The sequence below is a fragment of the Streptacidiphilus neutrinimicus genome (genome assembly GCF_000787815.1).
Classification (GTDB): Bacteria; Actinomycetota; Actinomycetes; order Streptomycetales; family Streptomycetaceae; genus Streptacidiphilus; species Streptacidiphilus neutrinimicus.
Map to the genome: position 1 here is coordinate 227248 of NZ_BBPO01000001.1, position 56944 is coordinate 284191.

The window sequence follows — 56944 nt, forward strand, 5'->3', positions numbered from 1 at the left end:
CACGCGGGAAGACCTCGTGCACGACCTTGTTCAGCTCCTGGGCGGAGGCGAGGTCGTGGCCGAAGGGCTTCTCGATGACGGCACGGCGCCAGGAGCCCTTGGGCGGGTCCGCCAGGCCGTGGGCCTTGAGCTGCTGGACCACCTGCGGGAAGAACTTCGGCGGGACGGACAGGTAGAAGGCGAAGTTGCCGCCCGTGCCCTGCGCCTTGTCCAGCTCCTCGATGGTCTCGCGCAGCTTGTCGAAGGCCTGGTCGTCGACGAACTCGCCCTGGACGAAGCGCATGCCCTTGGCCAGCTGCTGCCAGACCTCCTCGCGGAAGGGCGTGCGCGAGTGCTCCTTGACGGAGTCGTGCACGACCTGGGCGAAGTCCTCGTCCTCCCAGTCGCGGCGGGCGAAGCCGACGAGCGAGAAGCCCGGCGGCAGCAGGCCGCGGTTGGCCAGGTCGTAGATGGCCGGCATCAGCTTCTTGCGGGACAGGTCGCCCGTGACTCCGAAGATGACCAGGCCCGACGGCCCCGCGATACGCGGGAGCCGTCGGTCCGCCGGGTCACGCAGCGGGTTGATCCACACATTGGTCTCGCCGAAGTTCTCCGGCGCCCCGTCGTCCAGGACGGGGTCGTCGGACACCGCTGCGGGGTCGGTCACTTCGTCGCGCCACCCTTCGCGTCGAGGGACTGCTGCACCGTCTCCAGCAGCTCCTTCCAGGAGATCTCGAACTTCTCCACGCCCTCGTCCTCCAGGACCTGGACGACGTCGTCGTAGGAGATGCCGAGGGCGGCGACCTTGTCCAGCACGGCCTTGGCGTCGCCGTAGTTCGGGGTCACCGTGTCGCCGCTGATCACGCCGTGGTCGGCGACGGCGTCGAGGGTGGCCTCCGGCATGGTGTTGACCGTGCCCGGGGCGACCAGGTCCACGACGTACATGGTGTCGTCGTAGTTCGGGTCCTTGACCCCGGTGGAGGCCCACAGCGGACGCTGCGGCTTGGCGCCGGCGGCGGCCAGCGCCTTCCAGCGGTCGCTGCTGAACACCTCCTCGTAGGCCTGGTAGGCCAGGCGGGCGTTGGCGATGGCCGCCTTCCCCTTGAGGGCCAGCGCCTCCTCGGTGCCGATCTTCGTCAGGCGCTTGTCGATCTCCGTGTCCACGCGGGAGACGAAGAAGGAGGCGACCGACTCGATCGTGGAGAGGTCGTGGCCGTTGGCCTTGGCCTGCTCCAGGCCGGTCAGGAAGGCGTCCATGACGGCCTTGTAGCGCTCCAGCGAGAAGATCAGCGTGACGTTGACGCTGATGCCCTCGCCCAGCACCGCGCTGATGGCCGGCAGGCCGGCCACGGTGGCCGGGATCTTGATGAAGGTGTTCGGACGGTCGACCAGCCACCACAGCTGCTTGGCCTCGGCGATGGTCGGCGCCGTCTCGTGCGCCAGACGCGGGTCCACCTCGATGGAGACCCGGCCGTCGCGGCCGTTGCTCGCGTCGTAGACCGGGCGCAGCACGTCGGCCGCGTCGCGGACGTCGGCGGAGGTCATCATCCGCACGGCCTCGTCGACGGTGACGCCGCGCACGGCCAGATCGGCCAGCTGGGCCTCGTAGCCGTCGCCGGCGCCGATCGCCTTCTGGAAGATCGACGGGTTGGTGGTCACGCCCACCACGTGCTTGTCGCGGACCAGCTCGGCGAGGTTGCCGGAGGTGAGCCGCTTGCGGGACAGGTCGTCCAGCCAGATCGCCACGCCTTCGTCGCTGAGGCGCGCCAGGGAGTCAGTCATGATGAAGCTCTTTCCTCTGCGATACGTACGGTTCAGCGACCGGCGGCCGCGAGAGATTCCTTCGCGGCGGCGACCACGTGCTCGGCGGTGAAGCCGAACTCGCGGAAGAGCACCTTGGCGTCGGCGCTGGCGCCGAAGTGCTCCAGGGAGACGATGCGACCGGCGTCGCCGACGAAGCGGTGCCAGGTCAGCGCGATACCGGCCTCGACCGCCACGCGCGCCTTGACCGACGAGGGGAGCACGCTGTCGCGGTACTCCTTCGTCTGCTCGTCGAACCACTCCACCGACGGCATCGAGACCACGCGGGTCGGGATGCCCTCGGCCTGCAGGGTCTCGCGGGCCGCGACGGCGAGCTGGAGCTCGGAGCCGGTGCCGATGAGGATCACCTGAGGCGCGCCGCCCTCGGCCTCGGTGTGGACGTAGCCGCCCTTGGCCGCGTCCTCGTTGCGGGCGTAGGTGGGGACGCCCTGGCGGGTCAGCGCCAGGCCGTGCGGGGCCGGGGCGGCGGTGTGGCGGCGGGTGATCTCCTCCCACGCCACCGCGGTCTCGTTGGCGTCGGCCGGACGGACCATGTTCAGGCCCGGGATCGCGCGCAGCGCGGCCATGTGCTCGACCGGCTGGTGGGTCGGGCCGTCCTCGCCGAGGCCGATGGAGTCGTGCGTCCAGACGTAGGTGACCGGCAGCTTCATCAGCGCGGCCAGGCGGACCGCACCGCGCATGTAGTCCGAGAACGTCAGGAACGTGCCGCCGTAGACGCGGGTGTTCCCGTGCAGCGCGATGCCGTTCATCGCCGAGCCCATGGCGTGCTCGCGGATGCCGAAGTGGATCGTGCGGCCGTACGGGCTCGCCTCCGGCAGCGGGTTGCCGACCGGGAGGAAGGACGAGGAGGCGTCGATGGTGGTGTTGTTCGAGCCGGCCAGGTCGGCCGAGCCGCCCCACAGCTCCGGCAGCACCTTGCCCAGACCCTGCAGCACCTTGCCGGAGGCGGCGCGGGTGGCGATGGAGGAGCCGACCTCGAAGGCGGGGACGGACTGCTCCCAGCCCTCCGGCAGCGCGCCGGCCTGGACACGGTCGAACAGGGCGGCACGCTCCGGGTTGGCGGTGCGCCAGTCGGCCAGCTGCTTCTCCCACTCGGCGTGGGCCTCGGCGCCGCGCTCGCCGACCTTGCGGGCATGCGCGAGCACCTCCGGCTCGACGACGAAGGACTTCTCCGGGTCGAAGCCGAGGACCCGCTTGGTGGCGGCGACCTCGTCCGCGCCGAGCGCGGAACCGTGGGCGGCCTCGGTGTTCTGCTTGGTCGGGGCCGGCCAGGCGATGATCGTGCGCATCGCGATGATGGACGGCTTGCCGGTCTCGTTCTTGGCGGCGGTCAGCGCGTCGTTCAGGGCCTTGACGTCGATGTCGCCGGACTCGGCCGGCTCGATGCGCTGGATGTGCCAGCCGTACGCCTCGTAGCGCTTGAGGACGTCCTCGGAGAACGCGGTCTCGGTGTCGCCCTCGATGGAGATGTGGTTGTCGTCGTAGAGGAAGACGAGGTTGCCCAGCTTCTGGTGGCCGGCCAGCGAGGAGGCCTCGGAGGAGATGCCCTCCTCCAGGTCGCCGTCCGAGACGATCGCCCAGATGGTCTGGTCGAACGGGGACGCGCCCTGGGGCGCCTCCGGATCGAACAGGCCGCGCTCGTAGCGGCTGGCCATGGCCATGCCGACCGCGTTGCCGACACCCTGGCCCAGCGGGCCGGTGGTGGTCTCGACGCCGACGGTGTGGCCGTGCTCGGGGTGACCCGGCGTCAGCGAGCCCCAGGTGCGGAAGGCCTCCAGGTCTTCCAGGGACAGGCCGTAGCCGGAGAGGTAGAGCTGGATGTAGAGCGTGAGCGAGGTGTGGCCGGGCGACAGCACGAAGCGGTCACGGCCGACCCACTGCGCGTCCGCCGGGTCGTGGCGCAGAAAGCGCTGGTAGATCAGGTACGCGGCGGGGGCCAGGCTCATCGCCGTGCCGGGGTGACCGTTTCCGACCTTCTGGACCGCGTCCGCCGCCAGAACGCGCACGGTGTCCACCGCGCGCTGGTCGAGTTCGGTCCATTCGAAGGTGTTACTCGGCGTCGTGCTCACCCTGAATCAGGGCTCCTTCCGTAACGTCTTCCGACTCGCGCCAAGTCCGACAACGGCGGCGGTTACTTGTCACAGTGCGTTGACCCTCTTTACAGACGCGAGCCTACCGCTGATGGATGCGTGCGTTCCCGCTGAACATGGCAGACCGGTTACGGGGCGCGAGCGCTGTTCGCTCCGTGTTCACCCTGCTGAACACGGCGTTTGGCCCGACACGGCCCCCCGCCGCAATAGCGGAGATATGGAGCGTCTAAGGTGGCGTGGTACTGCTGAGCTTCATCAACCAGGGGTGTTCGTGACCGCCGTCGAATCCCGTCCGGCCGGTCTGGTCGAGGGGACCCCCGGGCATAGGCCGCTGACGGCCCGCCTCGGGGCCTTCATCGCACTGACCAAGCCGCGGATCATCGAGCTGCTGCTGATCACCACCGTTCCGGTGATGTTCCTGGCGCAGCGCGGAGTTCCCGACCTGCTGCTGGTGCTGGAGGTCGTCGTCGGCGGCTATCTGTCCGCGGGGGGCGCCAACGCGCTCAACATGTACATCGACCGCGACATCGACGCGCTGATGACCCGCACCGAGCGGCGCCCGCTGGTCACCGGCATGGTCTCCCCGCGTGAGGCCCTGGTCTTCGGCGTCGCGCTCGCGGTCGGCTCGACCCTGTGGTTCTGGGCCCTGGTCAACCCGCTGAGCGCGGCGCTGTCGCTGGCGGCGCTCCTCTTCTACGTCGTCGTCTACACGATGGGCCTCAAGCGCCGCACGGCGCAGAACATCGTCTGGGGCGGGATCGCCGGCTGCATGCCGGTCTTCATCGGCTGGTCCGCCGTCACCGACTCGCTGGCTTGGCCGCCGGTCGTGCTCTTCCTCGTCATCTTCTTCTGGACCCCGCCGCACTACTGGCCGCTGTCGATGAAGGTCAAGGACGACTACGCGAACGCCGGCGTGCCGATGCTGCCCGTCCTCGCCACGAACGAGGCCGTGGCCAAGCAGATCGTCGCCTACAGCTGGGTCATGGTCGCGGTGTCGCTGACGCTGTGGCCGCTGGGCCACACCAGCGTGGTCTACCCGGTCACCGCGGTGCTGCTGGGCGCGCTGTGGCTCAAGGAGGCGCACGGCCTGCTGTCCCGGGCCAAGTCCGGGATCGTGGGCGCGAAGCTCAAGGAAATGCGGCTGTTCCACTGGTCGATCACCTATCTGACGCTGCTGTTCGTCGAGATCGCAATCGACCCGTTCCTGAAGTAGTCGGATCGGATTCGGACCGGACCCCGGTGTGCGTTACTGCACATCGGGGTCCGGTCGTTTCTGCGTCTACCCCTGAGTAATCTGCTGTCTATGACCACCGAAGAGACCACCGCCGTCCTCTCTCCCCGGGACGAGAAGCGCGCGCAGCGCATCGCCAAGAACGTCAAGGCCTTCGCCGCCGCGCACGGTGGCAGCGCGGACGGCGTCGTCGAGTACGTCGGCAAGATCGCGACCCGGATCGCCCTGGTGGGCGCCGACGGCCAGTGGGGCGACCAGGTCGCGCCGTCCATGGCCGTCGCGGAGCGCGCGGTGGAGCTCTCGGGCGTCACCAAGCACGACAGCTTCGAGGGCGAGCTGGGCCTGAAGGTCAAGACCGGCGCGTACGAGTGGAAGCGGATGGCGGGCATCCAGATCTGAGCGACTCTCCCGCTCTCCCGCTCTCCCGCCTATGACGGAGCCCCCGGCCACTGGCCGGGGGCTCCGTCATAGGGGTGCGTGCGCGGGTCAGGCGGTAGCCACCAGCGCCTCGATGTCGGCCGGTCGGTCCAGGGAGCCGACCTCGGGCCGCACGCGCAGCGAGAGGTGCAGGCGCAGGACCGCGACCCAGCACAGGGCCGCGCCCAGCATGTGGATGCCGACCAGCAGCTCCGGCACGTGGGTGAGGTACTGGACGAAGCCCAGCGCGCCCTGCGCCAGCAGGACGGCGAGGAAGCCCCTGGCGATGCGGCGCGGGGCCGCGGGCGCGTCCACGGCCATCAGGACGAAGATCATGGCGGCGGCCAGGCCCACCGAGACGAAGGCGAAGTCGGCGTGGAACTGGGTGATCTTGTCCCAGTTGAACGGCATCCGCTTCACGTCGCTGCTGTCGCCCGGGTGCGGACCGGAGCCGGTGACCAGGGTGCCGGCGGCGATCAGCAGGGCCGTCATCGCGACGGTGAGGCGCGAGAGATGGATGATCGGGCGGCCGACCGTGCGGACCGGCTCGCCGTCGCCCTCGCGGGTGCGCTGCCACATCGCCAGCGAGGCGAGGATCTGCAGCATCGACAGCAGGAAGTGGCAGGAGACCACGTAGGGGTTCAGGTGCGTCAGCACCGTGATCCCGCCGACGACCGCGTCGCCGACGATGATCCAGAACTGGTACCAGCCGAGGCGCGTGACCTCCTTGCGCCACGGCTTGGCGCAGCGCGAGGCCAGGATCGCCAGGCCGACGACGACGCAGATGACGTCGGTCAGCATGCGGTTGCTGAACTCGATGACGCCGTGGACGCCCATCGCGGACGTCGGGGCGAGCGTCGTCGAGGTGCAGGTCGGCCAGGTCGGGCAGCCGAGGCCCGAGCCCGTGAGGCGGACCGCGCCGCCCGTCACGATGATCAGCACGCTGCACACCAGCGTGGCCAGCGCCGCGCGGCGGACCCACTGGTCCGGCACGGTCACCCGCTCGGCGAGGTAGGAGAAGGGGGTACGCACGACGTCCATCGTAGGTGCCCGAATTCTCGTTCTTTGCCCGGGGTGACGCGTCCCACGAAAGCCGACGTCAGGCTCCGTGGGGCGCGTCACACCGAGGGCGCGTCAGGCCGAGTGGTTGCCGCGGCGCTTGCGGAGCAGGAAGACGGCCGCGCCGCCGACCACGACCAGGCCCGCGCCGATGCCGGCGATCACCGGGGTCGCGCTGCTGGCGCCGGTCTCGGCCAGCGGCGGCTGCGAGGACGAGGCCGACGGGGTCGGCGTCGGCGACGGCAGGTGGCTGCCGCCGGTGGGCTGACAGGTCAGCGCGCCGGTGAAGGTCCGGGTGAAGTTCGGGCCGGTCACGGTGATCGTGTACTTCTGCCCCTCCTTCTCCTTGACCAGCACGGTCTTGGTCGCGCCCGGCGCGACGGTCTCGGTGAGGGCGCCGACCCTGGCGGTCCACGGCTGGTCGCCGCCGTTGGTCAGGGTGATGTCGACGCCGCCCTGCTTGCAGTCCTGCGTGGCGTTGGCCGCCGGGACCGGACCCTGCGGGGCCCACCGCGCCTGCGCCGCGGCCTTGACCGAGACCGGGGCGGTGCCCGCGAGGATCATCGTCTGGCTCGAGCCGTCGACGGCCTTGAAGGCGCGGCCGACCGGGAGGGCGGTGGTGGTCGACGCGTCCACCTCGGCGGAGCCGGCCGCCGTGCCCTTGGGGACGTCGACGTAGAGCTTCTCGCCGTTCACGGCGCTGGTGACCGGCTTGCCGGCGGCGTCGACCAGCCGCACGCCGGACGGGCCGGTGAGCGAGACGTCCACGGAGGAGCCGCTGGTGGCGACGGTCACCGGGCCGAGCAGGCCGCCACGGCCGGCGACGGAGGCGGGGGAGAGGGCGAGCGAGGGGGCCGGCTCGGCGGTGTCCTGGGCGTGCTGCTCCAGCCAGGCGGTGAGCTGGGCGGCGGTCCCGTTCTCCGGCTGCGCGTCCACGTGGTCGGAGTAGTGCCAGATCGCGGCCTGGGTCGCGGCGGCGGCCTGATCGTCCGTCAGGCCGGACGCGCCGATGTCGCCGGCCAGCGTCGCGGCGGAGACCACCGGGAAGGAGTGCTGCAGGATCCACTGGATCTTGCCGCGGTCCGGGTTCTGCGAGAGCGTCGACTGGGCCCAGCCGGTCTCCTGGTACTGCACGCCGTCGTGCGTGTCGTGGTGGAGGTCGATGCAGTAGACGGCGAGCTGCTGGCCGCCGTCCTGCAGGGCGACCGTGCCGCCGTAGGCGACGCCGCCGTCGACATCGATCCGGCCGGCGTGCAGGAAGTCGCCGAGCGTCGCCGTGGCGCCGCCGTTCTGGTCCGCGAGCGCCGTGCCGGCGACCGCCAGCGTCGAACCGATCGCGAAGACCCCCGTGGTCAGCAGGCCCGCTGCGACGCGGACCGCCCGTCCTCGGGCCGAGAATCCCAACATGTTGTTACGTGCCCTCTCCCCTTGCGCGGACCGAGGCGCCGGCGGCGCGCGTCCGCGCCCATGCCCGGGATGCTCTTGGACATGTCAAATCCGGCGGGATGCGGCTGGGACGTCACAGCGCTCTCGGTGATGGCGGGATCGTAGTGACTCTCCGGTAGCTGTGCGACCGGTTCGGCGGGTTTTCTGAGGGACTGTTACATGCCTGTCGAAACCGGCTCGATCCGACGGCCGGTCAGGCCGTCGCAGATAACAAATGGACTCAATCCTTCCGGGCAAATGGGACATCGGCTGACGATTGTGACCGCAGAACGTTGACACTTCGTTCACACCTTCCTTACGTTCCAGGTTCGCGGTGGTGCGCCTGTGTGTGACTGGAAGCCGTAGTTTGCGGTTGGCAGCAGTACTTTGCGGTTCTGCTGCGCCGGGTCGGTCACGTCACGATGAGTAGCGGTGAAGCGGACCGTCAGTTCGGAGCCGGGCGCGGCAAGGATGACTCTCGATCCGGATGCCGGAAGGCCGCCATGCCGCTCAGCCCACTGTTCCACCTGCGTGCCTCCCGCTGATGATGCGGTGGGGCACGTTGCGTTTCAGGGGTCGGGAGAAGAGGTCGCTATGGGTCGAGGGAAGTGGCAGTGCACGTCCGGTCGGGGGCCCTGCGAAACGGACGTCATGGCCGCGGCGCGCTTTCTGTCGGCGTGGCTTCCCCGGATGGGGGAGTCCTGCAGTGGCGCGGACCGCCAGGATCCGGGCGCATCCGGCGGGCGTGTGCGGTGCTGGACGCCACGGCCAGGGAGGGTGGCGGTGGTAGCCGGGGAGTCGGCGGGGGCGGGGACGGGGCTGGCCCAGCTGGGGCTGGTGTCAGGTGCGCCGGCAGCGGCACCTGCAGGCAGGCATCGGACTAGGTGCGCCGTCCGGCCGCGTCCGTGCCCCGCGCTCAACTCATTCTGAAACGGTCAGTTAAGGACGCCCGAGTGCCCGGTAGGTCCAGTCGGCGTCACGCCAGAGATGCGGGTCGAGCGTGTTGCGGCCGTCGACGATCCGGCGCTGTGCCACCACGTGGGCGAGGTGCTGCGGTTCGATCTGGGCGAATTCGGTCCATTCGGTCAGGTGCAGGATGACATCCGCATCCTGCGCCACGTCGATCGCGGAGTAGCCGTAGTCGAGTTCGGGGAATGCCTTGCGTGCGTGGTCCATCGCCTTGGGGTCGTAGACGCTGACCTGGGCGCCGAGTTGGTGCAGCCGCGCGGCCACGTGGAGCGCGGGCGAGTCCCGGATGTCGTCCGAGTTTGGTTTGAACGCCGCGCCCCATACTGCTACGCGGCGGCCCGGCAGTTCGCCGCCGCACTGCTCACGGGCGAGCTCCACCATCCGGTCGCGGCGACGCAGGTTGATGGCGTCGACCTCTCGCAGGAAAGTGAGCGCCTGGTCCGCGCCGAGTTCGTCGGCGCGGGCCATGAACGCGCGGATGTCCTTGGGCAGGCACCCGCCGCCGAACCCGAGGCCGGCGTTCAGGAAGCGGCCGCCGATGCGCGGATCGTAGGAGAGGGCCGCGGACAGCTGGGTGACATCCGCTCCCGATGCCTCGCACATCTCGGCCATGGCGTTGATGAACGAGATCTTGGTGGCCAGAAACGCGTTGGCGGAGGCTTTCACGAGTTCTGCGGTCGGGAAGTCGGTGCTGATCAGGGGGGTGCCGGCGGCCAGCAGCGGGGCGTAGACCTGGCGCAGCAGTTCCTCGGCTGGATCGCCGGGGGCCGGTACGCCGATGACGAGTCGGTCGGGGCGGAGTGTGTCTTCGATGGCGAACCCCTCGCGCAGGAACTCGGGGTTCCATGCGAGCCTGGCCTCGTCGCCGGCTGGCGCAATTGTGGCCAGGCGACGGGCGAGGCGTTCGGCGGTGCCGACCGGCACCGTCGACTTGCCGACCACGAGGGCCGGCTGGCGCAAGTGGGGGCCCAGGCCCTCGATCACAGCGTCGACGTAGCTGAGGTCCGCGGCCTGCTCCCCGGCCTTCTGCGGGGTGCCGACGCAGGAGAAGTGCACCTCGCCGAAGTCGGCGGCCTCTGCGTAGGACGAGGTGAAGCGCAGTCGGCCAGAGCGGATGTGGGTGGCGACCAGTTCGTCCAAGCCAGGCTCGTAGAAAGGGACCTGGCCGGCCTGCAGCGCAGCGATCTTGTCAGGGTCGACGTCCAGGCCGAGGACCTCGTGGCCGAGTTCGGCCATGCACGCGGCGTGGGTGGCACCCAGGTAGCCGGTGCCGATGACGGTGAGTCTCACGCTGCGTACTCCTCAGAACTGTGTCGGGTCGTAGTTGGCCAGGCGGCGGCCGACGAGTGAACTGCGGCAGGCCGAAGGAGATCCTGGCAGTAGATACGCAGAAGTTGAAAGCAAGCCAACACATAGTCATCACAAATGAATAACCAGACTCCCATACCGTCAGCATTTGTCCGACATGCGCTAGATCGTCCGATCGCTCGGCTGGTTAGCATCAGCCCCACAGTGCTGCTTGATCGACTGGCGGCGGCTGAACACGAGCGCGCCCAGCGTCAAATCGGTGCGCCTGCACACATCTTGCCGAGGGCCCCAAGGCCCCGGTGCGTCGGCGATCGGGTGATAGCACGTGCTGGCTTTCTTGCTGGAATGCCGTCAGTGGTGGCTCAAGGGGACGGTCTATCCGTTTGCCGCGTTCATGGCCACGATCTGGCTGCTCTGGATCGTCCGGATCGCCCTTGCACGCCGCTACCGCCCGTGGCTGCGGCCCTTCGAGGTGACCACCTCGGTCATCATCCCGGTAGTCGACGAGCCCGAGGATCTGTTCCGGGACGTGCTGGCGCGCATCCGTGCACAGCAGCCGACGGAGATCATCGTGGTCATCAACGGCCCACAGAACCCCACGCTGGAGAGCATCTGCGACGACATGGGTGTCGGGTGGGTCTGGACCGAGATCCCCGGCAAGCGCAACGCGCTCAAGGTGGGCCTGGAAATGTCCAGCGGTGAGATCGCGGTGCTGGTCGACTCCGACACCGTGTGGACCCCGAACACGCTCTCCGAGCTGGTCAAGCCGTTCCGGGACCCCGAGGTCGGCGGGGTGACCACCCGCCAGCGCATCCTGCAGCCGAGCCGGTCGGTGCTCACCCGCTGGGCCGACTGGCTGGAAAGTGTGCGCTGCCAGTACTCGATGCCGGCCATGAGCGCCCTCGGCACGGTCGGCTGCCTGCCCGGCCGCACCATCGCCTTCCGCAGCTCGATCCTCTTCGACTGCATGGACGCATTCCTCAACGAGAAGTTCCTCGGCGTCTTCCTGGAGGTGAGCGATGACCGAACGCTCACCAACTACACTCTCAAGGCCGGGTACAAGACGGTCTACCAGTCCACCTCGCTGGTCTACACCGACGCCCCGCTGCAGCTGAAGAAGCTGGTCAAGCAGCAATACCGCTGGGCCCGCGGCTCGCAGTACAACACCTTGCGCATGCTGCCGTGGATGGCAGGAAACGCTCGGATGCTGGGCCTGTTCTATGTCAGCGACATCGCCGTGCCGTTCGTGCTGCTGGGAACCTTCGCCTCCTGGATCGCCGCGTTCTTCCGCCGCTCCCGCCCCGTCCTGTACAGCGAACTCCCCCTGCCGCACACCCCGTGGATGGCGATGGCCAGCATCATCGGCCTCGCCGCGTTGATGTCCCTGATCTCGATCGCTGTGCGTTTCGGCCGCCACTTCGCCTACCGGCCCCAGGACATGGTGTTCCTCCCGCTGTTCATGCTGATCAACACCTTCTTGCTGCTTCCCGTCCGCCTGGTGGGCTTCTTCCGCTGCGCCCACAACGCGGGTTGGGGCACTCGTGCCGACAGCTTCGCCGGCGAGCGCACGCACAGTCCCTTGGTGGTCGTCCCTTACCTGCTGGGAGGTCTGATGCTGTTCGGCTCGGTGATGATGAGTGTCTGACCCCGGCACCACACATCGCAGAAGCATGGCCTGGTGGCGGCGCGGCACAGGAGTGCGGCTGCGGCTGTGGATGGTCGTCAACCTGACCGCACTCACCGTGCTGTGCTACCTGGTCACGACGGCGGTGACCCACCAAGCCTCGGGCGACCAGTCCGCCGACGCGGCCACCGTGGGCTCGACCGCGTCGCGTCACGCCGCCAAGCCCACACCTCCCGTCATCCCGACCATGAGCCAACTGCTCAATCCCACCGGGATCTACTACGGCGTGGCCACCCCGAGCGCACCCTGGTCCGGCGCGGAAGTGGCCAAGGTGGCCGAGGAGACCGGTGCCCGGCCCTCCATGACCGAATACTTCGTCAAGTGGACCGACAACTACGACCCGGCCGCTGTCGCCGCCGCCTACCGACACGGCACGGTACCCGTGCTGAGCTGGGAGCCCTGGCAGAGCCAGGACACTCGAAGCGGCGCCAAGAGCACGCTGACCTTCGACACCGACCAGCCGAAGTACCGGCTGGCCCGGATCGCCGATGGCGCCTTCGACCCCTACATCCAGCGCTTCGCGCGCGCGGTCGCGGCAGCGAAGATGCCCGTGGTGCTGCGCTTCGCCCACGAGATGAACGGCACCTGGTACCCGTGGTCGGAGCAGTTGAACGGCAACCGGCCTGGTGACTACGTCAAGGCCTGGCGTCACGTGCACGACCTGTTCGTCAAGGCCGGCGCCACTAACGTGATCTGGGTCTGGAGCCCGAACATCGTCCGGCCGACGCCGAAGGTCAAGCTGGCTCCCCTTTACCCGGGCGACGCTTATGTCGACTGGGTGGGCCTGGTCGGCTACGGCAACGAGGACACGGCTCAGGCCACTTTCGGGCCGACCCTGCGGCAGCTGTGCGCGATCACCCACAAGCCGATCGTCATCACCGAGACCGGCGCCGTCCCCGCGCTCAAAACGCGGTGGATCACGAACTTCTTCCACTGGCTCCCGTCGAACCCGGACATCATCGGCTTCATCTGGTTCGAGAGAGACCGCGCATCCGGTGGCACCGCCGACTGGCGCTTCGACGCGACCGCGGCGAGCCTGCGCGCTTTCCGCGCCGGAGTCGCCGCCGACCGGACCAGGCTCGTCCCCCCCACCACGACCGCCCCCCTCCCGTAGTCTGCGGCGAATGTGGCGGCAGGCAGCAGCAACGAGAGGAAGTCCCCTTCGGTGACCGGAACCCACCCCTGGGAGCACGAGGTCAAAGACGGCTTGCCCGCCGAACCGGCAGACCAGCCGACGCCTGGGCAGCGGGCGGGTCAGTCGGCGGGAACCGCGCGGCTCACCGCACGTCACTGGCTGCCGCCGGTGCTGCTGATGCTGGGCATGGGCCTGTACGGCATCGGCGGTCGCCAGCCGTGGGAGGACGAGTACGCCTCGTGGTGGGCGGCCTCGCTCTCCTGGAGTGACCTAGGGCGCCTGCTCAGCCACGTCGACATCGTCCTCGCTCCGTACTACGCGGCGATGCACCTGTGGATCGGAGCCTTCGGCGACTCGCCCACCGCGATGCGCCTCCCGTCGGTGCTCGCGATGGCCACCGCCGCAGGCCTACTGGTTCCGCTCGGGCGCCGCCTGTTCGACGCCCGGGTCGGCCTGGCCGCAGGTCTGCTCTTCGCGGTCATTCCCATGACCAGCCGGTACGCGCAGGAAGCCCGCCCCTACGCATTCGCCGTGCTGGCTGCAGTGGCGGCGACACTGCTTCTCTACCGCGCGATCGACCAGCCCTGTCTCGGCCGGTGGACCGGCTACGCGGCACTGGTGACCGCCATGGGACTGGCCCACCTGGTGACCCTCACGGTCCTGGCCGCGCACTTCGTCGCCCTCCTCATCGAGCGGAGCCCCGGCGGCAGACCGCGCCTGCTGCCCTGGGCCGCCAGCGTGGCCGCCGGCATCCTGCCCGTGCTACCGCTGATCTGGTTCGGACACGCGCAATCGCAGCAGATCGCCTGGCTCGAGCAGACGAACATGACCCTGGCCGCCCTACCGGGCCAGCTCTTCCGCTCCACCCCCGCCGGCTGGACCGTGATCGCTATCGGCCTGCTCGGCGTACTCCTGGTACGCGCCCGCACGACCGTCGTCCTGTGCTGGGCGGCACTGCCTCCGCTCGTCCTCTACGCCACGCGAAGCACACTCGACCTCTTCCTCAACCGCTACCTCATCTTCACCCTGCCAGCCTGGGCCCTGCTGGCCGGCGCGGCGGTCTGCGTTCTCATCCGCAAACTGCCCGGCACGGCGCCCTGGCGTGAACCCCTCGCCGCCGCGGCGGCCGCGCTTGCCCTGGCCCTCGTCACACTCGGCGCTTTCGCCGCCGTGCGCGCGAACCCACTGCCCGGGGAGCCCGACTGGCAGCGCGCAGCCACCTGGACCATGCGGCAAAGCCGTCCCGGAGACGGCGTCGCAATCAACGGCTACCGCGAAGGCGTACTCGCGCTCTCCTACCAAATGTGGCGCAACCCTGCAGCGCCACACGACGTCTTCGCAGGCCGCAGCGCCCAATCACTCGGCACCTTCGACCCCGCAACCTGCCAGGTGCCCGCCGTCTGCGCCCAGCCCTACCTGCGAATCTGGCTCTTCTCCACGGCGCCGAAGGGCCACAGCTTCGACCAGATGCCGGCTTCGGTCCGCGACCTGCTCGCCACGCACTACCGCGTGAAGGAGGCCAAGGAGTTCGCCTCTCTGCGGGTCCTGCTGCTGATCCCGCGATCCGCATAGCCGAAGAGCACGGACGGCGACATCCACAGCGACGACTCCAGCTTCACCGCAGCACCCGGAGCGAGTGGTGCCGCATCTGACCACCATTCCGTCGCAGGTCGGAACCACCGAGCGGACCTATACGGTGCGAATGGCAACAGGCGGACACTCTCGCTCCAGGGACGAGGTGCCAGCTCCGCGGCAGACGGAAAGCCGATGCGGGAGGAACCCGGTGCCGCTCAACCACCCCGGCTCCAAGCGTGGGCGGTCCGGAAGCGGTACGGCACGGAATGCCGTCCAGAGCCCGCTCACGGCAACTCGCCCAGGATCCGGGACAACTGAAGACAGCCGTGAAGGCCCCGCGCTCGTAAGCCGTCAGCTTCGACCGCACGGGCCGTCAACGCGGTTCCATATGACGTGAGCACGGCTTTTGCCGTCGCGGCCCCGCTACTCCCAGCGGAAGAAGCGCGCCGCGGCGGCGAGACCTAGTACGGCCCAGACGGCGAGGATGCCGAGGTCTCCCCACGGCATCGCCGCGCCCTGCTGGAGGACGGAGCGCAGGCCGTCCGACAGCGCGCTGATGGGCAGCGCCTCCAGCACCGGGCGGACGGCGGAGGGGAACTTCGACAGCGGCACGATCACGCCGCCGGCCAGCAGCAGCAGGATGAAGACCAGATTGGCCGCGGCGAGGGTCGCCTCGGCCTTCAGGGTCCCGGCCATGAGCAGGCCGAGGCCGGAGAAGGCGGCGGTGCCGGCGACGAGCAGCAGCAGGACCGCCAAGGGGTTGCCCTGCGGGCTCCAGCCGAGGGCCAGGGCGATGACGGTCAGCAGGACGACCTGGAGCACCTCGGTGACGAGCACGCTGCCGGTCTTCGCGGTCATGAGCGCCCAGCGCGGCAGCGGGCTCGCGCCGAGGCGCTTGAGGACGCCGTAGCGGCGCTCGAAGCCCGTCGCGATGGCCTGGCCAGTGAAGGCGGTGGACATCACGGCCAGCGCCAGCAGGCCCGGCGCGAGGAAGTCGACGCGCTTGCCCGGACCGGTGGTGGACACGATGTCCACGGCGCTGAACAGGAGCAGCAGCACGCTCGGGATGACCACGGTGAGCAGCAGCTGCTCGCCGTTGCGCAGCAGCAGCCTGGTCTCCAGCGCGGTCTGCGCGCGCAGCATGCGGCCCAGCGGGGCCGCGCCCGGAGCGGGGGCGTAGGTCGTCACGAGCGCAGATCCCGTCCGGTGAGTTCGAGGAAGACGTCTTCGAGGGTGCGGCGCTCGACCGAGAGGTTCTCCGGGAGCACGCCGGCCTGGGCGCACCAGCTGGTCACCGTGGCGAGCAGCTGCGGGTCGACCGGCCCCTCGATGAGGTAGCTGCCGGGCGTCAGCTCGGCGGCGGAGGAGCCGTCCGGCAGCGCCTTCAGCAGCGCGCCGAGGTCCAGGCCGGAGCGGCCCTGGAAGCGCAGGGTGTTCGCGGCGCCGCCGCGGCAGAGCTGCTCCGGGCTGCCCTGCGCGATGACCTTGCCGCCGTCGACGATGGCGACGTCGTCGGCGAGCTGCTCGGCCTCGTCCATGTGGTGTGTGGTGAGCACGATGCTGACGCCGTCGCGGCGCAGGTCGCGGACCAGGTCCCAGGTCGCCCGTCTGGCCTGCGGGTCGAGCCCGGCGGTGGGCTCGTCCAGGAAGACCAGCTCGGGCCGTCCGACGACGGCCATGGCGAGCGAGAGACGCTGCTGCTGGCCGCCGGAGAGGCGCCGGTAGACGGTCCGCCCGCAGGAGCCGAGGCCGAGGCGCTCGGCGAGCTCGTCGACGTCGAGGGGGTTCGCGTGCAGGGCGGCCGTGTGCCGCAGCATCTCCATCGCCCGCGCGCCGGGGTACACGCCACCCGACTGGAGCATCACGCCGATCCGGGGCTTCAGCTCCGATGCCTGGGCCACCGGGTCGAGCCCGAGCACGCGCACCGTCCCAGCGTCGGGACGCCGGTAACCCTCGCAGGTCTCGATGGTCGTGGTCTTCCCCGCGCCGTTGGGGCCCAGCACGGCGGTCAGGCTGCCACGGCCGACGGTCAGGTCCAGCCCGTCGACGGCGGTCTTGGCGCCGTAGCGCTTGATGAGGCCCCGAATCTCTACGGCGGGGGCGTGGTCATGCATGCGGACGAGTCTACGAACCGTTGGGCCGCGCCCAGCAGATTAGGTAACCCTTAGTGACGGAGTGCACTTTCCCCGCCGACCAGCGCCGCTTGTTCGTCCGGAAGGAATTACGCAACAATGGTGTTGTGAAAAACGTGCGCGAGATGGCGGAGGGACGCGAGGCGGTCGATGCGACCGCCCCCGCTACGTCGTCGCGCGACCGTGTGGCCCGGTCCATCCTCGACCACGGCCCGTCCAGCGCCGCCGACCTCGCGGAGCGCCTCGGCCTGACCCAGGCCGCCGTCCGCAGGCACCTCGACGCGTTGACCGCCGCAGGCCTGGTGACCTCGCGCGAGCAGAAGGTGTACGGCCACCGCGGCCGCGGCCGCCCCGCCCGGGTGTTCCTGCTGACGGATTCCGGCCGCAACACGTTCTACCAGGCGTACGACCAGCTCGCCGCCGACGCTCTCGGCTTCCTCGCGCAGGCCGTCGGCGGGGGCGAGAGGGGCAAGGAGGCGCTCGCCGCCTTCGCCCGCGCGCGGCTCGCACGCGACGCCGAGCGCTACGCCGCCGCCCTGGGCGGCTGCGAGGACGCCGAGGCCAAGGCCCAGGCCCTGGCGGGCGCGCTGACCGCGGACGGCTACGCTGCCACGGTGCGCAGCGCGCCGCTCGGGGAGCAGCTCTGCCAGCACCACTGCCCGGTCGCGCACATCGCCGAGCAGTTCCCGCAGTTCTGCGAGGCCGAGACCGAGCTCTTCTCGCAGCTGCTCGGCACCCACGTGCAACGGCTGGCCACCATCGCCCACGGCGACGGGGTCTGCACCACCTTCGTGCCGCGCGCGGCCCCGCCGCCGCACCACGAGAAACCCATCGAGACCACCGCTACGAACGACGCAACCGCCGCATCCGGGAGGAACCCCGCATGACCACCACCGCTCACCCGGAGCTCGAAGGCCTGGGCAAGTACGAGTACGGCTGGGCCGACTCCGACGCGGCCGGCGCGGCTGCCAAGCGAGGTCTGAACGAGGACGTCGTCCGGGACATCTCGGCGAAGAAGAACGAGCCCGAGTGGATGCTGAAGCTCCGCCTCAAGGGCCTGAAGCTCTTCGACAAGAAGCCCATGCCGACCTGGGGCTCCGACCTCACCGGCATCGACTTCGACAACATCAAGTACTTCGTGCGCTCCACGGAGAAGCAGGCGGAGTCCTGGGAGGACCTGCCCGAGGACATCAAGAACACCTACGACAAGCTCGGCATCCCGGAGGCGGAGAAGCAGCGCCTGGTCGCCGGCGTCGCCGCGCAGTACGAGTCGGAGGTCGTCTACCACCAGATCCGCGAGGACCTGGAGGAGCAGGGCGTCATCTTCCTGGACACCGACACCGCGCTCAAGGAGCACCCGGAGCTCTTCCAGGAGTACTTCGGCACGGTCATCCCGGTCGGCGACAACAAGTTCGCCTCGCTGAACACGGCCGTGTGGTCCGGCGGATCGTTCATCTACGTGCCGAAGGGCGTGCACGTCGAGATCCCGCTGCAGGCCTACTTCCGGATCAACACCGAGAACATGGGCCAGTTCGAGCGGACGCTGATCATCGTCGACGAGGACGCCTACGTCCACTACGTCGAGGGCTGCACCGCCCCGATCTACTCCTCGGACTCGCTGCACAGCGCCGTCGTCGAGATCATCGTCAAGAAGGGCGGCCGCTGCCGCTACACGACGATCCAGAACTGGTCGAACAACGTCTACAACCTGGTCACCAAGCGCGCCGTGGCGTACGAGGGCGCGACCATGGAGTGGATCGACGGCAACATCGGTTCCAAGGTCACCATGAAGTACCCGGCCGTGTACCTGATGGGCGAGCACGCCAAGGGCGAGACGCTCTCCATCGCGTTCGCGGGCGAGGGCCAGCACCAGGACGCCGGCGCCAAGATGGTGCACATGGCGCCCAACACCTCCTCCAACATCGTCTCCAAGTCGGTGGCGCGAGGCGGCGGCCGCACCTCCTACCGCGGCCTGATCGAGATCGGCGAGGGCTCCAAGGGCGCCAAGTCCAACGTGCTCTGCGACGCCCTGCTGGTGGACACGATCTCCCGCTCCGACACCTACCCGTACGTCGACGTCCGCGAGGACGACGTCTCCATGGGTCACGAGGCGACGGTCTCCAAGGTCTCCGAGGACCAGCTCTTCTACCTGATGAGCCGCGGCCTGACGGAGTTCGAGGCGATGGCGATGATCGTCCGCGGCTTCGTGGAGCCGATCGCCAAGGAGCTGCCGATGGAGTACGCGCTGGAGCTCAACCGGCTGATCGAGCTGCAGATGGAGGGCGCTGTCGGCTGACGTCCGGCCCGACGCCCCACCGCTCTGCCACGAATTCCTTTCCAGAAAGCGAGTAGCACGACAGCCATGGCTGACGTCACCACCACCCCCGGGGGAGCCACCACCTCCGGCTCGATCCAGGTCGCCGGTGTGCCCGGCGAGTTCTCCGCCCAGCCGGGCGACGCGCGTACCGAGGTCCTCGCGTCCTACGACGTGAACGATTTCCCGGTCCCGCACGGCCGCGAGGAGAACTGGCGCTTCACGCCGCTGCACCGCCTCAAGGGCCTGCACGACGGCACCGCCGAGGCCACCGACGGCGCGGTCAAGGTCGACGTGACCGCCCCCGAGGGCGTCCTCGTCACCGTCGTCGACCGCGACGACGCCCGCGTGGGCGCGGCCGGCAAGCCGGTCGACCGCGTCGCCGCGCAGGCGTTCAGCAGCATCGACGAGGCCGGTCTGGTCTCCGTCCCCAAGGACACCCAGCTGACCGAGCCGATCCGGATCACCGTCCACGGCCAGGGCGGCGTCTGCTACGGCCACCAGGTGATCGAGATCGGCGCGTTCGCCGAGGCCGTCGTCGTGATCGAGCACACCGGTGACGCCGTGGTCGCCGCCAACGTCGAGTACCTGATCGGCGACGGCGCCAAGCTGACCGTCGTCTCGATCCAGGACTGGGAGGACACGGCCGTCCACGTCGCCCAGCACACCGCGCTGGTCGGCCGCGACGCGACCTTCAAGTCCGTCGTCGTCACCTTCGGCGGCGACGTCGTGCGCCTGCACCCGCGGGTGGTCTACGGCGGCACCGGCGGCGAGGCCGAGCTCTACGGCCTGTACTTCGCCGACGCCGGCCAGCACCTCGAGCACCGCCTCTTCGTCGACCACGACACGCCGCACTGCCGCTCCAACGTCGCCTACAAGGGCGCGCTGCAGGGCCAGGACGCGCACGCGGTCTGGATCGGCGACGTGCTGATCCGCGCCGAGGCCGAGGGCACCGACACCTACGAGCTCAACCGCAACCTGCTGCTCACCGACGGTGCGCGGGTCGACTCGGTCCCGAACCTGGAGATCGAGACCGGCGAGATCGTCGGCGCCGGCCACGCCTCCGCGACCGGCCGCTTCGACGACGAGCAGCTCTTCTACCTGCAGTCGCGCGGCATCCCGGCCGACGAGGCCCGTCGCCTGGTGGTCCGCGGCTTCTTCGCCGAGCTGGTCCAGCAGATCGGCCTGCCGGAGCTTCAGGAGCGTCTGATCGAGAAGATCGACGCGGAGCTGGAGGCGTCCGTCGGCGCTGGTGTCGCATGACCGCCGGCTTCGTGCGCGTCGCCGCGCTGAGCGAGCTGGAGGAGGACACCCCGAAGCGGGTCGAGGTCGACGGCGTCGCCGTCTCGATCGTCTCCGCCGAGGGCGAGGTCTTCGCCATCAACGACGTCTGCTCGCACGCCAACGTGTCGCTGTCCGAGGGCGAGGTGGAGGACTGCATGATCGAGTGCTGGCTCCACGGCTCGCGCTTCGACCTGCGCACCGGCAAGCCCTCGGGCCTCCCGGCGACCCGGCCCGTCCCCGTGTACCCCGTAAAGATCGAAGGGGACGATGTGCTCGTCTCCGTCACCCAGGAGTCCTGAGTCCATGGCAACGCTTGAAATCCGCGACCTGCACGTCTCCGTCGACGCCGAGAACGGCCCGCGCGAGATCCTCAAGGGCGTCGACCTGGTCGTGAAGCAGGGCGAGACCCACGCGATCATGGGCCCGAACGGCTCCGGCAAGTCCACCCTGGCCTACTCGCTGGCCGGCCACCCGAAGTACACCATCACCAAGGGTGAGGTGCTGCTGGACGGCGAGGACGTGCTGGCCATGTCCGTCGACGAGCGCGCCCGCGCCGGCGTCTTCCTGGCCATGCAGTACCCGGTCGAGGTCCCCGGCGTCTCGGTCTCCAACTTCCTGCGCACCTCCGCCACCGCGATCCGCGGCGAGGCCCCCAAGCTCCGCACCTGGGTCAAGGAGGTCAAGGAGGCCATGGCCGACCTCCAGATGGACCCGGCGTTCGCCGAGCGCAACGTCAACGAGGGCTTCTCCGGCGGTGAGAAGAAGCGCCACGAGATCCTCCAGATGGAGCTGCTCAAGCCGAAGATCGCGATCCTCGACGAGACCGACTCCGGTCTCGACGTCGACGCGCTGCGCATCGTCTCCGAGGGCGTGAACCGCGTGCGCGCCACCGGCGATGTCGGCACCCTGCTGATCACCCACTACACGCGCATCCTGCGCTACATCAAGCCGGACTTCGTCCACGTCTTCGCCGGCGGCAAGATCGTCGCCTCCGGCGGCCCCGAGCTGGCCGACCAGCTGGAGGAGAACGGCTACGAGCAGTACGTGAAGGGCGGTGCAGCCGAGTGATCCCTACCTCTCGCATGCTGGACGTGGACGCGATCCGCAAGGACTTCCCGGTCCTGTCGCGGATCCTGCCCAACGGCAAGCCGCTGGTCTACCTGGACAACGCGGCCACCTCGCAGAAGCCCAAGCAGGTCCTCGACGCGCTGACGGCCTACTACGAGCTGCACAACGCCAACGTCCACCGCGGCGTGCACACGCTCGCGGAGGAGGCCACGGCGCTGTACGAGGGCGCGCGTGACGCCGTCGCGTCCTTCATCAACGCGCCGAGCCGCGACGAGGTCGTGTTCACCAAGAACGCGTCCGAGTCGCTGAACCTCGTCGCGAACATGCTCGGCTGGGCCGAGGAGCCGTACAAGGTCGACGCCGACTCCGAGATCGTCATCACGGAGATGGAGCACCACTCCAACATCGTGCCGTGGCAGCTGCTGGCGCAGCGCACCGGCGCGAAGCTGAAGTGGTTCGGCCTGACCGACGACGGCCGGCTCGACCTGTCCCACATCGACGAGATCATCACCGAGAAGACCAAGGTCGTCTCGTTCGTGCTGGTCTCCAACATCCTGGGCACCGTCAACCCGGTCGAGGCGATCGTCCGCCGCGCCCAGGACGTGGGCGCGCTGGTCGTCATCGACGCCTCGCAGGCCGCCCCGCACATGGTGCTGGACGTGCAGGCGCTGGAGGCCGACTTCGTCGCCTTCACCGGGCACAAGATGCTGGCCCCGACCGGCATCGGCGTCCTGTGGGGCCGCCAGGAGCTGCTGGAGGACCTCCCGCCGTTCCTGGGCGGCGGCGAGATGATCGAGACCGTCTCCATGCAGTCCTCGACCTACGCCCCCGCGCCGCACAAGTTCGAGGCGGGCACCCCGCCGATCGCGCAGGCGGTCGGGCTGGGCGCGGCCATCGAGTACCTGAACGGCGTCGGCATGGACGCGATCGCGGCCCACGAGCACCGGATCACCGAGTACGCGCTGAGCCGGCTTGCTGAGGTCCCGGACCTGCGGGTGATCGGCCCGACCACGGCCGAGGACCGCGCCGCGGCGATCTCCTTCACCCTGGGCGACATCCACCCGCACGACGTGGGCCAGGTGCTGGACGAGCAGGGCATCGCCGTGCGCGTCGGCCACCACTGCGCGCGTCCGGTCTGCCTGCGCTACGGAATTCCGGCGACCACGCGGGCGTCGTTCTATCTGTACTCCACCGAGGCGGAGGTGGACGCCCTGATCGACGGGCTGCACCACGTCCGCGCCTTCTTCGGTTAAGTCGGAAAGGGAGCGGCGGTCGATGAAGCTCGACTCGATGTACCAGGACATCATCCTGGACCACTACAAGCACCCGCACGGCCGTGGCCTGCGCGACGGCGACGCCGAGGTGCACCACGTCAACCCGACTTGCGGCGACGAGATCACGCTGCGGGTCAAGCTCGAAGGGAACGTCCTCAAGGACGTCTCCTACGAAGGACAGGGGTGCTCGATCAGCCAGGCCAGCGCCTCGGTGCTGAACGACCTGCTGGTCGGCAAGGAGCTGGGCGAGGCCCAGCAGATCCAGGAGGCCTTCCTGGAGCTGATGCAGTCCAAGGGCCAGCTGGAGGGCGACGAGGAGGTGCTGGAGGACGCGATCGCGTTCGCCGGCGTCTCCAAGTACCCGGCGCGCGTCAAGTGCGCCCTGCTGAGCTGGATGGCCTGGAAGGACGCCACGGCGCAGGCCCTGGCCGGAGCGCCCGTCAAGGAGAGCGCATGAGCGAGACCGAGGCTGCCGCCGAGACCACCGAGTCGGCGGAGTCGTTCGAGAGCGTCAGCAAGGGCTCCGTCGCGGTCGACGACCTGATGGAGGCCCTGATGGACGTCGTCGACCCGGAGCTGGGCATCGACGTCGTCAACCTGGGCCTGATCTACGGCGTCCACATCGACGAGGGCGACGTCGCGACCGTCGACATGACACTGACGTCCGCGGCCTGCCCGCTGACCGACGTCATCGAGGACCAGGCCCGCACGGCCACCGACGGCCTGGTGAAGGACCTGCGGATCAACTGGGTCTGGATGCCGCCGTGGGGCCCGGACAAGATCACCGACGACGGCCGCGACCAGCTGCGGGCGCTCGGCTTCAACGTCTGAGGTCGTCACACCGGTCGTACCCGTACGGGCGCGGGGCTCTTCGGGGCTCCGCGCCCGTGGCGTTTGCCACACAATGTGACTCATGAGGTTCCTGTGTGCCGTCCTCGGCGTCCTGCTGCTCGTCACCGTCGTCAGCAGCGTGCTCCGGACGCTTGTGGTCCCACGGGGCCTCTACTCGGCGCTGGTTTTCCGCCTGACGAAGTCGCTGCGCACCGTCCTGCGCTGGACCGCCGCACCGCTCGGCACTTTCCGGGCCATGGACCGGGCGCAAGCGTGGCTCGCACCGCTGGTCCTGCTGGGCATGCTGACCGCCTGGCTCGGCGGGATGCTCGTCGCCTACTCGCTGCTGCTGTACGGCCTGTCCGACCTGAGTTTCGGCACCGCCGTGCGGGAGGCCGGATCGAGCCTGTTCACGCTCGGCTTCGCGAGCGGCGCGCGCCTGAAGCTCTCCGGACTGGACTTCCTCGCCGCGGCCACCGGCCCGCTGGTGATCGCGCTGCAGATCGCCTACCTGCCGACGCTCTACAGCGCGTACAACCGCCGCGAGACGGAGGTGACGCTGCTGGAGTCCCGCGCCGGCGAGCCCGCCTGGGGCCCGGAGCTGCTGGCGCGGCAGTGGCTGGTCGACACCCAGACGGCCCTGCCCATGCTCTACCGCGACTGGGAGCGGCTGGCCGCGGACATCGGCGAGAGCCACTCCAACTACCCGCTGCTGCTCTCCTTTCGCTCGCCCAGGGCCCAGCGCAGCTGGGTCGTCGCGCTGCTGGCGGTGATGGACGCGGCCGCGATCCAGCTGGCCATCGCCCCCAAGTCCGCCCCGGCCGAGGCCCGGCTCGTGCTCCGCGCCGGCTTCAGCTCGCTGCGCGACATCGCCCGCACGATGCGGGTCCCGTTCGACCCGGACCCGGAGCCGACCGCGCCGATCCGGCTCACCTTCGCCGAGTTCGACGCGGCCGTGGCGATGATCGTCGCGACCGGATTCGCCAAGGAGCGCACCGTCGAGGAAGCCTGGGGCCACTTCCGCGGCTGGCGGATCAACTACGAGGGCATCATCTACGAGCTCGCCCGCTGGACCGACGCCGTCCCGGCCCTGTGGAGCGGCCCGCGCGACTTCCCCGCCACGCCGATCCCCCCGCGCCGCCCCCAGGACCGCCGCCCGGTCGAGCGGTACTAGCCCCCTCCGGGGCGTTCGAGCCTCCGGGGGACGGGTAAGGGCCTCAGCAGGAGGCGGCCATGCACATCGCTCTCGGCCGAGCCCACCACGGCGGCCTCGGCCGCCCCGCACTCACCACCCCCGCCGGGGTGCGGCCCCCGCCTGCGTCCGGGGGCCGCGTGCGCACCCACCGCCGCTGGCTCGCCCGCACGGGCACCGAGCCGAGCACGGCGCTCAGTGATCTCCCCGCGCGGCGGATGCTGGCGGGCATCTTCGGCCCCGTCTACGCGGCGGGTGCGGTGCTGTTCTCCTGGATGGCGGCGGTCGCGAAACCCGCCGACGTCGCGGCGCGCAACACGTGGATCGGCTTCGCCGCGGTGTGCGCGCTGCTCGCGCTGATCGCGGGGGTGGACCTGCTGGTCATCCACGCCCGCATGGCGGCGGAACGCCGCGCGGGCCTCGCCTGGCGCCACGACCGCCCCTGGGTCGTCCGCGGCGACATCGTCGAACGCCGCGGGGACCGCCCGGGATCAGAGGAGTGAGCTGCAACCCCCTGGGGCGTGCAACCGCTGCGGGAGCGCACCTGGCCCCTCGCGCACACGCGGGCGGAGCCGCATATCGGCAGAGCCCCGCGCCCCTGGGTCGCGCAACCGCTGCGGGAGCGAACCGTGCGCCTCGCGCACACGCGGGCGGAGCCGCATATCGGCAGAGCCCGCGCCCCTGGGTCGTGCAACCGCTGCGGGAGCGAACCGTGCGCCTCGCGCCCCCAGGGGGAGGTGCGGCTACCGCTTGGTGCGCAGGGTGGCTGCGCCGAGGGTGAGGCAGGCGGTGGCGGCGACGGAGGCGAAGGTCGCGAACGCCGGCAGGATGCCGTACGCCCGGGCGAGGAAGCCCACGGCGACGATCGGCAGGGAGCTGCCCAGGTAGACGACGACCCACAGGGTGCTCAGCTGGGAGGCGCGGAGGTCCGGTTCCAGCGCCGCCGAGGCCATCGTGAACAGCGCCCGGAAGGCCATGCCCTGGGACGCGCCCGCGAGCACGCTGCCGGCGAACAGCAGGGCGGGGACGTGCGCGTAGCCCGCGAGGACGACCAGGCCGAGCCCCAGGGCCAGGCCCGCCATGCCGAGCGCCGGGACGGCGCGTGCGCGGGTGGGACGGGCGAGCAACTGCGCCGCGGCCGAGCTGCCGAGCAGGAGCGCTGCCACGCCCGCCCCGGCCAGCGGCGCCTTGGTGTGCAGCAGCGACGCGGCGTAGCTGGGAGCCAGGCTGAGGTAGACGCCGAAGACCGCGTAGGAGACGAAGCCCGTCGCCGCGGCCAGCAGGAAGACGCCGCGGCCCTGCTTCGGCAGGCTCAGCGCGCGCGGGCGGAGGTTGGTGCGAGAGACGGTGGGCGGGGCGACCGCGTCCTGGCCGGGGGAGCGGGGGTGCAGCAGCGCCAGCGGCACGCACAGCGCCAGCAGGGCGATCGCGTGCAGCAGGAACGGGGTGACGACCGGGTCCTTGCCGCTCGCGAGCGCCGCGCCCAGCAGCGGGCCGAGGGCGACGCCGCCCGCGGACGCGGCCAGGGTCAGCTTCGCGGCGACGGAGGGGCGGTCGGGCAGCAGGTCGGCGAGGGCCGCGCCCGCCGCGCCGGTGGCGAGGCCGACGGCGATGCCCTGGACGGCCCGGCCGAGCGCCAGCTCGCCGAGGCTCGACGAGGAGGCGAAGACCAGGTCGCCGACGGAGGCGAGCACGACCGCGGGCAGCACCAGGGCCCGTCGGCCCAGCTGGTCGGACCAGTGGCCGACGGCGGCGAGCACGGGGACCAGGGCGAAGACGTAGACCGTGAACAGGACGGTCGTGTCCACCGGGGTCAGGCCGAGGCGGGCCTGGAGCGCGGGGTAGAGGGGCGTCGCCAGGTTCGCGCCGATGAGCAGCAGCAGCAGGACGGCGACGGTCAGGCCGACACGGACGCCGCGCAGCGCGTTCCAGCGGCTCAGCGAACGGAGGCGCAGACGCTCGCGCGGGGCGAGTTCGAGAGGGAGCAGGGCCTCGGTCAGACGTGTGCCGACCGGGGTCAGGTCCGCCATGGCAGGGATCTCCTGGCGTCGGGGCTCCGGGCCGTTCCGGCGGGGTGTGCCGGGTCGGTCCGGGTGGAGCGGGCGTGCGGGGGGCGTGCGGGTTGTCAGCGCGTGGGTGTGCGCTTCAGCCCAGCGGAGGATACGTGCTGGTCACACGTCAAGGGAAACGACGCCCGCCCGCGCCAGGGACTACCCTCGGCGTCAGGAACGGTGTGTGTGTGCGTCACCAGGTGCGAAGGACGGTCGGGAACATGGCAACGCGCAGTCGTAAGGACGGTCCCGTCGGCGAGGGTGTACCCCTGCCCGCCGACCTCGATCTGGAGACCCTGTACGGCACCGGTGCGGTGGCCGAGTACGCGGACGAGACCGACCCGGACGCGACGGACGAGGACGATCTCGTCCTGGTGCCGCCCGTGCGGCTGGCCCCGTCCGAGCAGCTGGCCGCCTCCGCGCTGGCCGCGCCGCTGGTGGAGCACACCCTGAAGCTGGCGCGCTGGGTCGGCGAGGGCAAGCCGGTGGACGAGTGGGGCGAGCTCTCCGAGGAGCAGGCCGCCGAGGCGGCCGCAGCGATGGGCGTGGAGCCGGACGACGTCGGCGAGGTCGAGCGGGCCTGGGCGCTCGCTGTCGACCTGGAGCTGGTCGTGCTGGAGTCCGGCGCCGACTCGGCCGAGGACGCGCCCGAGCGCGCGGTCGCCGGCCCGGAGCTGGCCCGGCTGGAGGAGGGCGAGCCGGAGGCCGTCCTCGACGCGTGGCTGACCGCCGCGTCGGTGATCGCGCAGACGGCGGTCGAGGCCGCCATCGAGGACATCGAGGCGGCCCAGCGCGAGGACGAGGACGAGGCGGACGACGAGGCGGGGGCGGCGGGCGCCTCGGCTGAGGCGCCGGCCGCGGCCGGCGAGGTCGCCGAGCTGGAGGCCGAGGACGAGTCGGAGGAGGAGTACGCCCGCCTGGAGGAGGCGCGCGAGGAGGCGCAGGGCCTGCTGGACGACGCCCTCCAGGTGCTCTACGAGACGCGGGCGCTGGCCCCCACCCCGGTCGAGCAGACGCTGCCGCTCGGCGTGCTGGCCGCGCTGCTCGTCGTCCCCGAGGGCGAGGACCCGACCGAGGAGCTGCTCGGTGAGATCACCGAGACCATGGTGCTGCTCGACCCGATGCTCCAGGAGCTGGCCGACCTCGGCATGCTCGACTACCGCCCGATCGACCCGAGCCTCTTCGAGGAGAGCGAGGAGGACGGCGCGGCCGAGGGCGTGGAGCTGGAGGAGCTGGACCCGGAGGAGGTCGACCGCTTCGGCCACGTCCGGCTGACCGATCTGGGCCTCTTCGGCGTCCGCGAGTGGCTGCTGGAGGACGGCATCGACGCCCCGCTGGTGGGCGCGCACGCCCAGGGCGACGCGGCGGAGCTGCTGCGCGGCATCTGCGAGTCGGCGAACGTGCTGCCGGAGGAGGAGATCGTCGAGTGGCTCCAGGGCAAGGAGCCGCAGTCGGCCGCCGCCGAGCTGCTGGCCGCGGCGCGCGGTGACGACCTCGTCGCGCCGGTCCGCCGGCTGTACTGCCAGGTGGCGCTGCGTCGCCTCGGCGAGCCGGCGGTGCCCGCCGTGCGGGAGGTGCTGAGCGACCCTGAGCTGGTCGGCATCGCCGGGGCGTGGCTGACCGAGCTGGGCGCGACGGACCTGCCGCAGCCCGAGCGCGCCACCGTCCTGTGGACGACGGTCGACGCGCTGGCAGCCCAGCTGATCGACACCGGCGGTCAGGCGGACGCGATGCGCGAACTGGTCGAGATGCTGCCCGGCCCGGACGGCCCGGACCGCTTCTTCGAGGACCTGTGGCGCGTCGACCACACGTACACCCGCGCCGTGCTGGAGGCGGTCGGGGAGCTGCATCCGGACAAGTCGGTGGCCAAGATGGCCCGTAAGGCGGCCTACAAGGCCAAGTCCCAGGGCCGGTGACAAGCATCACAGGCTCTCTGCGTCCCAGGTCGGACGCGTTGGTCGGGGTACGGACGACTGCGTAGTAAGGTGCGGCGGGTCAAGCAGAAAGAGGCCTTCTTGTCCCGCCCCTCGTTTCCCGAGTCGCCCACCTTGCGGCTGCGAGCCCTGACGTCGGCTCAGCCGGAATCTCAGTCGAAGTCTCAGCCGGAGGAGCGCCCGCAGCCCGTGTCGGGGCGGGTCATCCCGCAGCCGCGGCGCCCGCGGCTGTACGCCCTCGACGGGCTGCGGTTGGTGGCGGCGCTGGCGGTGGTCGTCTTCCACTTCGTGGGATACGACCACCTCGGCTACCAGGGGGCCTGGCACAAGCCGACGGGCGTGGTCTTTCCGACCCTGCACCCGATCGCCTCCTACGGCTGGCTCGGCGTCGAGTTCTTCTTCCTGCTCAGCGGCTTCGTCATCTGCATGTCGTGCTGGGGCCGTTCGGTCCGCGACTTCGCGGTCTCCCGCGTCATGCGCCTCTACCCGGCGTACTGGTGCTGCGTGTTGATCACCGGCATCGCGCTTCGTCTGAACGGCGACTGGACCGTGACGCCGGAGCGGATCCTGACCAATCTGACCATGCTTCACGAACCGCTCGGTGTCGGGCACGTGGACCCGGTCTACTGGTCGCTCTGGGCGGAGATGCGGTTCTACCTCATCTTCTCGCTCGTGGTGCTGATGGGCCTGACGTACCAGCGGGTGCTCGGTTTCTGCGCGGTCTGGCTGGTCGGCTCGGTGCTGGCGCCCGCCTCCGGGCTGCCGTTGCTGGTGACGTTGTTCCAGCCGACCTACGCGCCCTTCTTCGTCGGCGGCATCGTGATGTTCCTGATGCACCGGTTCCGGCCCAGCCCGCTGCTCTGGGTGATGCTGGGCGCTTCCTGGCTGCTGGCGCAGCACCAGTTGCTCACCCTTCTCCAGGAGGAGAGCGGATGGTCCGCCCACATCCGCCTGTCCTGGACGGTGGGCGTGGCTCTGGTGACGGCCTGCTACGCCGTGATCCTCGCGATCGCGCTCGGCAGGCTGTCGTTCCTCAACCGCCGCTGGCTGGTCACCGCCGGAGCGCTGACCTACCCCCTCTACCTGCTGCACGAGGAGCTCGGCTGGCTGCTCATCGGGCGACTGGCCGACCGGGTGGCCCCGGAGGTCCTGCTGTCCGGTGTGATCCTTTTGATGCTGCTCGGCGCCTATCTGGTCCACCGGTTCGTGGAGCGACCGCTTGCGAGCCGCCTCAAGCGCTGGCTCACTCTGCCTGTGCCCGTGCGGCGCGGCTCGGGGGCGTCGAGCGCCGCCTGAGTCGCTTCACGGCATGACCTGAGCCTTCTTCATGGCATGGCCTGAGCCTCTTCTCGGACGCCTGGGCCACCGGTCCAAGCTGTTCCGGCGCGAACGGAACTAGCCCCCCTCGGAGCGCGTGTGCCACAGTGTGCGCCGGTTCAGTGGAGGGGGCGAACAGGGATGAACGGCCAGAACTCGCCGGGCGAGATCTATTTCAGCAACAACTACCACGACCTGTGCCAGCAGTACGGCACGGGCGCGGGTTTCCAGTTCGAGTTCGGCTGCTCGCGCTGCCACGACACCTGGCGCTCCGCGTTCCAGCCCTACGCCAGCGGCCGGGTCTCCGGCTGGCTGGACAAGGCCGTCGGCAGCGCCTGGGGCGCGCTCGGCCGAGCCGGCAGCGAGGCGTCCGCAGCGCTGGACGGGCTGGTAGGCGCCAACTGGGGCCCGGCGAAGGACGCGGCCTTCCGGCGGGCGATCGCGGACGCCCAGGGGCACTTCAACCGCTGTGCCCGGTGCACCAGTTACGTCTGCGAGCGGTGCTTCAGCCCCGCCCAGGGCCTGTGCCACGGCTGCGCGCCCGACACCGCCGCCGAGGTCGCGGCGGCCCAGCAGCGGGGGCTGAACGACGTGGCCACCTCGCGCGCCTACGACCTGGGCGGCAGTCAGGGCGCACAGTACAACCTGGACCGCCCGTTCCAGTTGGTCTGCCCGCAGTGCCACGCCGAGACCCACGGCGCCAACTTCTGTCCCGCCTGCGGCCACAAGCTCGGGGGGCAGGACGCCTGCGTCTCCTGCCGCGGCGAGCTGCCGCAGGGGGCCGCGTTCTGTCCCCAGTGCGGCACCCGACGCTAGGGCCGACTACAGCACGGCGGGAGCCAGTTCGTCGCCCAGGGGGCGGTCCGGGTCCCCGTCGCGCATCCGGCGGTCCGGGCGGCGCAGCAGCAGGTAGGCGCCGCCCGCGAGGGCGACCGTGCCGACGCCGAGGACGGCCGCCCAGATCTGGTACCAGGGCGCGCCCGCCGGGGCGAGGATGCTGCGCGGCCAGCAGATGTTGACCACCTCGAAGCCGGTCCACACCACCGCGAGCAGGTTGAGCGGGGTGCCGAGTCGTCCGTAGCCGACCGCGCCGGCCGGCTTCCACACCCCGCGCAGGCGCGCGACCAGCGCGACGAGGGTGAGCAGGAAGAACGGCACGAAGGTCGCCGCGCTGCCGAAGGTGATCAGGCTGCCCATGGCCGAGGTGCTCAGCCCCAGCGGCAGCGCGGCGCAGCTGATCAGCGTCGCCGCGACGAGGCCGCCGATCGGCGCCTTGTGCCGGTTGACCCTGCGCACCTGACGCGAGAACGGGAAGACGTCGTCGCGGGCGAGGGAGTACAGCCCGCGCGCGGCGCCGCCCTGGGAGGCCATCAGGCACGCGGTGAAGCTGACCAGGACGACCAGGACGAACGGCTTGTCCGCCCAGCCGCCGAAGGCGTGGGTGACGGCGGTGGTCACCGGGTCGAGGTCCTTGCCGGAGACGACGTCGCCCGGGTTCGGGTGGGCCAATTCGACCGAGATGGCGTTGAGGATCACCACCAGCCCCACGCTGAGCAGCGACCACCACATCGCCTTCGGCACCTGCCGGGCCGCGTCCTTGGTCTCCTCGGCCGTCGACACGCAGGCGTCGAAGCCGATGAACGCCCAGCCCGCGACCGCCACAGCGGCGAGCAACGCGCCGGTGTCGCTGACGCCGAGCCCGGCCGGGGCGTGCAGGAAGTCGGTCAGCAGCGAGAAGCCGTGCCGCCGGAAGACCAGCAGCAGGGTGAAGCCCACCAGGACGGACGCGACCGCCTCGGCGGCGATGCCCAGACTGACGAACCAGCGCAGGAAGTCGATGCCGTAGGCGTTGACGAAAGTGCAGACGAGCATGAAGCCGACCGAGGCCAGCACCTGCTCGGTGGGCGTCGGCACGGCCCCGAACAGCGCGAAGAGCCAGGGCGAGGCGAGGTAGGCGACGGTGGTGTTGCCGAACATCACCGCGAACTGCCACATCCAGCCGCTCAGCCAGGCCACGGCCGGGCTCGCCAGCCGCCGGCTCCACTGGTAGGCGCCGCCCGCCAGCGGCCACTGGGAGGCGAGCTCCGAGTACACCGCCACGACCAGGCACTGCCCGAGCAGGCACAACGGCAGCGCCCAGATCCAGGCTCCGCCCGCGATGCTCATCCCGACCTGTGCGGCGGCGTAGAGCCCGACGACCGGCGAGACCACGGCGAAGCCCATGGAGATGTTGCCCAGCACGCTCAGGCTGCGTCTCAGCTCCTGGCGGTAGCCGAGGGCGGCGAGCCGGTCGGCGTCGGTGGGGTCGTGGTCGGCCATGCGCAGCGCCTCCTCGTAAAACTAACTAAGTTAGTCACTGGTGTTGAGGTGGGACGATAGCCGCCGAGAGCGGAGAGCGGAAGAGGGGACTTCGGCGTGGGCCGACCGAGCAGGGCGCTGCTGACCCGCGAGCGGATCGCGCTGGCCGCGCTTCAGGTGGTGGACGAGGAGGGCCCCGACGGCCTGACCATGCGCGCCCTGGCCGAGCGGCTCGGGGTGAAGGCAGCCTCGCTGTACAACCACGTGGAGAGCAAGGACGCGCTGGTCGACGCGGTCTCGGAGCTGGTCAACGAGGAGATCGACCACAGCCGGCTCGCCGACCCCGACTGGCGCGCCGGCCTCGCCGCGTACGCGCGAGGCTACCGCGCGGTCTTCCTGCGCCACCCGAACACCATCGCCCTGCTCGCGCGCCGACGCGTCGAGGCGGACCGCGCGCTGCGCGGCTACGACGCCCTGCTCGCCCTGCTCGGCCGCGCCGGGCTGTCCGCGGCGGACGCCGCGGAGGTCGCCGCGGCGCTGGACTACCTGGTCCTGGGCTCCGCCCTGGAGACCTTCACCGCGGGCTTCACCCGCGCGCCGGAGGCCTACCGCCCGGACTACCCCGCCCTCGCGGACGCCCTCGACGCCTCCTTCGCCCGCGGCGGCGGAGCGGCGGGCCTGGACGACCGCGGCTTCGAGCTGGGCCTGCGCCTCCTCCTGGACGGCGTCGCGGGGCGGACGCCGTAGGCGGTCGCGAGCATCGCGCGACCCGGGGGCGGGGGCGGCCCACGCCGGGCTCCTCGGGTGGGAGGCGGTGTGGTGCTCGGGCTCCTCGGGTGGGAGGCGGTGTGGCGCTCGGGCTCCTCGGGGCGGCCGGTGGGCTGCCCCTCGGGCTTCGGGCCGGAGGGCTCGGGAGTGCGCCCGGACCCGAGGAGTTCCGGGCCTGTAGGCCCCGACTCCGGGCCTGTCGAGGCGGGAGCCCCGATTCCCGAGCTTCGCCCGGGCGGTGGCGACCTGGTGGCTCGTGGCCGGGGTGTGCCCAACTCCGGGGCGTTCGACCGGAAGAATGCCGCGAGCCGGGCCGTCGGTGCCGAGTCGCCCGTGGCGTCGGTGAGCGTCGCGGGCCGGTGGTCGGTCAGCGGCGCACGTCGACGCCGAAGGTCGCGTGGAAGGTCTGCGGGTCGAACGGGTCCGTGGCCGGGACGACGCCGCCGTGGAGGGTCGTGCCAGGAGAGGCCGAGGGTCGAAGGAACGTCATGCCCCCACCGTCCGCCGCGTCCGCGCGTTCCCGGCGGCGACGTGCAGAGAGCGGCGGCGTGCGTCAGCCGATCGGGGGAGGGGTATCGAAGAGCATGGTGCACGCGGGGCCCGAAGGTCCCTAGGGTGGACCGCGCGGAAGTATGGGGAGGCACGGTGAGGTATCGCAGCGGCGGGTCCGGCCCGGTCGAAGGCCCGGACGACGGCCCGGTCGACGGCCCGGACGACCTCTGGCGTCAGGGCGCCGGGCAGGACGAGGAACTGCTGGCCGGGGCCGCGTTCCCGCTCTACGCCGCCTCCGCGCCGGCGCTGGCTCCCGCCGCGCTGACCGAGTTCCAACTGACCAACGGCGAGTTGGTGAGGGTGCTGCTCTCCCGGGGCGACTGGTTCGCCGCCGAGGGCCCGGTGGTCCACGTCGCCACGATGCGGGCGGTCGACCCGGGGACGCCCGACGTGGGGGCCGCGCTGGAACACCTGGTCGGCGCCGAGCGCGAGCGGTTGCGGACCTGGGACGCGCAGCCGGGCGGGGCCGTCGAGGGCCCGGCGGAGCTGACCGTGGACGGCGTCCCCCTCCCGGTCGAGCTGCGGCGCGAGGGAACGCTGTGGGTGGCGCGGCTGCGCCCGCCGGGAGGCCGCGTCGTGCTGGTGGTGACCGCCAGGGGCGTCGTGCCCGAGGACGTCGAACTCGGCGTGGTCACCGACGTCGCACCGTACACCCAGGGGCGCCAACTCCTGCTCAACGAGCTGGCCCTGCGACGTGCGGCGCAGCGCAAGCGACAGGACGACACCGGCGGCCCGGCGGTCGAGGAGCCGCTCGGCCTGGCGGACCACCGTCGGCTGGTCGACTACTCCGTGGCCGAGGCGCTCCGCCTCGAGGCCGACGTCCGCACCCACGGCTACCCCGTCCCGCGGCCGGAGCCGACGGGCGCGGAGCGCCGGGCCCTGTGGGACAAGGCAGTGCGTCAGCAGATGCGCCTCGCGGGGGAGGAGCGCCAGGAGGCGGAGGAGTCGGTGACCGCCCTGGTCAACCAGATGGTGACGCTCGCCCAGGCCGCCGAGTGGTTCGTCGCCCCGGTCCCGGGCGAGGCGGGCGAGGCGGGTGAGGCGGGTGAGGCGGGTGAGACCGTCGGGACGGGGAGCGCGGCGCAGGCGGCCGTGGAGGAGAGCATCCGCTTCACCGCTCTGGCCAGCGAGGTCGCCAGCGCCCCCGCCCAGCGAGCCTGGCTGCGCCAGTGGCACCGCCTCGACGAGCCGCCCTTCCCCGACTCCCCGCGGGCCACCCCGGAGGAGCTGCGCCTCCGCCACGAGCTGACCCTCCAGGCCCGCGCGAGCTGGCTGGACCTGTGGCGGGTCTGGTTCTCCCAGCGGTGAAAGGCCGTTGACGACACATCGGGCCGAGGCCTTGGCTGGGGGCATGATGCGACGCCTCGACCTCGGCTACTTCGTCCGTCCGGCCGAGGAGGCGGGAACGGAGCACCCCCGGGTGGAGCCCGTCCTCGCCTACCTGGTGGGCACGGACTCCGGGCTGGTCCTCTTCGACACCGGCATCGGTGCGGCCGATCCGGAGACCGAGGCCCACTACCGGCCACGCCGCCGTCCGTTGGCCGCAGCGCTCGCGGACGCCGGGGTCGCCGTCGGCGACGTCTCCCTGGTCGTCAACTGCCACCTGCACTTCGACCACTGCGGCGGCAATCCGTCGTTCCCACGGACCCCGGTCGTCGTCCAGACGGCGGAGCTCGCCGCGGCACGGGGTGAGGCCTACACCTTTCCCGAGCTCGTGGACTTCCCCGGCGCCCGCTACGAGGAGCTGGACGGCGAGGCCGAGATCCGGCCGGGCGTGTGGATCATCCCGACCCCGGGCCACACGGCAGGCCACCAGTCCCTCGTCCTCCGGCGCCCCGACGGCACGGTGATCCTGGCCGGTCAGGCCCACGACTTCGCCTCCGGCTTCGGCGCCGACCACCTCGCCCTCCACGCCGCGGCAGCGGGCTCGGAGCCCCCGCTCCCGCCACACTCCTCCTGGCTGCCCCGCCTGCTCTCGTTCGACCCCCGCCGCATCCTCTTCGCCCACGACTGCGCGGTGTGGGAGCCGCCCGCGTAAAGGTCTCGGGTCACGCCTCCGGCGGCAGCCGGAGCTGCAGCATGGCCAGCAGGCGCTCCTCCGGGCGGGAGAGGTCGAGGGAGGTGAGCTGTTCCGCGCGGCGGACGCGGTAGCGGAGGGTGTTGGGGTGGATGTGCAGGGCCGCCGCCGCCGCGCGGACGTCGCCGAAGGCGTCGAGCCAGGCCAGGACGGAGGCGGCGAGGCGGCCGCCGTGCTCGGCGTCGTGGGCGAGCAGCGCCGTCAGGCGCGGGTCGCGGACGGCAGGGGCGGCCGCCAGCAGGCCGAGGGTCTCGGCCAGCAGCACCTGCGCCCGGACCTGGGCGAGGTCGGCGACCTGCGCGTCGACCCGCCCGGAGGCCATCGCGTCGAGGATCCGATCCGCCTCCCGGCGCGACGCGGCGGTGCCGGAGAGCGCGGGGACGACCTCGCCGACCGCGCCGCGGACGACGACGGGCGGTGCGCCCGCCGCGGAGAGGTGGCGGGTCGCGGCCTCGGCCAGCTCGCGGGTCCAGCCGAGCAGGGTCGCGGGCGCGACGCCGCGCGGGAGCTCCGGCAACAGCACGTAGACGCGCTCCTCGACCGCGGCCGTCAGCGCGCTGCGGTGGCGGGCCGCGGCGTGGACGGCCATCAGGCTCAGCGTCTCCTCGCGGTGCAGCTCGTCCGAACCGGGCCCCGAGCCCGGCAGGGCGAAGCCGAGCACGGCCGCGGGACGCTTCGCGTCCAGCCCGAGGTGTCCAGCCAGCGACTGCGCGCCGGTGGTGCCCTCCAGCACCCCGGAGAGCAGACTCTGGGTGAGCCGCAGCTCCGAGCTGACCGAGCGCCGCCGCCGCATCAGCTGCAGTGCCGCGACGCGCGCCGCGCCCAGCAGCGCCTGGTCGGCGCGCTCGGCGAGCGGCGTCGCGCCCTCCTGGACCCAGATCGTGCCCAACTGCCGTTCCCCTGACCGGATCGCGACGACGAGGCGGCGGCGCAGGCCCAGCTCCGGGTGCTCGTCGATGGCGACGACCGAGTCGCCCGCCCGCAATCGCTGGAACACCCCCCACTCGCGCAGCTTCGACAGGTACGGCTCGGGCCCCTGCCAGCCGAGGATGGTGAGCCGGCGCAGGTCGTCGATCTCGTCGGAGTCCGCCGAGCGGGAGTAGGCGAGGATTCGGTTGGCGGTGTCCTCGATACTGACGATGCCGCCGGTCAGCACGGCCGTGGTCTGCGCGAGGGCGAACAGGTCGCCCTCCTCCGCGCCGCCCTCGGCGGGCAGCGGGCGGCCGCTGCCGAGCGCGGCGCGCGCCAGCGCGTCGAGGTGCTCCCAGCGGACCTCGCGGCGCACGGACAGCAGCGCGATGCCCGCCTGCTCGGCGAAGTCACGCAGCGTGTCGCGCTGGGCGGGGGAGTCGATGCGCACCGCCACGGCGGCGGCCCCTGCCGCCGCCGCGGCCCGCAGCGCCGGGATCGCGGCGCGCCCCCGCACGCCGATGGCGAGCACCAGCTCGCCCGGCCGGGCTGCCGGCGGGTCCTCGGGGTCCAGCAGCCCGACGTCGACGGCCTCCACGTCGAGCCCGGCCGGTGCGCACTGGAGCTCGACGACAGGCTCGCCCAGCGACATCAGCAGCTGCCGCAGGGTGATCCCGACGGGGACCGGCGCGGGGAAGGGGAGGCCGCCCGCGGGGCCGCCTGCGGGGCCGCCTGCACGGCTGCCCGTGGCGTCGCCCGTGGCGTCGCCCGCGGGGCCGCCCACGGGGTCGCCTGCCGCGTCGCCCATGCCGTTGTCCGATCCGACATGCTCCATACCTGGATGCTATGCGACCGGACAAAGAGGAGCCCTGCCCGCGAGGCCTAGCGTGAGCATCGACGCGAGAACCGCGTCGTCCAGATCCGTTCGCGGATGTCCTCCGCATGCACCACGACTGCATGCGGCGGACAACCGGCGGTCCGATCCTGAGGACACCTCGACACCTCCAGAACTCGATGAGGAGCAGGCGCGTGTTGGACGCTGTGACCCAGATTCCGACGCCGGTCAACGAGCCGGTGCACAGTTACGCTCCGGGCTCCGCCGAGCGGGCCCGTCTCGAGGCGGAGCTGAAGCGTCTGGGCAGCCAGGCGCCCGTCGAGCTCACCATGACCATCGGCGGCGCCAAGCGCCTCGGTGGTGGCGAGCCGATCGACGTGGTCCAGCCGCACCGTCACGCCGCGGTGCTCGGCACCATGCGCAACGCGACCCAGGACGACGCCCGCGACGCCGTCGAGGCGGCCCTCGCGGCCGGTCCGGCCTGGCGTGCCCTCTCCTTCGACGACCGCGCCGCTGTCTTCCTCCGCGCCGCCGACCTGCTCTCGGGCCCCTGGCGCGAGACGCTGGCCGCCGCGACCATGCTGGGCCAGTCCAAGACCGCGCAGCAGGCCGAGATCGACACCCCGTGCGAGCTCGTCGACTTCTGGCGCTTCAACGTCCACTTCGCCCGCCAGATCCTGGCTGAGCAGCCGATCTCCTCGCCGGGCGTGTGGAACCGCACCGACCACCGCCCGCTCGAGGGCTTCGTCTACGCGATCACGCCGTTCAACTTCACCGCGATCGCCGGCAACCTGCCGACCGCCCCGGCCCTGATGGGCAACACGGTGGTCTGGAAGCCGTCCCCCACCCAGCAGTTCGCCGCGCACCTGCTGATGCAGTTGCTGGAGGAGGCGGGCCTGCCCAAGGGCGTCATCAACATGGTGACCGGCGACGGCCTGGCCGTCTCCGAGGTGGTGCTGAAGCACCAGGACCTGGCCGGCATCCACTTCACCGGCTCGACCGCCACCTTCCAGCACCTGTGGAAGACGGTCGGCGAGAACATCGCCACCTACCGGACGTACCCGCGCCTGGTCGGCGAGACCGGTGGCAAGGACTTCCTGATCGCCCACCCGTCCGCCGACCCGGCGGCGCTGTCCACCGCGCTGGTCCGCGGCGCGTTCGAGTTCCAGGGCCAGAAGTGCTCGGCGCTGTCCCGCGCCTACGTCCCGGCCTCGCTGTGGGCGCAGATCAAGGACGACGTCAAGGCCACCACCGAGTCCCTGACCATGGGTGACGTGGCGGACCTGTCCAACTTCATGGGCGCCGTCATCGACGCGCGCTCCTTCGCCAAGAACAAGGCCGCCCTGGAGCGCGCCGCCGCCGACCCGCAGGTCGAGATCCTCGCGGGCGGCACCTGCGACGACTCCGAGGGCTACTTCGTCCGCCCGACCGTCCTGGTCGCCGCCGACCCGGCCGCGGAGTACTTCCGCGACGAGTACTTCGGCCCGATCCTCGCCGTGCACGTCTACGAGGACGACGCATGGCAGGCGACGCTCGCGCAGATGGAGTCGGCCTCCTCGTACGGCCTGACCGGCGCCGTCTTCGCCACCGACCGCGCGGCGATCGCGGAGGCGGCCTCCGTGCTGCGCTTCGCGGCCGGCAACTTCTACGTCAACGACAAGCCGACCGGCGCCGTCGTCGGCCAGCAGCCCTTCGGCGGCGGCCGCGCATCCGGCACCAACGACAAGGCCGGCGCCGCGCAGAACCTGCTGCGCTGGACCTCGGCGCGCTCCATCAAGGAGACCTTCGTCCCGCCGACGGACCACCGCTACCCCCACATGGGCTGACACCTCGTCGCGTCACCCGTCCCCCCGTCGCCGCCACGGCGACGCCCCTGAGCCGCCGCGCCCCCTCAACTCCCCCCGTGGAGGGGGCGCGGCATCCAGGCCCCACGTGCTTCTCCTCTCCTCCGCGCCCTGGAGTTCTTGACATGCTCCGTTCCACCCTGCTCGCGGCCTCCCGCTCCCCGCGCTCCCGCAAGCTCATCGAGCAGCTGCCCCCCACCCGCGCCATCGTCAACCGCTTCGTCGCGGGCGAGACCCTGGTCGACGGCGTCGCCGTGACCCGCGACCTGGTCGCCACCGGTCGCCGGATCACCCTCGACCACCTCGGCGAGGACACCTCCGACGCGTCGCAGGCCGCGGCCACCGCCGAGGCCTACGAGAAGCTGCTCGCCGCGCTCTCCGAGAGCGGTCTCGCCGACCGCGCCGAGGTCTCCGTCAAGCTGTCCGCGGTCGGCCAGTTCCTGCCCCAGGACGGCGAGAAGGTCGCGCTCGACAACGCCCGCCGCATCTGCGAGGCGGCCGCCGCGGTCGGCACCACGGTCACCCTCGACATGGAGGACCACACCACCACCGACTCCACCTTGGGCATCGCCCGCGAGCTGCGCGCGGACTTCCCCTGGCTCGGCGTCGTCCTCCAGGCCTACCTGCACCGCACCGAGGCCGACTGCCGCGAGTTCAGCGGCCCCGGCAGCCGCGTCCGCCTCTGCAAGGGCGCCTACCAGGAGCCGGCCACGGTCGCCTTCCAGAAGAAGTCCGAGGTCGACCTCTCCTACGTCCGCTGCCTCAAGGTCCTGATGGCGGGCGAGGGCTACCCGATGATCGCCTCCCACGACCCGCGCCTCATCCGCATCGCGGGCGAGCTGGCCGCCTCGAACGGCCGTGCGGCGGACTCCTTCGAGTACCAGATGCTCTACGGCATCCGTCCGGAGGAGCAGGAGCGCCTCATCGCCGAGGGCAACACCATGCGTGTCTACCTCCCCTACGGCAACGAGTGGTACGGCTACTTCATGCGCCGCCTCGCGGAGCGCCCGGCCAACCTCACCTTCTTCCTCCGCGCGCTGGCCACCAAGAGCTGACGACCAGCGCTGTGCCGTCGACCTTTGGCGGAGCCGTACTCGGCTCCGCCACAGGTCGTTTGTGAGGGTCTCCTCCACGGCCGGGCGGTGGGGTGTGGTCTGACGGAGTGACAGACCATCCTGCGAGACAGCCTGTAGTCAGGCGGTCACCGCGCCTGTAGCGTGCTGTTCGAACGCGCGGTTCGAAGTCCAGCTGTACCGGCAGTCCGAGGGCCAGGGCGATCACACCCAGGGGGTGCGCGTGGTGCGTGCCCGCGTCCGACAGGAGACAGGAATGGCTCAGGGCACCGTCAAGTGGTTCAACGCGGAGAAGGGCTTCGGCTTCATCGAGCAGGCCGACGGGGGGCCGGACGTCTTCGTCCACTACTCCGCGATCAACTCCTCCGGCTACCGCGAGCTCAACGAGGGCGAGGCCGTGACGTTCGAGGTCGAGCAGGGCCCCAAGGGTCCGCAGGCCGCCAACGTGACGCGCGGCTGACCAGACGCGACGCGGAGCCCCGCTGCCCGGACGACGGGCGGCGGGGCTCTGGCCTTGCGCCGTAGGGCGCGTCACGCTTCCGGGTGAGGGGTACCCGGAATGGCGGAGCGCGGACGGTGGCAGGTCCACCATGGTCTCCGTCGGGTACGAACGACTGACGGGAGCTCACCATGTCGAACCCGCCGGACTGGAGACGCCTGGTCGACCACGTCGCGTCGATCCCCGAGCGGGTCTACGAGCACTGGGTGCCCGGGACGGGGTGGGACAACATCACGCAGTTCGGCGCCGAGTACGGGTGGAACGGCGTGCCGTGGTGCGCGATCTTCGAGTGGTGCATGTTCCACGACGTGGGGCTGGACGCGATCGTGCCGAAGACGGCAGCCGTCGCGGAGCTGGCGTCGTGGGCGCAGGCCCACGGGCAGTGGTCGGAGTATCCGTCGGTCGGGTCGCTGACGATCTTCGGTGGGGATGTGCACACCGAGATCGTGACGGGGTTCGACGCCGACAACGTCTACACCAAGGGCGGCAACTCCATTCAGGCCGGGGCCACGGACGACGGCCAGGGGAATGGCGTGTGGTCGCACCAGCACGCGCGCCGAGATCCGTACGTCACCGGGTATCTCGCGCCGCGCTTCCCGGACGGAGTGTGCCCGCCGACCGCGGATCCCGTGGATCCGCGGGGCGGGCGGGCGGTGGGGGCATGGCGGTGGATTCCGCTGCCCGCGCCGGGTCCCGCTCCCGTCCCCTCGCCGCAGCCCGCGCCCGGGTACGCGGAGGAGACGGTGCTGGCCTATCTGCCGCCGATTCCGGCCGACGCCGACACCGATGTGCCGGTTGAGCCTGCCGGGACGGACGCGGCACCGGGCGGCGGGGCGCGGAACGGGCCGATGTGGCTGTGCGTCACCCCGCAGGGCGCCGACGGGAGCGTCGCGGTGTCGATGCGGACGGACGGCACGTGGGGCGCGCCGGTGGAGCATGCCGTGGCCGTCGCAACGGGCAAGCTGGTGCTCCCGCTGCCGACGGACGGCTCGGTCGACGTGGTGCGGCTGCGCTCTACGGTTCCGTTGCAGGGGTATGTGACCGGGCGCCAGGTGGGGTGACGCGGCCCTGCGGCGGCTGGCCTCGCCGCTTTGGTCCGCGTGCCGGGCCGGGCCGGGGCCGCGGGCATCGGGTTCGCGGGCCGGGGCCGCGGGGGATCGGGGCCGCCGGTATCGGCTTCGCGTGTCGTGGCTGCGGGCCGGGGCCGCGGGCATCGGAGCCCCAGTATTGGGTTCGCGAGTCGCGGCTGCTGGCTGCTGGCTGGGCTGCGGGTCGGGTTCGGGGGTGGGCGTCAGCCGGCCAGCTGTGTCGCGGTGCCGAGCCAGATCTGGGCAGCGGTCTGGATCGGGAGCTGGAGCGCCTCGCAGAGGCCGACGATCGTGCCGAAGCCGGGGCTCGGCATGCGGCCCGCCTCGATCTTGCGCAGGGTCTCCGGCGAGATGCCCGCGGTCCGGGCGATCAGCTCCGGATCGCGTCCCGCGCGGGCCTCGCGCAGCAGCGCGCCGAGGCGGCGGCCGGACTCGACCTGCTCGGGGGTGAGAGGGATGCGGACCATGCCCCCATCGTAGTCGGTATTAATGTACCGGGCTTATGCTACGCTCGGGCCCAGTGAGGTATTTAAATACCGACGACCTGCGAGGAAGGGGCTCGATGATCGAGCTGAAGTCCGCCGAGGCGATCGACAAGATGGCGGTCACCGGCCGTTTCGTCGCCGAGACGCTGGCGGAGCTCTCCGCCCTGGCCCGCCCTGGCGTGAACCTGCTCGACCTGGAGCGTCGCGCCCGACGCCGTGTCGAGGAGCGCGGCGCCGTCTCCTGCTACTGGGACTACGCGCCCTCCTTCGGCAGCGGCCCCTTCCGCAACGTCATCTGCCTGTCGGTCAACGACGCGGTGCTCCACGGCCGGCCGCGCCACCAGGTGCTGCGCGACGGCGACGTGCTGAGCCTGGACTTCGCCGTCTCCATCGACGGCTGGGTCGCTGACTCCGCCGTCACCGTCCTCGTCGGCACGCCGCGCGAGCAGGACGCGCGGCTGGTCGAGTCCACGCGGGCGGCACTCGACGCCGGGATCGCCGCGGCTGTGCCGGGGGCCCGCATCGGGGACGTGTCGGCGGCGATCGGCGCGGTGGCCGCGGCGCACGGCTACCCCGTCAACATGCAGTTCGGCGGTCACGGGCTCGGCCGCACCATGCACGAGGACCCGCACGTCCCCAACAAGGGCCGCCCGGGGCGCGGCCTGAGGCTCCAGCCCGGCATGACCCTCGCCCTCGAACCGTGGTGGTCGGCGAGCACGGACGAGATCCGGGTGGACGACGACGGTTGGACGCTCCGCTTCGCCGACGGCTCGCGCGGCGCGCACTCCGAGCACACGGTCGCGATCACGGAGGACGGTCCGCGTGTGCTGACCCGGCTAGCGCAGTAGCAGGTAGGCGAAGCAGGCCGCGCTCAGCAGCCACAGCAGGAGCGCGGGACGTGCGTGTCGCCGGCGGAGAGACACAGGCGCGGAGGGGGCGGGTGTGGGCGGCCAGGCTCCGGTGGGGGCGGCCGTGCCGGGCCGCGTGTGAGGCGGCGTCGGTCCTGTGCCGCCGGGCATGGGCCGTCGGGGATCCGGGGGTATGAAGGGTCCCTGCCGTCCCTGCTGGGCCGTCGGCGCCGCCGTGCCTGCACCCGCGCCGACCGGTGCGGGTGCAGGCACGGGCGCGGGGTACCCGGCCGGCGCCCCGGCCTGCTGCTGTGGTGACCCCCAGGGCTCGGCCGCCTCGACCGGAGTGCCGTAGCCTCCGCCCGGAGGCGTCGGGGTCGGCGCGTCCGCGGTGGTCCCCCAGCGCATCGCCGCGGGCGTCCACTCGTACGTGAGGCCGTCCTCGGCGAGGGCCCCGCTCCAGGCGCGGCCGTCGAGGTCCTGGCGCCAGCGGTGGCGCTGGGCGTCCGTGAGGTGCACGCTCAGCTCGTGCAGACGCGGCGGCTCGTCCGTCGCCGGGCCGGGGACGTCGATCTGCTCGACGGCCTGGACGTCCGCGGGATCGGCGAGTGCGGTGCCGCGCCAGAAGCACTGGACGTCGAGGATCGGCAGGTGGCTGGGGTTCCGGACGACCACGCTCCAGCCCGTGGGGCGCCCGGCGTCCGCGACCTGCGGCACCGATCGGAGCCGGACGACCAACTGGTTGAGCTGCCAGATCCGTTCGGCCTCCGCGCGCTCGCGCTCGTGCGCGGCGTCCTCCAGCGCGCGCAGTCGCTCCCGCTCGGACCTCTCCGCCGCGGCCTCCGCGCGACGCCGCTCGGTCTCCACCCGGCGTCGTTCCGCGTCCCGTTCGGCCACGCGGTGTTCGTCCTCGACGCGTGCCCGCTCGCGCGCGGCCTCACGTGCCTCCGTGATCCGCCGACGGTGATCCGAGATACTGATCCACAGCGCGGACAGCGTGCTGAGGATGCCGACGACGGCCGTTGTCTCCGCGATCACGACCCCAAGCCTGACGGACGATCACCCGTCATGTCCACGCTGGCCCGTGACCGAGTCGGCAGCGGCGTGCCCGCGAGGCCTCGCGGCCACGCCGGAGCGCCGGCAGGTCAGGATCCTGCGGGCCAGCTGATCTGGGTGGAGTGGTAGTAGTTCACCCCCATCGTCTTCCACCGCGGGCCCTGCGCGCCGAGGCGCGCGGCGAACGCGGTCTGGTCGTGGGTGGACCACGGCGACCAGCCGAGCTCGGCGAGGGCCGGGAGGCGTGGGAAGGCCATGTAGTCGATGTCCGCGGAGGTGACGATGGTCTCCGTCCACAGCGGGCCCTCCACGCCCGCCACCTCGGAGCCGGTGACGCCGGTGAGGTAGTCGCCCGGGTCCCAGCCGTAGGCGGTGTCGACGTCGACGAGGCCCGCCCAGGTCTGGCCGAGCTTGGTGCGGTGGTTGTACTTCATGTCCAGGTAGGCGTGGTTGGCCGGGGACATCACGACCTTGGTGCCGTCGGCCGCCGCGGCGGCGAGGGCGGGGTCGCTGGTCGTGGTGTCCCAGAACTGGGCCTGCGCGCCCGCGGGCGGGGTGCCCGCGTCGGTGATGTCGTGCCAGCCCATCACGGACTTGCCGTGCGCGATGACGATCCGCTCGACCTTGTCGACGAACGTCGCGTAGTCCGCCGCCGAGGTCGAACTCGCCTCGTCCCCGCCGATGTGCAGGTAGGGGCCCGGGGTCAGTGCGGCGAGCTCGCCGAGCACCTGGTCCACGAAGGTGTAGGTGAGCGGCAGGGGCACGCACAACGAGCTGAAGCCCACGTTGGTGCCGGTGTAGCGGGAGGGCACCACGCCGTCGCAGTTGAGCGACGCGTACGAGGCGAGCGCGGCGTTGGTGTGGCCCGGGATGTCGATCTCCGGGACCACGGTCATGAAGCGGGAGGCGGCGTAGGCGACTACCGCGGAGTAGTCGGCCTGCGTCCAGTAGCCGCCCGCACCGCCGCCGACCTCGGTACTGCCGCCGTAGACGGCCAGGTTGGGCCAGCTGTTGATCGCGATGCGCCAGCCCTGATCGTCGCTCAGGTGCAGATGCAGGTAGTTGATCTTGTAGAGGGCCAACTCGTCGATGTAGCGCTCGACCTGGGCCACGGTGAAGAAGTGGCGGGCGAGGTCGAGCATCGCGCCGCGGTACCCGAAGCGCGGATAGTCCAGGATCGTGCCCCCGGCGACCGTCCACGGGCCGGGCCGCACCGAGGCGCTCATCACCGCGCCGGGCAGCAACTGCAGCAGTGTCTGCACGCCGTGGAAGAGCCCGGCGGGCTGCTGCGCCTGGATCAGCACGCCGGTGGCCGTCACCGTCAGCTGGTAGCCCTCGGCTCCGACGGTCCCCGGCGCGCCGGAGAGGGAGAGGGCGATCGTGCCGGGGCTGCTCGTCGCCACGGTGAGCGGGAGCGCGTAGCCGGTCGACGCGCGCAGGATCCCGGCGAGGTAGCCGCCGGTGCCGGCGTCGTCCGAGGTGATGGTGGCGCCGGCCGGCAGGGTGAACGTCGAACCGTTCCCGGTCTCGCTGACCGGAACCGGCACGACGGTGTTCGGGAAGGCGCTCGCCGCCGCGGCCGGGCCCGCGCCGGCACTGAGGCCGGCGCAGACCAGACCGAGGACGGTCAGCACCACGAGGAGCAGGCGACGCGGACCGGGTCGGGACATCGAGGACCTCACCCCGCCACCGTGTCGGACTTCGCCACGTTCCAGCCCGAGAGGCTGACCACCGGCGTCGCGCCCTGCAGGTCCGCCGAGTCGTAGCTCGCCGTGAGCGTCTCCGACTCGCCCGGCCACAGGGTGACGTCGTTGTCGCTCCAGATCGAAGACTTGACCTCGTTGTCGCCGGACAGCTCGGCGCCGCTCGCCGTGCCGCGGCGCAGGTCGGCACGGAGGAAGAAGCCGACCGCGGGCGTGCTGGAAGTGTTGGTGACGGTGACCGTCACCAGCTTGTCGGAGCCGTTCGGACCCGCCTGGTCGCTCGTGGTGGCGGCGACCGAGACCGTCGCCGGGGCGAGGCCGCGCAGCGCGGTCAGGTTGGCGTACGAGGACATGGACGCCTGCGGCTGTCCGATGGTCTTGCTCCAGTTGACGACGTCGGACGTGGTGTTGTTCCAGTAGACGTTGCGGTCCACCAGCACTCCGTTCTGACGCAGCAGCAGTTCGACGAAGTAGACCGTGCCCGCGGCCGTGGGGATCTTCGGCGTGAGCACCTTGTTCCGTACCTGCTGCGAGGCGAGGGAGAGCGAGCCGCTGGTCTGGTCGTCGAGCAGGGAACCGGCGGTGGTGTAGACCTTCGCCTCGACGCTCAGTCCACTCTGCGCCGCGCCGCCGAGGTTGTCCACGGTCACGGTGTCGTTGTCGAGGGCGTAGAGGGCGTGCAGCGGACGATTGGCCTTCTGGGCCCCGAAGAACGCGCCCGCCTGGTCGCCGTCGTTGTTCCACAGGGACCACAGCAGCGTCGGCCAGCCCTTGTTGAGCTGCCAGTAGACCGTGCCGGTGGCCGGGGCCGGGCTCTTGGTGGAGTGGTCGACGAAGGCCTCGAACTGGGCGCGGGTGTCCTCGTAGTTCTGGACCTGCGCCTCCTCCACGTACTGGGCGAGGCTGGTGGGTGCGCCGTAGCGGTCGGTGATCGCCTGGTCGAGGTTGTAGCCGGTGCCGAAGTGGTAGCCGGTGTGCCGGGTGCCCTCGTAGTTGTCGTGGTACTGGTTCGCGCCGGGGCTCTGCCACAGCGCGGTCTGGTCGGCGGGGGACAGGAAGCGGTTGATCGAGTCGAGCGTGGGGATGGTGTCGCCCGCGCTCTGCTCGCTGTCGTACCCCCAACTGCCGCCCGCGTTGGTGAGGGTGGAGTCACCGCTGTTCTCGTGGCTGGTGTCGTACCAGTAGCTGGGCGGCACCCAGTCGTACGGTCCCTCCTTCTCGCCCGAAGCGCCGAGCTGGGGACTGGAGTTGTACTCGGCGGAGGAGATGAACGGCCCCGGGTAGTCGGCGGCGGCGAAGCCCTTCAGGGCCAGGCTCTCCTGGGTCGCGGTGGGGGCGTTGTCGCTCCACTGGAAGCTGAACACCGAGGGGTGGTTGCGCAGCACCTGCCCGACGGACTGGGCCGTCAGCTGGTAGTTCGCCTGCTGGGCGGCGGTGTAGCTGGTGTTCTCCCAGAAGTCGCAGCACTGGTAGCCGGCGTTGACCAGGATGCCGGCGGCGTCCATCTGCTGGTACCAGTCGGAGGGCATCAGGTGGCCCTCCAGGCGGATGGTGTTGACGCCCATCGCCTTGAACAGCCCGATCTGCTGGGCGGTGTCGGCCGGGTCGTAGCGCAGGAACAGATCCGGATCCCAGCCGCCGCCGCGGATCACCAGCGGCACGTTGTTGATCCTGAACGCCCGCACCCCGCTCGGCGCCATCGTGCCGGCGCCGGTGAGGGAGGAGGTGACGGTGCGGATGCCGAAGGTCTCGCTGGTCGCGTTGAGTGTGGCGCCGTTCTGGACGACGGAGGTCGTCAGCGTGTAGAGCGGCTGCCCGCCCAGCTGGTAGGGCCACCAGATCTGCGGGGAGGCGATCGTGAGGGAGGGGAAGGCGGTGGGCGTGAAGCTCACCGTCTGCGTGCTGCCGGCCGGGACCGTCACGCTCTGGCTGACCGTGACGGGCGTGCCGCCGGTGCCCGGCGGGGTCACGGTCGCGCCGACCGTGCCGGTCTGCGCCGCGCCGCTGGTGTTGGTGACGGCGACCTTGACGGTGAGGGCCGAACTGGAGAGGTCGGCCGCGGTGTTCTGGTCGACGTGGGCGTCCCCGACGACCAACGGCCCGCCGGTCTGGAGCTGGACGGGGAACTGGATGCCGGTGTTGTTGTCCGGCGGTATCTGCGTCCAGTCGACGTTGTCGAGGGTGGCCATCGTGGTCGGATTGTTCGGGTAGACCTCGATGGCGACGGAATTGGCGCCCGAGCGGAGCAGCTTCGTCACGTCGAGGGCGTTGCGGGCGTAGTCGCCGCTGACGGTCGCGGAGGTGGCGACCTCGGTGCCGTTGACCCAGACGTCCGCCTGCCCGACGACTCCGTTGAGAATCACCTCGGCGTGCTGACCGGCGGGCGGCGCGGTGAAGTCGGTGCGGTACCACCAGGGGACGGAGAACTGCGCGAGGGTGTCCGCGCCCACCTTGGTCATCTGCCCGAAGCAGCTCTTCATGGTCGTGGAGTAGAAGACGTTCGGGCAGGAGCCGTTCTGCAGCAGGGCGTTGATCTCGGTGCCGGGCGCGCCGCCGCCGTCGTCGGCGACGGAGAGCCAGCCCGCGGTGTCGAAGCCGGGAGTGGAGATGGCGGCTCCGCCCTGGGTCGCGGTGGCCGAGGTGAGCACCTTCCAGCCGGTGCCCGCGCCGAGGTTGCTGACGGCGGTGGATCCGGTGGCGGGATCGGCGAAGACGGCGGTCGCCGCCCCCCGAGCCCGAGTGCCGTGGGAGCTCAGGGAGTTGTGGGGGTTCGGGGAGGCGGCGCTGGGAGCACTGAGGGAGACCGCGGCGAGGCAGGCCGCGACGGCGAGGACTCCGGTGCGTGGGGAGCGTACTAAGGACATGGTGCACTACCCCTCTCTTGTTAAGTTAATTAACTTAACTTTGCCTGAGCGGAGAGGGCAAGGGGTGGGAGAGCCGGAGTGCGGGTCTTTCGTGATGGGTCAGGCGGCGGCGGCCAACTCCTGGACGCGGCCCCGGCTCTCCGCGCTGCGCGCGGAGAGGTAGGCGTCCAGGAGCAGCGCGTAGCGCTCGCGCTCCGAAGGCGTGAGCGCACGGCCGCGCGCGCCCTGAACAAGGGCGCGGATACGGGCGTTGGCCACCTCCACAGGGGAGAGCGGCGTGAGGACGTGCGCGTTCAACATGCGAGCAATCTATCGTCCGCGACTGACAACGCGCCTGCGAGATTCCTGAAGGAGGGTTGAGAGCTGCCGGGACAGGGAAAAGTGGTCGGCTCGCCGGCTCCTCGTCCGGCCGCCGACCAGGGCTAGCCAGGGGGTGGGGGCGGCTGGCGTTCAGTCAGTTGGCGGCGGCACTCCGGTGCGAGGTGCGGGTAGGCCGCGCCGATGGCCTCGTAGACGCGGCGGCGCAGCAGATGTTCGGCCTCGGCGCGGCCGATGCTGCCGTGCAGGCCGTCGAGGACGGCGTCGTAGTCGGTGAGCGCGTGACGCAGGTAGTTGACCTGCCAGCGGCGCAGCGCGCCCGGTTCGGCGGCGGCGACGCGGGCCGGGGTGGCGTCGTGGGCGGCGAGGCGGCAGGCGCGCTGCGCGTCGCGTTCGTTGCGATGGGCGACGGCGCGGCGGGTGAGGCACTCCGGCGCGAGCCGGGGGACGCGGATGTGCAGGCCCGCGACCTCGGCCAGGACGGCTCGACGACGGCGTTCCGACGCCGCGCGGGAGCAGGCGGCCCGGCGGGAGGCGGCGCTCGCGAGCGCCGCGAACGCGTCGGTCGCCTCGGCGGACTCGACGCGCGCGGCGGAGTAGCGTCGGGAGGGCGCGGCGCCGCGGAAGCGCGGGTTGCGGACGGTCAGGTCGGGCGCGCCGAGCAGCTTGGCGACCATGCTGGGCGTCCAGCCGCGGTGGCGCAGGTCCGCCAGTGAGAGATGGCGCAGCCCGTGGACGCAGGCGGGCGACGTCGGGTGCGGGCTCGGGTGCGGGTGTGGGTTCGGATTCGGGCGCGGGGGAGTGTGGGCGTTCATGGCGACCCCGACAGGTTGGTGCGGTTGCTTGCGGGTCCGGTCTAGCCGGGCCCACTGACAGCGTCCGCGACAGCGACTAGAGTCGAGGAGTCAAGAGTCATGTGACATTGCATCCGCATGGCAGCATTTCCGGCAGGAGGCACGACGGTGGGCGCTGAGTCGGTGTGGAGCGTGGACCCGCGAACGGGCGAGCCGCGCGGGGACGGGCCCGTGGCCGAGGTATCCGGTCCGGCAGCGGTGGACGCGGCCGTGCGGGCCGCCCACGCGGCGCTGCCGGCGCTCGCCGACCGCGCGCGCCGGGCGGCGCTTCTGCGCGCCGCGGCCGAGCGCCTTCACGCCGTCGGGCCCGAGCTGGTCGCAGCGGCCGAGGCGGAGACCGCGCTCGGGTTTCCCCGGCTGACCGGCGAACTCGCCCGGACCGTCTTCCAACTGCGCTACTTCGCCGATCTCGTCGACCGGGCCGCCGAGCCCGGCGGCTTCCTCGACATCCGCCGCGACAGCGCGGACCCGGGGCTGACACCGCCCCGTCCGGACCTGTACCGGACGAAGCTGCCGCTCGGCGTCGTCGGCGTGTTCGCGGCGAGCAACTTCCCGTTCGCGTTCAGCGTCCCCGGCGGCGACACGGCGAGCGCGCTCGCCGCCGGCTGCCCCGTGGTCGTCAAGGCGCACCCCGACCACCCGGAGAGCTCCGCGCGCATGGCGGCCGCCCTGCGGGAGGCCGCGCGCGAGGTGGGCCTGCCGGAGGGAACGATCGGGCTGGTCCACGGCTTCGAGGCCGGTCCCGAGCTGGTCCGGCACCCGTTGCTGGCCGGCGTCGGCTTCACCGGCTCGGCGCGTGGCGGGCGGGCGCTGTTCGACCTGGCGGCGGCCCGGCCGCGCCCGATCCCGTTCCACGGCGAACTGGGCAGCCTCAACCCGGTGCTGATCACCGAGGCGGCGCTCACCGTGCCGGGAGCCGGCACCGCGGAGGCGAGCGCGGGAGAGGCCGGCACGGCAGCGGCGAGCACGGGAGCGGCAAGTGCGGCCGAGGAACTGGCGCGCGGGCTCGTCGGCTCGTTCACGCTCGGGACAGGCCAGTTCTGCACCAAGCCCGGCCTGGTGCTGGTGCCCGCGGGGGCGGCCGGGGACGCGTTCGAGAAGGCCGTGGCCGACGCGGCCGCGCAGGCTCCGGCCGGGGTCCTGCTCGACGCGCGGATGCGCGAGGCATTTCTGGACGGCTTCGCCCGCCGGGCCGCGCTCGCGGACGTGCAGACCGTCGCCCCGGCCGCTTCCGCCCCGACCCCCGAGGCTCCGCTCGCCGTCCGCCCCGGCGTTCTGAGCGTCCCGGCTCCCAGCGCCCTGCGCGGCTCGCACGAGGCCCTGCTGGAGGAGTGCTTCGGCCCCGCCACGGTCCTCGTCCGCTACGCGGATCCGGCCGAGGCCGACGCGATCCTCTCCCGCCTCGACGGCTGCCTCACCGCCACCCTGCACACCCCCGCCGCCGACCCCGAGGCACCCGCCCTCCTCGGCGCGCTCGCCCGCTTCGCCGGCCGGGTCCTCTTCGGCGGCTGGCCGACGGGCGTCGCCGTCGCCGACGCCATGCACCACGGCGGCCCCTACCCTGCCTCCACCTCCACCGCCACCTCCGTCGGCGCCACCGCCGTCGAACGCTGGCTGCGCCCGGTCTCCTTCCAGACCGTCCCGGACGCCCTGCTGCCACACTGACCGAAAACCCCGAGGCGGAGCGCGGGCACCGCTGGCAGGATGCGTCGCCATGGCGACGTCGGGGGAGCGAGGAGGGACGCCCGCCGAAAGACGGGCGAAAGGCGGAGCGGCCGGAGCGGGCGACGGCCGCGGAGGGGAGGCCGCCGCCGCGCCCGACGGCGGTCGGCCGCTGCACCGGACCGGGGACTACCTGCTCCTGTGGTGGGGGCAGAGCACCAGCAGTGCCGGCGACGCCGTCAGTTCGGTGGCGTTGCCGCTCCTGGCGATCGAGACGCTGCACGTCGACGCGTTGCAGAACGGGGTGCTGCGCGCCGCCGAGCAGGTGGCGGCGCTGTTCGCACTGCCGCTCGGCATCGTGGTGGACCGGATGCGCAGGCGGCGGCTGATGATCGGCACCGACGTGGCGCGGCTGCTCGTCACCCTGCTCGTCGCGGCTGTGGCCCTGCTCGGACAGCTCACCTACCTGCTGGTGATCGCCGTCGCGCTGGCCATGGGACTGCTCGACTCCCTCTTCGCCATCGCCTACCAGAGCCACCTGCCGGACCTGCTGGAGGAGCGTCATCGCGTCGCCGGCACCGCACAGCTGGGCACGGGCAAGTTCGGCGCGCTGACCGCCGGGTACGCGCTCGGCGGCGTCCTGGTGGCGGCCGTCGGCGCGGCCCGCGCCCTGGTGGTGGACGCCGGGTCCTTTCTGGTCAGCGCGGTCACCCTGCTGGCGGTGCGGCGGCCGGACCCGCGTCACGGGCCCCGAGGAGCGGAGGGAGGCGAGTGGACCGACTCCACCGGGCAGGCCGGGAAGGCGAGTGGCGTGCGGGCCGAACTCGCCCTCGGTGTGGACCTCCTGCGTGAGAACCGGCGCCTCGCCGTGCTCGCCTGGGCGACGACCGGGATCTCCTTCGCCTTCTCCCTGTCCGTCGCCGTGGAGATGCTCTTCCTGGTGCAGGACCTGCACGCCTCCGCGTTCGGGGTGGGCGTGGTCTACGCCGCCCCGGTCGCCGCGGGCGTGCCCGGCAGTTGGCTGTCCGTGCGCCTGATGCGCCGCCACGGGCCGGAGCGGGTGATGCGGGGCGCCATCGTGCTGTACGCCCCGGCCGTCGCCGCACCGGCGTTCGCGCCGAGCGGCTCGGCCGGACTGGTGGTGGCGGGGGCGGCGTGGACGGTGCTGATCCTGGTGTCCAGCGCGTACAACGCCTGCAACAACGTGCTGCGCCAGGACCTGACCGCCGCGGCGGTCAGGGGTCGCGTCAACGCCCTGCTCCGGGCGATGGCAGCGAGCGCCAAGCTCGTCGCCCTGCTGGTCGGCGGCGCTCTGGGCGTGGTGCTGGGTCTTCGGGGCGCTCTGGTCGCGGCCGCCGTGGCGGCCCTTGCGCCGACGTTCCTGCTGCTGGCCACCGGGGCAGAGCGGAGCGGGCCGTTGCGGGGCACCGCCTGCCTTCGGATCCGGGGCGGCCGGGAATAGCATGATCCCCATGTCTGCCCTCACTCGCGCCGAAGCGGAGGGACGTCGACGGCTGCTCGATGTCCGCGCCGTGTCCGTGGACCTCGACCTGACCGTCGGGGCCGAGGTGTTCCGCTCCGTCACGGTCATCGCGTTCGGGTGCCGGACGCCCGGAGCAGGGACGTTCGTGGACGTGAAGCCCGCCGCGCTGCGGCGGGTGGTGCTGAACGGGCGGGAGCTGGATCCGCGGGCGCTGGAGGACGGGCGGTTCCCGCTGCAGGGGCTGGCCGCCGACAACGAACTGCTGGTCGAGGCGGACATGGCCTACTCGCGCACCGGAGAGGGCATGCACCGCTACGTGGACCCGGCCGACGGCGAGGTCTACGTCTACACCCAGGCCTTCCTGGACGAGGGCCCCCGGATCTTCGCCGCCTTCGACCAGCCGGACCTCAAGGCGCCCTACCAGGTCGGTGTGACCGCGCCCGCCGAGTGGACCGTCGTCGCGAACGCCAACGCCGTGGGCGAGCGCGAGCCGGTGCCGGGACGCGGGGACGCGGCCGTGACGCGGTTCGCGCCTACCGCGCCGATCAGCAGCTACCTGGTGTGCGTGGTGGCCGGGCCGCTGCACTCGGTGCGCTCCGAGCACGACGGCATCCCGCTCGGCCTGCACTGCCGCCGCTCGCTGGCCCCCTATCTCGACGCCGACGCGGAGGAACTGCTCGCCGTCACCCGGCAGTGCTTCGACGCCTACCACGCGCTCTTCCGCCAGCGGTACCCGTTCGGCGGCTACGACCAGTGCTTCGTGCCGGAGTTCAACGTCGGCGCGATGGAGAACCCGGGCTGCGTCACGCTCCGCGACACCTTCCTCTTCCGTTCCGCCGTCCCCGACACCGAGCGGGAGCACCGGGCGATCGTCGTCGCCCACGAGATGGCGCACATGTGGTTCGGCGACCTGGTCACCATGCGTTGGTGGGACGACCTCTGGCTGAACGAGTCCTTCGCCGAGTACATGGGCTTCCGCGTCGTCGCCGACGCCACTCGCTACGAAGGCGCGTGGACCGGGTTCGCGTCCACGAAGGCGTGGGGACGCGACGCCGACCAGCGGCCGTCCACCCATCCCGTCGCACCCGAGGCCGTCGCCGACACCGCGGCGGCGCTGCAGAACTTCGACGGCATCTCCTACGCCAAGGGCGGAGCGGCGCTGCGGCAGCTCGTCGCCTGGCTCGGCGACGAGGCGTTCTTCGAGGGCGTCAACCGCCACTTCGAGGCGCACGCCTTCGGCAACGCCACCCTCGACGACCTGCTCCAGTCGCTCGCCGCCTCCAGCGGACGCGACGTGCACGCCTGGGCCGAGCGGTGGCTGCGCACCACCGGCCTGGACACCCTGCAGGCGGTCGACGGCGCGCTGCGCCAGAGCTCCGCGGACGGCGTGCTGCGGCCGCACCGCATCACCGTCGGCAGCTACGACCGCATGGCGGACGGCGTCCTGATGCTGCGCAGGCGCGACGCGGTGGAGCTGCAGGACGGCAAGGCGGAGCCGCTTCAGGAGCCGCTCGGCGAGCTGCTCGTGCCCGACGACACCGACCTCGCCTTCGCCAAGATCCGGCTGGACGAGCGGTCCTGGGCCGTCGCCAGGGAGTCGCTGGGCCGGATCCCCGACGAGCTGGCCCGTGTGGTGATCTGGAACAGCGCCCGCGACCTGGTCCGGGACGGCGAACTGCCCGCCGAGGAGTACCTCGACCTGGTCGCCGCGCACCTGCCGGGCGAGTCCTCGGTCCATCTCGTGCAGGACGTGCTGGCGTTCGCGCGCCGCGTCGTGGTGGACCAGTACCTGACGCCGCAGCGCCGCTCGGCGGAGCTGGCCCGCCTCGGCGAGGTCTGCCGCGGCCTGCTGCGTCGGACCGAGGGGAACGCGCAGGCAGCCGGTCTGCGGCTGGTGGCCGTGCGCGGGCTGATCGACGCGGCGCTCGCGCCCGTCGAGCAGGCCGAGCTGCGGGAGTGGCTGGCCGAGGGCGCGGTCCCCGGCGGCCCCGAGCTGGACCCGGCGCTGCGCTGGCAGCTGCTGCTGCGCCTGAGCGTGCTCGGGTCGGCCGACGAGGAGGAGATCGCCGCCGAGGCCGAACGCGACCCGAGCGCGACCAGCGCCGAAGGGGCGGCCCGCTGCCGCGCGGCGCGCCCGGACCGCGACGCCAAGCAGACCGCCTGGAAGGCGGTCTTCGGCGGGGAGCTCTCCAACTACCTGCTCGCCGCCACCATCGACGGCCTCTGGCAGCCGGAGCAGCACGAGCTGCTCGACGAACTCGGCCTGCCGGAAAGCTTCTTCGCGGCGGCGGGCGAGGCCGCGGCGCAGCGCGGCGCGGCCGTGGCCCGGCTGCTGACCTCGGCCGGGGGCTTTCCCACGTACGCCGCCACGCCGGAGGTGCTGGCCGCTGGCGAACGCGAACTCGCCCGTGAGGACCTGAGCGTCGCGCTGCGGCGCGGACTGACGGACCGCCTGGACGACCTGCGCCGTGCTGTGCGCGGCCGGACCCTGGCGGGCTCCGACGCGGGCCAGGCGGAGGGTGACCTCGAGGAGGGGGAGCGATGAGCACGATCCTGCACGTGAGCGGGCGGGTCCTGGTCGGGCCCGAGGACGTCCGCGACGAGCTGTGGGTCGTCGACGGCCGGATCAGCTTCACCGCGCCGACCGGCGGGGAGGTACGGACCGTGCACGGCTGGGTCCTGCCCGGCCTGACCGACGCCCACTGCCACGTCGGTCTCGACGCCCACGGCGCCGTCGACCGGGCGACCAGCGAGAAGCAGGCCCTCGCCGACCGCGACGCGGGCGCGCTGCTGCTGCGGGACGCCGGCTCCCCGGCGGACACCCGCTGGGTCGACGAGCGTGAGGACCTGCCCCGGATCGTCCGGGCCGGCCGCCACATCGCCCGGACCCGCCGTTACATCCGCAACTACGCCCACGAGATCGAGCCGGACCAGCTCGCCGAGTACGTCCGCCAGGAGGCGCGGCGCGGCGACGGCTGGGTCAAGCTCGTCGGCGACTGGATCGACCGCGATCTCGGCGATCTCGGTCCCTGCTGGCCCCGCGAGGCCCTGGCGGCCGCGATGGCGGCCGCGCACGAGGAGGGCGCGCGCGTCACCGCCCACGTCTTCGGCGAGGACTCGCTGCGCGACCTCGTCGAGGCGGGCATCGACTGCATCGAGCACGCGACGGGCCTGACCGAGGACCTCATCCCGCTGTTCGCGGAGCGCGGCGTGGCGATCGTCCCGACGCTGGTCAACATCGCGGGCTTCCCGGAGCACGCGAAGGCGGGCGAGGCCAAGTTCCCCGCCTACGCGCGCCACATGCGGGCGCTGCACGCGCGCCGCTACGACACCGTCGCGGCGGCCTACGAGGCGGGCATCCCCGTCTACACCGGCACCGACGCGGGCGGCTCCCTCCCGCACGGGCTCATCGCCCAGGAGGTCGCGGAGCTCGTGCGGGCCGGTCTGCCCGCGCAGGCCGCGCTCTCGGCGACGACCTGGGGCGCGCACGCCTGGCTGGGCCGGCCGGGCCTGGAGGAGGGCGCGCGGGCGGACTTCGTCGTCTACGACGAGGACCCGCGCGCGGACGTGCGGGTCCTGGCGGCCCCTCAGCAGATCGTCCTGAACGGACGGGCACTCAGGGCGTGACCGAGGTCGGC

Annotated in this window: 48 protein-coding genes (1 of these 48 cut by a window edge); 30 read left to right on the forward strand and 18 right to left on the reverse strand. The window is 71.8% G+C overall.

Annotation, left to right across the window (positions count from 1 at the left end; genetic code table 11):
* From zwf to tkt, 3 genes are all read right to left on the reverse strand, one after another.
* Window positions 1–571 carry the start of a glucose-6-phosphate dehydrogenase gene (gene zwf, locus TR48_RS00990; RefSeq protein ID WP_042363925.1) on the reverse strand. It extends 950 nt beyond the left edge of the window, so the window shows 571 of its 1521 coding nt (coding positions 1–571); the start codon lies at window positions 569–571; the stop codon falls past the left edge of the window.
* 71 nt (window positions 572–642) lie between these two features.
* Window positions 643–1761 carry a transaldolase gene (gene tal / locus TR48_RS00995; protein ID WP_042363818.1) on the reverse strand — a complete coding sequence of 373 codons (1119 nt, stop codon included), beginning with the start codon at window positions 1759–1761 and terminating at the stop codon, window positions 643–645.
* Between the two features lie 32 nt (window positions 1762–1793).
* Complete coding sequence (tkt, locus tag TR48_RS01000; RefSeq protein ID WP_042363819.1) at window positions 1794–3869, reverse strand: transketolase; 2076 nt, start codon at window positions 3867–3869, stop codon at window positions 1794–1796.
* A 292-nt stretch (window positions 3870–4161) separates the two neighbouring features.
* Here tkt and TR48_RS01005 point away from each other — a divergent pair, with 292 nt between their 5' ends.
* Together TR48_RS01005 and TR48_RS01010 are read left to right on the forward strand one after the other, a co-directional pair.
* Window positions 4162–5103 (forward strand): heme o synthase, encoded by a 942-nt coding sequence (locus TR48_RS01005; protein ID WP_042363926.1) that lies wholly within the window; start codon window positions 4162–4164, stop codon window positions 5101–5103.
* A gap of 90 nt (window positions 5104–5193) precedes the next feature.
* Window positions 5194–5520: a hypothetical protein gene (locus tag TR48_RS01010; protein ID WP_152627732.1), complete on the forward strand. Its 327-nt coding sequence runs from the start codon at window positions 5194–5196 to the stop codon at window positions 5518–5520.
* 87 nt (window positions 5521–5607) lie between these two features.
* Here TR48_RS01010 and TR48_RS01015 read toward each other — a convergent pair whose 3' ends face one another.
* The 3 genes from TR48_RS01015 to TR48_RS01025 form a co-directional block, all read right to left on the reverse strand.
* Window positions 5608–6579, reverse strand: a complete 972-nt coding sequence (locus tag TR48_RS01015) for a COX15/CtaA family protein (RefSeq protein WP_042363821.1) — start codon at window positions 6577–6579, stop codon at window positions 5608–5610.
* Window positions 6580–6672: 93 nt separating this feature from the next.
* Window positions 6673–8004, reverse strand: a complete 1332-nt coding sequence (locus TR48_RS01020; protein ID WP_042363822.1) for a thioester domain-containing protein — start codon at window positions 8002–8004, stop codon at window positions 6673–6675.
* A 957-nt stretch (window positions 8005–8961) separates the two neighbouring features.
* On the reverse strand, window positions 8962–10281 hold the full coding sequence (locus TR48_RS01025; protein ID WP_042363823.1) for a UDP-glucose dehydrogenase family protein: 1320 nt from the start codon (window positions 10279–10281) through the stop codon (window positions 8962–8964).
* A 343-nt stretch (window positions 10282–10624) separates the two neighbouring features.
* Here TR48_RS01025 and TR48_RS01030 point away from each other — a divergent pair, with 343 nt between their 5' ends.
* Genes TR48_RS01030 through TR48_RS41480 form a run of 3 tightly spaced genes read left to right on the forward strand, consistent with a single transcriptional unit; the run spans window position 10625 to window position 14690 of the window.
* On the forward strand, window positions 10625–11944 hold the full coding sequence (locus TR48_RS01030) for a glycosyltransferase family 2 protein (protein ID WP_042363824.1): 1320 nt from the start codon (window positions 10625–10627) through the stop codon (window positions 11942–11944).
* A 25-nt stretch (window positions 11945–11969) separates the two neighbouring features.
* Entirely contained in the window at window positions 11970–13097 is a 1128-nt protein-coding gene (locus TR48_RS41475; protein WP_152627733.1) for a glycoside hydrolase family 26 protein, read from the forward strand.
* 51 nt (window positions 13098–13148) lie between these two features.
* Window positions 13149–14690, forward strand: a complete 1542-nt coding sequence (locus tag TR48_RS41480) for a glycosyltransferase family 39 protein (protein WP_052442311.1) — start codon at window positions 13149–13151, stop codon at window positions 14688–14690.
* A gap of 426 nt (window positions 14691–15116) precedes the next feature.
* Here TR48_RS41480 and TR48_RS01045 read toward each other — a convergent pair whose 3' ends face one another.
* Together TR48_RS01045 and TR48_RS01050 are read right to left on the reverse strand one after the other, a co-directional pair.
* Window positions 15117–15836 (reverse strand): ABC transporter permease, encoded by a 720-nt coding sequence (locus tag TR48_RS01045; RefSeq protein WP_042363929.1) that lies wholly within the window; start codon window positions 15834–15836, stop codon window positions 15117–15119.
* 41 nt (window positions 15837–15877) lie between these two features.
* Window positions 15878–16807, reverse strand: a complete 930-nt coding sequence (locus TR48_RS01050; protein ID WP_042363825.1) for an ABC transporter ATP-binding protein — start codon at window positions 16805–16807, stop codon at window positions 15878–15880.
* A gap of 143 nt (window positions 16808–16950) precedes the next feature.
* Here TR48_RS01050 and TR48_RS01055 point away from each other — a divergent pair, with 143 nt between their 5' ends.
* From TR48_RS01055 to TR48_RS44635, 10 genes are all read left to right on the forward strand, one after another.
* A complete protein-coding gene (locus TR48_RS01055) occupies window positions 16951–17712 on the forward strand; it encodes a helix-turn-helix transcriptional regulator (RefSeq protein ID WP_042363930.1) in 762 nt (253 codons plus the stop codon).
* Window positions 17709–19121: a Fe-S cluster assembly protein SufB gene (gene sufB / locus TR48_RS01060; RefSeq protein WP_042363826.1), complete on the forward strand. Its 1413-nt coding sequence runs from the start codon at window positions 17709–17711 to the stop codon at window positions 19119–19121. Before TR48_RS01055 ends, sufB begins: the two co-directional genes overlap by 4 nt.
* 66 nt (window positions 19122–19187) lie before the next feature.
* Window positions 19188–20402: a Fe-S cluster assembly protein SufD gene (gene sufD / locus TR48_RS01065; protein ID WP_042363827.1), complete on the forward strand. Its 1215-nt coding sequence runs from the start codon at window positions 19188–19190 to the stop codon at window positions 20400–20402.
* Window positions 20399–20722, forward strand: coding sequence for a non-heme iron oxygenase ferredoxin subunit (locus tag TR48_RS01070; protein WP_042363828.1), 324 nt, complete (start codon window positions 20399–20401; stop codon window positions 20720–20722). The genes sufD and TR48_RS01070 overlap by 4 nt, the downstream gene beginning before the upstream one ends.
* A 4-nt stretch (window positions 20723–20726) precedes the next feature.
* Window positions 20727–21491: a Fe-S cluster assembly ATPase SufC gene (gene sufC / locus TR48_RS01075; protein ID WP_042363829.1), complete on the forward strand. Its 765-nt coding sequence runs from the start codon at window positions 20727–20729 to the stop codon at window positions 21489–21491.
* Between the two features lie 14 nt (window positions 21492–21505).
* On the forward strand, window positions 21506–22744 hold the full coding sequence (locus tag TR48_RS01080) for a cysteine desulfurase (RefSeq protein ID WP_042363830.1): 1239 nt from the start codon (window positions 21506–21508) through the stop codon (window positions 22742–22744).
* A gap of 22 nt (window positions 22745–22766) precedes the next feature.
* Window positions 22767–23222: a Fe-S cluster assembly sulfur transfer protein SufU gene (sufU, locus tag TR48_RS01085; RefSeq protein ID WP_042363831.1), complete on the forward strand. Its 456-nt coding sequence runs from the start codon at window positions 22767–22769 to the stop codon at window positions 23220–23222.
* Between the two features lie 86 nt (window positions 23223–23308).
* Window positions 23309–23596: a metal-sulfur cluster assembly factor gene (locus TR48_RS01090; protein WP_042363931.1), complete on the forward strand. Its 288-nt coding sequence runs from the start codon at window positions 23309–23311 to the stop codon at window positions 23594–23596.
* Window positions 23597–23678: 82 nt separating this feature from the next.
* On the forward strand, window positions 23679–24770 hold the full coding sequence (locus TR48_RS01095; protein ID WP_042363832.1) for a hypothetical protein: 1092 nt from the start codon (window positions 23679–23681) through the stop codon (window positions 24768–24770).
* Window positions 24771–24829: 59 nt separating this feature from the next.
* Window positions 24830–25291 (forward strand): hypothetical protein, encoded by a 462-nt coding sequence (locus tag TR48_RS44635; protein ID WP_052442312.1) that lies wholly within the window; start codon window positions 24830–24832, stop codon window positions 25289–25291.
* Between the two features lie 240 nt (window positions 25292–25531).
* On the opposite strand, the gene TR48_RS01105 is transcribed toward TR48_RS44635, so the two are convergent.
* The gene (locus TR48_RS01105; RefSeq protein WP_084728661.1) at window positions 25532–26818 is read right to left on the reverse strand and encodes an MFS transporter; all 1287 of its coding nucleotides are present in this window, start codon (window positions 26816–26818) and stop codon (window positions 25532–25534) included.
* A gap of 242 nt (window positions 26819–27060) precedes the next feature.
* On the opposite strand from TR48_RS01105, the gene TR48_RS01110 reads away from it, so the two are divergent.
* The 3 genes from TR48_RS01110 to TR48_RS01120 all read left to right on the forward strand — a co-directional run bounded on the left by TR48_RS01110 (window position 27061) and on the right by TR48_RS01120 (window position 30906).
* Window positions 27061–28755 carry a hypothetical protein gene (locus TR48_RS01110; protein WP_084728663.1) on the forward strand — a complete coding sequence of 565 codons (1695 nt, stop codon included), beginning with the start codon at window positions 27061–27063 and terminating at the stop codon, window positions 28753–28755.
* 207 nt (window positions 28756–28962) lie between these two features.
* Window positions 28963–30069: an acyltransferase family protein gene (locus TR48_RS01115; RefSeq protein WP_063770865.1), complete on the forward strand. Its 1107-nt coding sequence runs from the start codon at window positions 28963–28965 to the stop codon at window positions 30067–30069.
* Between the two features lie 162 nt (window positions 30070–30231).
* On the forward strand, window positions 30232–30906 hold the full coding sequence (locus TR48_RS01120) for a zinc ribbon domain-containing protein (RefSeq protein WP_042363833.1): 675 nt from the start codon (window positions 30232–30234) through the stop codon (window positions 30904–30906).
* A 6-nt stretch (window positions 30907–30912) separates the two neighbouring features.
* Here the strand turns inward: TR48_RS01120 and TR48_RS01125 are convergent, their stop codons facing one another.
* A complete protein-coding gene (locus TR48_RS01125; RefSeq protein ID WP_042363834.1) occupies window positions 30913–32409 on the reverse strand; it encodes an APC family permease in 1497 nt (498 codons plus the stop codon).
* A 96-nt stretch (window positions 32410–32505) separates the two neighbouring features.
* On the opposite strand from TR48_RS01125, the gene TR48_RS01130 reads away from it, so the two are divergent.
* Complete coding sequence (locus TR48_RS01130; RefSeq protein ID WP_042363835.1) at window positions 32506–33135, forward strand: TetR/AcrR family transcriptional regulator; 630 nt, start codon at window positions 32506–32508, stop codon at window positions 33133–33135.
* Window positions 33136–33523: 388 nt separating this feature from the next.
* Here TR48_RS01130 and TR48_RS46205 read toward each other — a convergent pair whose 3' ends face one another.
* Complete coding sequence (locus tag TR48_RS46205; RefSeq protein WP_268873555.1) at window positions 33524–33646, reverse strand: hypothetical protein; 123 nt, start codon at window positions 33644–33646, stop codon at window positions 33524–33526.
* Window positions 33647–33801: 155 nt separating this feature from the next.
* Here TR48_RS46205 and TR48_RS01135 point away from each other — a divergent pair, with 155 nt between their 5' ends.
* Both TR48_RS01135 and TR48_RS01140 read left to right on the forward strand, forming a co-directional pair.
* Window positions 33802–35016, forward strand: coding sequence for a hypothetical protein (locus tag TR48_RS01135; protein WP_042363836.1), 1215 nt, complete (start codon window positions 33802–33804; stop codon window positions 35014–35016).
* 46 nt (window positions 35017–35062) lie between these two features.
* Window positions 35063–35746 carry an N-acyl homoserine lactonase family protein gene (locus tag TR48_RS01140; RefSeq protein ID WP_042363936.1) on the forward strand — a complete coding sequence of 228 codons (684 nt, stop codon included), beginning with the start codon at window positions 35063–35065 and terminating at the stop codon, window positions 35744–35746.
* A gap of 10 nt (window positions 35747–35756) precedes the next feature.
* On the opposite strand, the gene TR48_RS01145 is transcribed toward TR48_RS01140, so the two are convergent.
* Window positions 35757–37529 (reverse strand): PucR family transcriptional regulator, encoded by a 1773-nt coding sequence (locus TR48_RS01145; protein WP_236651947.1) that lies wholly within the window; start codon window positions 37527–37529, stop codon window positions 35757–35759.
* Between the two features lie 197 nt (window positions 37530–37726).
* Between TR48_RS01145 and pruA the strand changes: the two genes are divergently transcribed.
* The 4 genes from pruA (at window position 37727) to TR48_RS38515 (ending at window position 42006) form a co-directional block, all read left to right on the forward strand.
* Complete coding sequence (gene pruA / locus TR48_RS01150; protein ID WP_042363938.1) at window positions 37727–39355, forward strand: L-glutamate gamma-semialdehyde dehydrogenase; 1629 nt, start codon at window positions 37727–37729, stop codon at window positions 39353–39355.
* 143 nt (window positions 39356–39498) lie between these two features.
* Window positions 39499–40428 carry a proline dehydrogenase family protein gene (locus tag TR48_RS01155; protein ID WP_042363837.1) on the forward strand — a complete coding sequence of 310 codons (930 nt, stop codon included), beginning with the start codon at window positions 39499–39501 and terminating at the stop codon, window positions 40426–40428.
* A gap of 274 nt (window positions 40429–40702) precedes the next feature.
* On the forward strand, window positions 40703–40906 hold the full coding sequence (locus tag TR48_RS01160) for a cold-shock protein (RefSeq protein WP_042363838.1): 204 nt from the start codon (window positions 40703–40705) through the stop codon (window positions 40904–40906).
* A 170-nt stretch (window positions 40907–41076) separates the two neighbouring features.
* Window positions 41077–42006 (forward strand): hypothetical protein, encoded by a 930-nt coding sequence (locus TR48_RS38515; RefSeq protein ID WP_052442313.1) that lies wholly within the window; start codon window positions 41077–41079, stop codon window positions 42004–42006.
* Window positions 42007–42236: 230 nt separating this feature from the next.
* Here the strand turns inward: TR48_RS38515 and TR48_RS01170 are convergent, their stop codons facing one another.
* On the reverse strand, window positions 42237–42500 hold the full coding sequence (locus TR48_RS01170) for a helix-turn-helix domain-containing protein (protein ID WP_042363839.1): 264 nt from the start codon (window positions 42498–42500) through the stop codon (window positions 42237–42239).
* A 95-nt stretch (window positions 42501–42595) separates the two neighbouring features.
* Here TR48_RS01170 and map point away from each other — a divergent pair, with 95 nt between their 5' ends.
* Window positions 42596–43366 carry a type I methionyl aminopeptidase gene (gene map / locus TR48_RS01175; RefSeq protein ID WP_042363840.1) on the forward strand — a complete coding sequence of 257 codons (771 nt, stop codon included), beginning with the start codon at window positions 42596–42598 and terminating at the stop codon, window positions 43364–43366.
* Here map and TR48_RS01180 read toward each other — a convergent pair.
* The 5 genes from TR48_RS01180 to TR48_RS01200 all read right to left on the reverse strand — a co-directional run bounded on the left by TR48_RS01180 (window position 43355) and on the right by TR48_RS01200 (window position 50122).
* A complete protein-coding gene (locus tag TR48_RS01180) occupies window positions 43355–44404 on the reverse strand; it encodes a hypothetical protein (RefSeq protein ID WP_042363841.1) in 1050 nt (349 codons plus the stop codon). The genes map and TR48_RS01180 overlap by 12 nt on opposite strands.
* Window positions 44405–44511: 107 nt before the next feature.
* Window positions 44512–46092: a beta-N-acetylhexosaminidase gene (locus TR48_RS41490; RefSeq protein ID WP_042363842.1), complete on the reverse strand. Its 1581-nt coding sequence runs from the start codon at window positions 46090–46092 to the stop codon at window positions 44512–44514.
* Window positions 46093–46100: 8 nt separating this feature from the next.
* Window positions 46101–48989 carry a glycoside hydrolase family 2 protein gene (locus TR48_RS41495; RefSeq protein WP_152627735.1) on the reverse strand — a complete coding sequence of 963 codons (2889 nt, stop codon included), beginning with the start codon at window positions 48987–48989 and terminating at the stop codon, window positions 46101–46103.
* Between the two features lie 99 nt (window positions 48990–49088).
* Window positions 49089–49289, reverse strand: a complete 201-nt coding sequence (locus TR48_RS01195; RefSeq protein WP_042363843.1) for a hypothetical protein — start codon at window positions 49287–49289, stop codon at window positions 49089–49091.
* A gap of 122 nt (window positions 49290–49411) precedes the next feature.
* Window positions 49412–50122 (reverse strand): hypothetical protein, encoded by a 711-nt coding sequence (locus tag TR48_RS01200; protein ID WP_236651948.1) that lies wholly within the window; start codon window positions 50120–50122, stop codon window positions 49412–49414.
* A 147-nt stretch (window positions 50123–50269) separates the two neighbouring features.
* Here TR48_RS01200 and TR48_RS01205 point away from each other — a divergent pair, with 147 nt between their 5' ends.
* Genes TR48_RS01205 through TR48_RS01220 form a run of 4 tightly spaced genes read left to right on the forward strand, consistent with a single transcriptional unit; the run spans window position 50270 to window position 56933 of the window.
* A complete protein-coding gene (locus TR48_RS01205; RefSeq protein WP_042363844.1) occupies window positions 50270–51826 on the forward strand; it encodes an aldehyde dehydrogenase family protein in 1557 nt (518 codons plus the stop codon).
* A 49-nt stretch (window positions 51827–51875) separates the two neighbouring features.
* On the forward strand, window positions 51876–53285 hold the full coding sequence (locus TR48_RS01210; RefSeq protein WP_042363845.1) for an MFS transporter: 1410 nt from the start codon (window positions 51876–51878) through the stop codon (window positions 53283–53285).
* A 10-nt stretch (window positions 53286–53295) separates the two neighbouring features.
* Window positions 53296–55851, forward strand: coding sequence for an aminopeptidase N (gene pepN / locus TR48_RS01215; protein WP_042363942.1), 2556 nt, complete (start codon window positions 53296–53298; stop codon window positions 55849–55851).
* The gene (locus TR48_RS01220) at window positions 55848–56933 is read left to right on the forward strand and encodes an amidohydrolase family protein (protein WP_042363846.1); all 1086 of its coding nucleotides are present in this window, start codon (window positions 55848–55850) and stop codon (window positions 56931–56933) included. Before pepN ends, TR48_RS01220 begins: the two co-directional genes overlap by 4 nt.
* The last annotated feature ends 11 nt before the right edge of the window (window positions 56934–56944 follow it).

Bases quoted from the DNA above. Each gene is read 5' to 3' on its own strand.
- TR48_RS01090 (WP_042363931.1), top strand. From the start codon at position 23,309: ATGGAGGCCCTGATGGACGTCGTCGACCCGGAGCTGGGCATCGACGTC.
- TR48_RS01070 (WP_042363828.1), top strand. From the start codon at position 20,399: ATGACCGCCGGCTTCGTGCGCGTCGCCGCGCTGAGCGAGCTGGAGGAG.
- TR48_RS01155 (WP_042363837.1), top strand. From the start codon at position 39,499: ATGCTCCGTTCCACCCTGCTCGCGGCCTCCCGCTCCCCGCGCTCCCGC.
- sufC (WP_042363829.1), top strand. From the start codon at position 20,727: ATGGCAACGCTTGAAATCCGCGACCTGCACGTCTCCGTCGACGCCGAG.
- TR48_RS38515 (WP_052442313.1), top strand. From the start codon at position 41,077: ATGTCGAACCCGCCGGACTGGAGACGCCTGGTCGACCACGTCGCGTCG.
- TR48_RS01080 (WP_042363830.1), top strand. From the start codon at position 21,506: ATGCTGGACGTGGACGCGATCCGCAAGGACTTCCCGGTCCTGTCGCGG.
- TR48_RS41495 (WP_152627735.1), bottom strand. From the start codon at position 48,989: ATGTCCTTAGTACGCTCCCCACGCACCGGAGTCCTCGCCGTCGCGGCC.
- TR48_RS01125 (WP_042363834.1), bottom strand. From the start codon at position 32,409: ATGGCCGACCACGACCCCACCGACGCCGACCGGCTCGCCGCCCTCGGC.
- TR48_RS01210 (WP_042363845.1), top strand. From the start codon at position 51,876: ATGGCGACGTCGGGGGAGCGAGGAGGGACGCCCGCCGAAAGACGGGCG.
- tal (WP_042363818.1), bottom strand. From the start codon at position 1,761: ATGACTGACTCCCTGGCGCGCCTCAGCGACGAAGGCGTGGCGATCTGG.
- pepN (WP_042363942.1), top strand. From the start codon at position 53,296: ATGTCTGCCCTCACTCGCGCCGAAGCGGAGGGACGTCGACGGCTGCTC.
- TR48_RS01095 (WP_042363832.1), top strand. From the start codon at position 23,679: ATGAGGTTCCTGTGTGCCGTCCTCGGCGTCCTGCTGCTCGTCACCGTC.
- TR48_RS01195 (WP_042363843.1), bottom strand. From the start codon at position 49,289: ATGTTGAACGCGCACGTCCTCACGCCGCTCTCCCCTGTGGAGGTGGCC.
- TR48_RS01160 (WP_042363838.1), top strand. From the start codon at position 40,703: ATGGCTCAGGGCACCGTCAAGTGGTTCAACGCGGAGAAGGGCTTCGGC.
- TR48_RS01015 (WP_042363821.1), bottom strand. From the start codon at position 6,579: ATGGACGTCGTGCGTACCCCCTTCTCCTACCTCGCCGAGCGGGTGACC.
- TR48_RS01140 (WP_042363936.1), top strand. From the start codon at position 35,063: ATGCGACGCCTCGACCTCGGCTACTTCGTCCGTCCGGCCGAGGAGGCG.
- TR48_RS01010 (WP_152627732.1), top strand. From the start codon at position 5,194: ATGACCACCGAAGAGACCACCGCCGTCCTCTCTCCCCGGGACGAGAAG.
- TR48_RS01200 (WP_236651948.1), bottom strand. From the start codon at position 50,122: ATGAACGCCCACACTCCCCCGCGCCCGAATCCGAACCCACACCCGCAC.
- TR48_RS01050 (WP_042363825.1), bottom strand. From the start codon at position 16,807: ATGCATGACCACGCCCCCGCCGTAGAGATTCGGGGCCTCATCAAGCGC.
- TR48_RS46205 (WP_268873555.1), bottom strand. From the start codon at position 33,646: ATGACGTTCCTTCGACCCTCGGCCTCTCCTGGCACGACCCTCCACGGC.
- TR48_RS41475 (WP_152627733.1), top strand. From the start codon at position 11,970: ATGGCCTGGTGGCGGCGCGGCACAGGAGTGCGGCTGCGGCTGTGGATG.
- map (WP_042363840.1), top strand. From the start codon at position 42,596: ATGATCGAGCTGAAGTCCGCCGAGGCGATCGACAAGATGGCGGTCACC.
- TR48_RS01145 (WP_236651947.1), bottom strand. From the start codon at position 37,529: ATGGAGCATGTCGGATCGGACAACGGCATGGGCGACGCGGCAGGCGAC.
- TR48_RS01020 (WP_042363822.1), bottom strand. From the start codon at position 8,004: ATGTTGGGATTCTCGGCCCGAGGACGGGCGGTCCGCGTCGCAGCGGGC.
- sufU (WP_042363831.1), top strand. From the start codon at position 22,767: ATGAAGCTCGACTCGATGTACCAGGACATCATCCTGGACCACTACAAG.
- sufB (WP_042363826.1), top strand. From the start codon at position 17,709: ATGACCACCACCGCTCACCCGGAGCTCGAAGGCCTGGGCAAGTACGAG.
- TR48_RS01105 (WP_084728661.1), bottom strand. From the start codon at position 26,818: ATGGCGGACCTGACCCCGGTCGGCACACGTCTGACCGAGGCCCTGCTC.
- TR48_RS01220 (WP_042363846.1), top strand. From the start codon at position 55,848: ATGAGCACGATCCTGCACGTGAGCGGGCGGGTCCTGGTCGGGCCCGAG.
- TR48_RS01110 (WP_084728663.1), top strand. From the start codon at position 27,061: ATGGCAACGCGCAGTCGTAAGGACGGTCCCGTCGGCGAGGGTGTACCC.
- TR48_RS01055 (WP_042363930.1), top strand. From the start codon at position 16,951: ATGGCGGAGGGACGCGAGGCGGTCGATGCGACCGCCCCCGCTACGTCG.
- TR48_RS01045 (WP_042363929.1), bottom strand. From the start codon at position 15,836: ATGCTGCGCGCGCAGACCGCGCTGGAGACCAGGCTGCTGCTGCGCAAC.
- TR48_RS01170 (WP_042363839.1), bottom strand. From the start codon at position 42,500: ATGGTCCGCATCCCTCTCACCCCCGAGCAGGTCGAGTCCGGCCGCCGC.
- TR48_RS41490 (WP_042363842.1), bottom strand. From the start codon at position 46,092: ATGTCCCGACCCGGTCCGCGTCGCCTGCTCCTCGTGGTGCTGACCGTC.
- TR48_RS01120 (WP_042363833.1), top strand. From the start codon at position 30,232: ATGAACGGCCAGAACTCGCCGGGCGAGATCTATTTCAGCAACAACTAC.
- TR48_RS44635 (WP_052442312.1), top strand. From the start codon at position 24,830: ATGCACATCGCTCTCGGCCGAGCCCACCACGGCGGCCTCGGCCGCCCC.
- sufD (WP_042363827.1), top strand. From the start codon at position 19,188: ATGGCTGACGTCACCACCACCCCCGGGGGAGCCACCACCTCCGGCTCG.